Source organism: Cupriavidus sp. 01T418 (assembly GCF_056398885.1).
Genome location: NZ_JBFTQG010000049.1, coordinates 1 through 49,647, shown reverse-complemented (window position 1 = coordinate 49,647; position 49,647 = coordinate 1). Strand labels below are relative to the sequence as shown.

Annotated in this window: 38 protein-coding genes; 11 read left to right on the top strand and 27 right to left on the bottom strand. The window is 67.1% G+C overall.

Features of this window, described 5'->3' with window-relative positions:
- The 6 genes from AC1DQ3_RS30600 to AC1DQ3_RS30575 form a co-directional block, all read right to left on the bottom strand.
- Positions 1–373, bottom strand: a 373-nt coding sequence (locus AC1DQ3_RS30600) for a porin (RefSeq protein WP_477123870.1), incomplete at its 3' end; no start/stop codon positions are given.
- Between the two features lie 170 nt (positions 374–543).
- On the bottom strand, positions 544–1,884 hold the full coding sequence (locus AC1DQ3_RS30595; RefSeq protein WP_477123869.1) for an MFS transporter: 1,341 nt from the start codon (positions 1,882–1,884) through the stop codon (positions 544–546).
- A 110-nt stretch (positions 1,885–1,994) separates the two neighbouring features.
- A complete protein-coding gene (locus AC1DQ3_RS30590; RefSeq protein ID WP_477123868.1) occupies positions 1,995–3,050 on the bottom strand; it encodes a beta-keto acid cleavage family enzyme in 1,056 nt (351 codons plus the stop codon).
- Positions 3,051–3,118: 68 nt separating this feature from the next.
- Positions 3,119–3,967 (bottom strand): TauD/TfdA dioxygenase family protein, encoded by an 849-nt coding sequence (locus tag AC1DQ3_RS30585; RefSeq protein ID WP_477123867.1) that lies wholly within the window; start codon positions 3,965–3,967, stop codon positions 3,119–3,121.
- A gap of 10 nt (positions 3,968–3,977) precedes the next feature.
- On the bottom strand, positions 3,978–4,958 hold the full coding sequence (locus AC1DQ3_RS30580; RefSeq protein WP_477123866.1) for a quinone oxidoreductase family protein: 981 nt from the start codon (positions 4,956–4,958) through the stop codon (positions 3,978–3,980).
- Positions 4,959–5,020: 62 nt separating this feature from the next.
- Positions 5,021–5,956, bottom strand: coding sequence for a universal stress protein (locus AC1DQ3_RS30575; protein WP_477123865.1), 936 nt, complete (start codon positions 5,954–5,956; stop codon positions 5,021–5,023).
- A 311-nt stretch (positions 5,957–6,267) separates the two neighbouring features.
- Between AC1DQ3_RS30575 and AC1DQ3_RS30570 the strand changes: the two genes are divergently transcribed.
- Positions 6,268–8,967: a winged helix-turn-helix domain-containing protein gene (locus AC1DQ3_RS30570; protein WP_477123864.1), complete on the top strand. Its 2,700-nt coding sequence runs from the start codon at positions 6,268–6,270 to the stop codon at positions 8,965–8,967.
- Positions 8,968–9,056: 89 nt separating this feature from the next.
- Here AC1DQ3_RS30570 and AC1DQ3_RS30565 read toward each other — a convergent pair whose 3' ends face one another.
- Both AC1DQ3_RS30565 and AC1DQ3_RS30560 read right to left on the bottom strand, forming a co-directional pair.
- Positions 9,057–12,557 carry a pyruvate carboxylase gene (locus tag AC1DQ3_RS30565; RefSeq protein ID WP_477123863.1) on the bottom strand — a complete coding sequence of 1,167 codons (3,501 nt, stop codon included), beginning with the start codon at positions 12,555–12,557 and terminating at the stop codon, positions 9,057–9,059.
- 57 nt (positions 12,558–12,614) lie between these two features.
- Positions 12,615–13,568, bottom strand: a complete 954-nt coding sequence (locus tag AC1DQ3_RS30560) for a tripartite tricarboxylate transporter substrate binding protein (RefSeq protein ID WP_477123872.1) — start codon at positions 13,566–13,568, stop codon at positions 12,615–12,617.
- Positions 13,569–13,823: 255 nt separating this feature from the next.
- Between AC1DQ3_RS30560 and AC1DQ3_RS30555 the strand changes: the two genes are divergently transcribed.
- Positions 13,824–14,189 carry a Rieske (2Fe-2S) protein gene (locus AC1DQ3_RS30555; protein ID WP_477123862.1) on the top strand — a complete coding sequence of 122 codons (366 nt, stop codon included), beginning with the start codon at positions 13,824–13,826 and terminating at the stop codon, positions 14,187–14,189.
- Positions 14,190–14,244: 55 nt separating this feature from the next.
- On the opposite strand, the gene AC1DQ3_RS30550 is transcribed toward AC1DQ3_RS30555, so the two are convergent.
- Positions 14,245–17,658, bottom strand: a complete 3,414-nt coding sequence (locus tag AC1DQ3_RS30550; RefSeq protein ID WP_477123861.1) for an AAA family ATPase — start codon at positions 17,656–17,658, stop codon at positions 14,245–14,247.
- A gap of 278 nt (positions 17,659–17,936) precedes the next feature.
- Here AC1DQ3_RS30550 and AC1DQ3_RS30545 point away from each other — a divergent pair, with 278 nt between their 5' ends.
- On the top strand, positions 17,937–18,623 hold the full coding sequence (locus tag AC1DQ3_RS30545; RefSeq protein WP_477123860.1) for a hydrolase: 687 nt from the start codon (positions 17,937–17,939) through the stop codon (positions 18,621–18,623).
- A gap of 18 nt (positions 18,624–18,641) precedes the next feature.
- Here AC1DQ3_RS30545 and AC1DQ3_RS30540 read toward each other — a convergent pair whose 3' ends face one another.
- From AC1DQ3_RS30540 to AC1DQ3_RS30525, 4 genes are all read right to left on the bottom strand, one after another.
- Positions 18,642–19,787 carry an FAD binding domain-containing protein gene (locus tag AC1DQ3_RS30540; RefSeq protein WP_477123859.1) on the bottom strand — a complete coding sequence of 382 codons (1,146 nt, stop codon included), beginning with the start codon at positions 19,785–19,787 and terminating at the stop codon, positions 18,642–18,644.
- A 66-nt stretch (positions 19,788–19,853) separates the two neighbouring features.
- Entirely contained in the window at positions 19,854–22,127 is a 2,274-nt protein-coding gene (locus AC1DQ3_RS30535; protein WP_477123858.1) for a xanthine dehydrogenase family protein molybdopterin-binding subunit, read from the bottom strand.
- Positions 22,124–22,633 carry a (2Fe-2S)-binding protein gene (locus tag AC1DQ3_RS30530; protein WP_477123857.1) on the bottom strand — a complete coding sequence of 170 codons (510 nt, stop codon included), beginning with the start codon at positions 22,631–22,633 and terminating at the stop codon, positions 22,124–22,126. The genes AC1DQ3_RS30535 and AC1DQ3_RS30530 overlap by 4 nt, the downstream gene beginning before the upstream one ends.
- Positions 22,630–23,910, bottom strand: a complete 1,281-nt coding sequence (locus AC1DQ3_RS30525) for a c-type cytochrome (RefSeq protein ID WP_477123856.1) — start codon at positions 23,908–23,910, stop codon at positions 22,630–22,632. Before AC1DQ3_RS30525 ends, AC1DQ3_RS30530 begins: the two co-directional genes overlap by 4 nt.
- Positions 23,911–24,321: 411 nt before the next feature.
- Here AC1DQ3_RS30525 and AC1DQ3_RS30520 point away from each other — a divergent pair, with 411 nt between their 5' ends.
- The 5 genes from AC1DQ3_RS30520 to AC1DQ3_RS30500 all read left to right on the top strand — a co-directional run bounded on the left by AC1DQ3_RS30520 (position 24,322) and on the right by AC1DQ3_RS30500 (position 29,330).
- Entirely contained in the window at positions 24,322–25,173 is an 852-nt protein-coding gene (locus AC1DQ3_RS30520) for a helix-turn-helix domain-containing protein (RefSeq protein WP_477123855.1), read from the top strand.
- Between the two features lie 270 nt (positions 25,174–25,443).
- Entirely contained in the window at positions 25,444–27,030 is a 1,587-nt protein-coding gene (locus AC1DQ3_RS30515; RefSeq protein ID WP_477123854.1) for an MFS transporter, read from the top strand.
- Between the two features lie 262 nt (positions 27,031–27,292).
- A complete protein-coding gene (locus AC1DQ3_RS30510) occupies positions 27,293–28,393 on the top strand; it encodes a type IV toxin-antitoxin system AbiEi family antitoxin (RefSeq protein WP_477123853.1) in 1,101 nt (366 codons plus the stop codon).
- A 2-nt stretch (positions 28,394–28,395) separates the two neighbouring features.
- Positions 28,396–28,770 carry a hypothetical protein gene (locus AC1DQ3_RS30505; protein ID WP_477123852.1) on the top strand — a complete coding sequence of 125 codons (375 nt, stop codon included), beginning with the start codon at positions 28,396–28,398 and terminating at the stop codon, positions 28,768–28,770.
- A gap of 44 nt (positions 28,771–28,814) precedes the next feature.
- The gene (locus tag AC1DQ3_RS30500; RefSeq protein WP_477123851.1) at positions 28,815–29,330 is read left to right on the top strand and encodes a hypothetical protein; all 516 of its coding nucleotides are present in this window, start codon (positions 28,815–28,817) and stop codon (positions 29,328–29,330) included.
- Between the two features lie 82 nt (positions 29,331–29,412).
- Here the strand turns inward: AC1DQ3_RS30500 and AC1DQ3_RS30495 are convergent, their stop codons facing one another.
- Positions 29,413–29,811: a response regulator transcription factor gene (locus tag AC1DQ3_RS30495; protein WP_477123850.1), complete on the bottom strand. Its 399-nt coding sequence runs from the start codon at positions 29,809–29,811 to the stop codon at positions 29,413–29,415.
- A gap of 157 nt (positions 29,812–29,968) precedes the next feature.
- On the opposite strand from AC1DQ3_RS30495, the gene AC1DQ3_RS30490 reads away from it, so the two are divergent.
- On the top strand, positions 29,969–34,096 hold the full coding sequence (locus AC1DQ3_RS30490; protein ID WP_477123849.1) for an ATP-binding protein: 4,128 nt from the start codon (positions 29,969–29,971) through the stop codon (positions 34,094–34,096).
- 72 nt (positions 34,097–34,168) lie between these two features.
- Here the strand turns inward: AC1DQ3_RS30490 and AC1DQ3_RS30485 are convergent, their stop codons facing one another.
- The 5 genes from AC1DQ3_RS30485 to AC1DQ3_RS30465 all read right to left on the bottom strand — a co-directional run bounded on the left by AC1DQ3_RS30485 (position 34,169) and on the right by AC1DQ3_RS30465 (position 38,703).
- On the bottom strand, positions 34,169–34,465 hold the full coding sequence (locus AC1DQ3_RS30485; protein WP_477123848.1) for a XapX domain-containing protein: 297 nt from the start codon (positions 34,463–34,465) through the stop codon (positions 34,169–34,171).
- Between the two features lie 49 nt (positions 34,466–34,514).
- Entirely contained in the window at positions 34,515–34,955 is a 441-nt protein-coding gene (locus tag AC1DQ3_RS30480; RefSeq protein WP_477123847.1) for a DoxX family protein, read from the bottom strand.
- Positions 34,956–34,971: 16 nt separating this feature from the next.
- The gene (locus AC1DQ3_RS30475; RefSeq protein WP_477123846.1) at positions 34,972–36,837 is read right to left on the bottom strand and encodes an amidohydrolase; all 1,866 of its coding nucleotides are present in this window, start codon (positions 36,835–36,837) and stop codon (positions 34,972–34,974) included.
- A 129-nt stretch (positions 36,838–36,966) separates the two neighbouring features.
- A complete protein-coding gene (locus AC1DQ3_RS30470; protein WP_477123871.1) occupies positions 36,967–37,785 on the bottom strand; it encodes an alpha/beta fold hydrolase in 819 nt (272 codons plus the stop codon).
- Between the two features lie 231 nt (positions 37,786–38,016).
- The gene (locus AC1DQ3_RS30465; RefSeq protein ID WP_477123845.1) at positions 38,017–38,703 is read right to left on the bottom strand and encodes a hydrolase; all 687 of its coding nucleotides are present in this window, start codon (positions 38,701–38,703) and stop codon (positions 38,017–38,019) included.
- An 832-nt stretch (positions 38,704–39,535) separates the two neighbouring features.
- Between AC1DQ3_RS30465 and AC1DQ3_RS30460 the strand changes: the two genes are divergently transcribed.
- Positions 39,536–40,189 (top strand): response regulator transcription factor, encoded by a 654-nt coding sequence (locus AC1DQ3_RS30460; protein ID WP_477123844.1) that lies wholly within the window; start codon positions 39,536–39,538, stop codon positions 40,187–40,189.
- 86 nt (positions 40,190–40,275) lie between these two features.
- On the opposite strand, the gene AC1DQ3_RS30455 is transcribed toward AC1DQ3_RS30460, so the two are convergent.
- The 8 genes from AC1DQ3_RS30455 to AC1DQ3_RS30420 form a co-directional block, all read right to left on the bottom strand.
- Positions 40,276–41,388 (bottom strand): alkene reductase, encoded by a 1,113-nt coding sequence (locus AC1DQ3_RS30455; RefSeq protein WP_477123843.1) that lies wholly within the window; start codon positions 41,386–41,388, stop codon positions 40,276–40,278.
- Positions 41,389–41,579: 191 nt separating this feature from the next.
- Positions 41,580–42,503: a LysR family transcriptional regulator gene (locus AC1DQ3_RS30450; protein WP_477123842.1), complete on the bottom strand. Its 924-nt coding sequence runs from the start codon at positions 42,501–42,503 to the stop codon at positions 41,580–41,582.
- A gap of 48 nt (positions 42,504–42,551) precedes the next feature.
- Positions 42,552–43,226: a TetR/AcrR family transcriptional regulator gene (locus AC1DQ3_RS30445; protein WP_477123841.1), complete on the bottom strand. Its 675-nt coding sequence runs from the start codon at positions 43,224–43,226 to the stop codon at positions 42,552–42,554.
- Positions 43,227–43,356: 130 nt separating this feature from the next.
- The gene (locus tag AC1DQ3_RS30440) at positions 43,357–44,988 is read right to left on the bottom strand and encodes a cation acetate symporter (protein ID WP_477123840.1); all 1,632 of its coding nucleotides are present in this window, start codon (positions 44,986–44,988) and stop codon (positions 43,357–43,359) included.
- Positions 44,985–45,347: a DUF485 domain-containing protein gene (locus AC1DQ3_RS30435; protein ID WP_477123839.1), complete on the bottom strand. Its 363-nt coding sequence runs from the start codon at positions 45,345–45,347 to the stop codon at positions 44,985–44,987. The genes AC1DQ3_RS30440 and AC1DQ3_RS30435 overlap by 4 nt, the downstream gene beginning before the upstream one ends.
- Before the next feature lie 47 nt (positions 45,348–45,394).
- Positions 45,395–46,618, bottom strand: coding sequence for an FAD binding domain-containing protein (locus AC1DQ3_RS30430; RefSeq protein ID WP_477123838.1), 1,224 nt, complete (start codon positions 46,616–46,618; stop codon positions 45,395–45,397).
- A gap of 2 nt (positions 46,619–46,620) precedes the next feature.
- Positions 46,621–47,109, bottom strand: a complete 489-nt coding sequence (locus AC1DQ3_RS30425; RefSeq protein WP_477123837.1) for a VOC family protein — start codon at positions 47,107–47,109, stop codon at positions 46,621–46,623.
- 153 nt (positions 47,110–47,262) lie between these two features.
- Positions 47,263–48,423 (bottom strand): FAD binding domain-containing protein, encoded by a 1,161-nt coding sequence (locus AC1DQ3_RS30420; protein WP_477123836.1) that lies wholly within the window; start codon positions 48,421–48,423, stop codon positions 47,263–47,265.
- 228 nt (positions 48,424–48,651) lie between these two features.
- Here AC1DQ3_RS30420 and AC1DQ3_RS30415 point away from each other — a divergent pair, with 228 nt between their 5' ends.
- On the top strand, positions 48,652–49,308 hold the full coding sequence (locus AC1DQ3_RS30415) for a DsbA family oxidoreductase (RefSeq protein WP_477123835.1): 657 nt from the start codon (positions 48,652–48,654) through the stop codon (positions 49,306–49,308).
- Positions 49,309–49,647: the final 339 nt, after the last annotated feature.

Here is a 49,647-nt window from a genome sequence, read left to right as displayed (position 1 = left end):
CGCTCTGGATGCCCACATAGGCCTGGCGACCGAACAGGCGGCCGCCTTGCTGCGATGTGCCGGTGTCCAGGTTAAAGCCGCTTTCCAGAACGAAAACGGATTTCAGGCCGCTGCCGAGATCTTCCACGCCGCGCAAGCCCCAACGCGAGCCGGACAGGCCGCCGGAGTCCATGCGGTAGGCCTTGTTGGACGGGCCGGCATTGAATCCGTTGGCTGCCGTGGGGACGACTCCAACATGATTGGCGTACTCGATGTTTATGTCCGCCACGCCATACAGCGTCACACTGCTTTGTGCGTGAGCGCTGCCGGCGCAGATTGCGCCTGCAGCGATGAGTGCAAGATTAAGCTTGCTCAGCTTGCTGGATGATTTCACTCCCGTATCTCCTCGTGTCTATTTTTTTTTACGCCATTCACATTGACGCAAGTCACATCGAAGCCATCATACTCAAAACCGGGCACCGTGTACCCCAAGTGGCAGGGGGCGGGATTATCCGGATTGCGGGGAGTTTCGGCGCATGGCAGCAAAGTGACGTGGCTAAAATATCAGGCCCCGGCGCGGTCCGCTTCATTGCGCGGCTCGGCAAGGCGCAGGTCCCGCAAGTAGTACCGCTTGGCGATGAAGAACGCCGTTGCGGCGCCCAGGGAGATCAGCGGGACCATCTGCAGTGCGCCCAGCAGGCCGATCCTGTCGGCCAGCACCCCCGTCAGATAGGGCGCCGGCGCGGCGCCAAGGATGTTGTTGACCAGTGTGAGCATCGCCAGGGCGGTCGCATGGGTCGAGGGGCGGGTGAGATTGGCCACCATGGCGCCAGCGGGACCCCAGGTGCCGGCCGCCAGCAGCAAGCCGCAACCGAGCAGCAGCAACTGCGCCGTACCCGGCGGCAGGCGGAATCCCGCCAGCAGCAGCACGCACGACATGAGGCTAATGGCGATCGCGAGCGTCGGCTTGCGGCCCGGTGCCTTGCGGCTTGCCCAGTCCGTCACCATCCCGCACACGGTCATGCCGACGGCGCTGACGATCAGCAGCGCAGCGGCGAGCAGTGCCGCCTTGCCGGCTGGCATTTCGTAGTACCGGTTCAGATAACTCGGCATCCAGGCCATGATCGCAAAGGAGGTGAACAGCTGCAGGCCGCTGCCGATATAGGCGCATCTCAGGGACGGCGCCCAGAAGAGCCCGCGCAGTAGTGCCGGCAAGGGTATACGGGCACGGCTGGGCGCCGCGCCGCGAGGCGCAGCCCCAGGTTGGGCCGCGCGCCGGGCCAGCCTGGCTTCGGTAACCGTCACGGCGTAGATGATTACGATCACCAGCCCGAATACCGCCATGGCCATGAAGGCCGCACGCCAGCCGAAGCGCGCCGCCACGACGCCGCCCAGCCCCATGCCCAGCACCGCGCCGAACATGCCGCCGGAAGTGAAGGCGCCGGTCAGGGTGGCGCGCATGGAAGGCGGAAAAATGCTCAGGATCACGGCCAGCCCGACACTGCCATAGGCAGCTTCGCCGATCCCGACGAAGAAGCGGGCGGCCAGCATGTGCCCGTAGCTGGCGGAGAGCGCGCACGCCAGCGTGCCGCAGCTCCAGAGCAGCGCCATCAGGGCCAGGCTCTTTACGCGGCCCCAGCGATCGGCCACCAGCGAGAACGGTACGGTGAACAGTCCGACCATCAGCGCGACGATGCCGCTAAGGGAGCCGAGCTTGGTGTCGGACAGGCCCCACTCCAGCTTCAGGAGGGGAAAGACGGCATTGAGCACCTGCCGCGACATATAGTCGGACAGCAGGAGCGCAAAGATGAGGGCGAATACCAGCCACGCGTAGGCATGCGAGCGTGCCGGCTTGGCGGTGAGATCCGTGTCCGCGGGAGCGGTCTCGGAAAGGTACTGTCCCATGAAAGTCTCCTGCGGTCTGGTGCCGCTATAGCGCCGCGAAAGCGACGCGGATTTCGCGATCCGCGGCAAGCGGAAGGGCATCTTCGCCCACCCGCTTGCGCAAGGCGGCGTCAGGCTGCGCGCAAGGGCAGGTTCACCTGGCCCGGCTTGCGGTTGGGCGCCATGCCATGCACTGCCAGGGTTTCGTCGGCATCCTTGTACTGCACGCCGATCTTGTAGATCTCGCGCGCTTCCTTGCCGTTGGCCACTTCACGACCGAGTTCGCGGGCGACGCGCACGCACTGCTCGATCTGCTGCACCGAGGTCATGCGATTGCCGTGCTGGTCGATGATGGTGTCCTCGATGCCGCAGCGCGGATGCAGGCCCATCGACATGGCCATCATGTTGAACGGCAGGACGTTCTTCAACAGCGATTCCGCGGTCAGCGTGCAGCCATCCGGCGCGCGGTGGACGAAATTGAAGAAATTGAATGGATTCGGACCATCGAAGCCGCCACCGATACCGATCCAGGTCAGGTTCAGCGGTCCAGTGTATACCCCCTTGCGCACCAGGCGTTCGAGGGTTTCCAGCGCATGGATGCCGGTCAGCTGGAAATGCGGCTGGATGCCGGAGGCCTGCAGGCGGCGCAGATGCTCCTCGACCCATCCCGGGCCCGCGGGCACGGTCATTTCGCTGTAGGCGGCCTGGAAAGCCGGGTTGGCCAGCGAGGTGCCCTCCAGGTATTCCGGATAGAGCAGCTCCATGATGTTCATCTGCGTCGTATTGATGGCCACCGTCACTTGATCCGGCTTGGGATCGAGGTCAGCCAGCATGTGGCGGGTATCGTCCGACAGCCACTTGGCGGCCTGGCCGTCGTCTTCCGGCGCAAACGAGATCGAGCCGCCGACCTGGATGATCATGTCGGGCACCGCGGCACGCACGCCGGCAATCAGCTCGTTGAACTTGGACAGGCGCTTGGAGCCCTTGCCATCGAGTTCGCGCACATGGAGGTGCAGCACCGTGGCACCGGCGTTGTAGCAGTCAACGGCCTTTTGCACCTGTTCTTCCATTGTCACCGGAATGTCTTCGGGGAAATCCGCCGGCATCCACTCGGGGCCGTACGGCGCCACGGTGATGACCACTTTGTCCTGGTTCTCGGGGTGCAGGGAATCATCGAGGAATTGCATTTGTTGCTCCTTGTCTGGTTTGGACTAGCTCGTTTTCGATCGCGTCAGTTCAGTTCTGGTCTGGGGGCTTAGTACGGTACGTCGCCAACAATGCCGGCGCGCTCCATCTTGCGGTGGCACGGCGGGTAATCCATGACGGCGTAGTGCTGGGTCGCGCGGTTGTCCCAGATCGCCACGCTATTGGGCTGCCAGCGCCAGCGCACCTGGTACTCGGGGATATTGGCCTGGCTGATCAGGTAGTTGAGCAGCAGGCTGGCGCCCGGATTGCAGTCCTGGCCGAAGCGAACCCGCTGCGGCGTGTGGTAGTTGGTGAAATGCGTGGTGAAGCCATTGACGAACAGCACCTTCTCGCCGGTCTCCGGGTGGATGCGCACCACCGGGTGCTCGGCATCCGGGAACTGGGCCTTGAGCGCAAGGCGCTTCTCGATCGGCATGGCGGCGCCGAAGCTGGCTTCGATGCTGTGGCGCGCCCGCAGGTCGGCGATCTGGCTCTTGATTTGCTCGGGCAGGTTCTCATAAGCCAGGACCATATTGGCCCACATGGTGTCGCCGCCGACGGGCGGGCATTCCACGCAGCGCAGCACGCAGCCGAAGGGCGGGGCTACGCGCCAGGTTGCATCTGTGTGCCAGGCGTTCTCATAGCGGTCGTTCGGCTGGTCCGGAGTCTTGTAGATCCGCACCAGGCCCGGATGTTCGGGGTCGCTGCCGGCTACCGGGTGGTCTTCCAGTTCGCCGAAAAGGCGGGCAAAGGCCACGTGTTCGGCGCGCGTGATGTCCTGGCCGCGCAGGAACAGCACGCGATGCCTGAGCAGCGCGGCGCGGATTTCCGCAAACAGGCCGGCGTCGTGGATGGCGTCCGCCAGTTTGATGCCAACCAGCTCGGCGCCGATGGCGCAGGTAAGTTGTTCGATGCGCATGGTGCTCTCCTTAGACCGTGAAGATCGAGGAGCCGGTGGTCTTGCGCGACTCCAGGTCCCGATGCGCTTGCGCCGCATCCTGCAGGGCGTAGCGCTGGTTGATTTCGATGCGGATGCGGCCGGCCGCGACATGGCCGAACAGCTCGCCGGCCAGCTCGTTCTTTTCGGCGGGATCGGCGATGTAGTCGGCCAGCGCTGGGCGGGTGAGGTACAGGGAGCCTTTCATTGCCAGCAGTTGCGGGTTGAACGGCGGGATCGGGCCGGAGGCCGTGCCCACGCAAACCATCAGGCCACGGCGCTTGAGCGAATCCAGCGAAGCATTGAAGGTGTCCTTGCCAACGCTGTCGAAGACCACGTTGACGCCGACGCCGTCGGTCAGGTCACGCACGCGGCTGGCCACGTCCTCGTGGCTGTAGTCGATGATGTGGTCGCAGCCGTGGGCGCGGGCGACTGCGGCCTTGGCCTCGCTCGACACCGTGCCGATCACGGTCAGGCCGAGCAGCTTCGCCCACTGCGAGACGATCAGGCCGACGCCGCCGGCGGCGGCATGCAGCAGGATGGTGTCATCAGGCTTGAAGGCGTAGATGCGGCGCATCAGGTACGCGGAGGTCAGGCCGCGCATGGTCATGGCGGCGGCGGTCCCGCAATCGATGCCAGCGGGCAGCTTGATCAGCGCCGCGGCCGCGATCAGGCGTTCGGTACTGTACGCGCCGAGCGTGTTCAGAAAGCCCGTATAGGTGACGCGATCGCCCACTGCGAGCTTGGTGACGCCGGTCCCGACGGCTTCGACCACGCCGGCCGCTTCGACGCCCATGCCGGCAGGCAGCGGCATCGGATACAAGCCCGAGCGGAAGTAAGTGTCCGCGAAATTCAGGCCGACTGCTTCATGACGCAAGCGCACCTCCCCGGGCCCCGGATCGCCCACCGCGACCTCTTCCCATTGCAGTACTTCGGGACCGCCGGTCTCATGGATTCGAATGGCGTGTGGCATGTTGACTCCTCGTTATATTCAGTATGTCGTTGATTCGGTTTTGCGTTGCCCGGGGGGCAGGCTCATGCGTGGGACGGGGCAAGCCTGGCCAGCAGTTGTGCAAAGCTGGCGTCGGAACGCATCCCGGCGCGGGGCTCGAGGACCTGGTTCAGCGCGCATTGCATCCCATCCCATTCGGCCTTGGTCAGGTAGTGGCGCGCCGCCGGCAGCACCACGCCTTCTTCGCGGCCCCTGTATTCCCATACCAGGCGGGCATACTGTTCGACGGCCCGGGCCAGCGCGGGCAGCGCGGACTCGCCGGCGGCGGTTTGCGCCACTTGCGTGGCGAGGTCGTCCAGCAGGCTCTGTTGGCGCAGGTGCTGGCGGGACAGCTCATCCAGCTCCGCGCGCATGGCCTCGCTGCGCCGGCTCAGGCGGCGGAACAGCGTGGCCTCCTTGACCCGGTGCAGCGGATGGACTGCCAGACGCACATACTCGATCGCCGCCATCATCGGCGCCGGTGCCATCAACGCACCCGGCGCAGGCGTTTCGAGCAGGCTCAGGCAGGCATGCAGCAGTGCTGCCAGGCGACTGTATTCGTTGCGCAGCAGCTCGATTGCGGCAATGGATGCGGGTGCGCAATCGGCCGCGATCGACAACACCGGAATGCGGGCATGCATCAACATGTCCCGGGCCGGGGAGCCCGGCTCGGCGAGTTCCCCGGTGCCATGGGCGAGGACAATCGCGTCGCAGCCGGCCTGGTCCGCCGCGGCCAGCAATGCCCGCGCCGGCTGTTCGGCAACGAGGGTGGCGAACGTGCTCGCTACGCCTTGCGCCCGCGCCGCCGCGTCGGCCCGGACCAGCGCCTCCAGGACCTGCGGCTGGCCGCGCGTGCCGGCAGCTTGCGCATGCCGGAAACTGATGCGCGCGCCGTGGCTGCGGGCCAGTGCAATGGCTTGCGCCGTGGCATTGGCGACGTGATCACGGGGATCGACGGGAACGAACAGGTGGCGGAACATGGTTTGGGGCCGGTATGGGGTCAGGACAGTGCTGGCGTATTGGCTTCGAGCGCCGTCGGGGTCTGGTATTCGGTTGCTGGCATTGCGTCTCCTGCGTAATCGTCCTGATGTGATGGAATAGTAGGAGCGCGCCGGAGGGGGACTCCCCCCAGCGGTGGGGGGGATGGGGCACAGGGATATCCCTGAGAGCGGCCAGCCAGGCACCCCGCGGTTCTATAATCAGCGGCGTTGACGGTGCGCTCCGGCCCATCGGCTCCGTCTGCTCCATCTGCCCCACCCACTCGAACGGCATAGCCTGCCGGGCTTACCTGATGACAAAACCCACCAGTGGCACTGGCGTCACAGCATCGGAACTCCTGCTCAAGACCAGTCCACCGCGCGCACCGCGCCATCTCCATGCGCGCGCACGCCTGCGCTCGGACGGCGAGCGCTTTGCCGACAGGCCTGTGACGATCGTGCAAGCGCCTGCCGGCTTCGGCAAGACATCGCTGCTGATCCAGTGGCACCGCGAGTACATCATGCGCGGCAGCGCCGTTGCCTGGGTATCGCTCGATGAAAACGACGATCCCCGGCGGTTGCTCATGAGCCTCGCGAGCGCGATCCGCTCAGGCTGCGGGCGGGCGGCATTCGGCGGCCGGCTGCTGGAAGGAGGGGGGGCGGCCGATGGCTCGCTGGAGGGCTATACGGCATGGCTGGCCGAGGTTGCCCACCTTGCGCTGGATATCGTGCTCATACTGGATGAGGCCGAGCGGCTGCCGGACGCCAGCCGCGATGCGCTGATCTACCTGCTTAACAACTTGCCATCCAACCTGCGCATCGTGGTGGCGGCCCGCGACGRGTTCGACACGCTCGTCGAGCGGCTGGGGCCGTATGGCCAGTGCGTGAAAGTCGATACCGGTTTGCTGCGTTTCCGGCTGGACGAGACGATCGCGCTGATCGGCAGGCACTTTGAGACCAGCGTGGAGGCCGACGCCTGCGCCAGGCTGTATGACGTGACCGAGGGCTGGCCGCTCGGCCTGCAACTCGCGCTGGCGGCAATCACGCATGCTCCCGATCCCGTTGCCGCCATCGATGCCTTCGCCAGCAGTACCGGCGGCATGCGCGAACACTTCGTTACCGCGCTGCTGGCCCGGCTTTCCGATGCGGATAGCGGGTTCCTGATGCGCATCGCGATCGCGGAGCAGCTGCATGCCGGACTTTGCCGTGCCATAACGGGGTTGCCGGATGCGCAGGAGCGCTTGCATCGTCTGATGCGTGAAACGCCGCTGTTTGTCGTGGCCGACCAGCATGACGAGTGGTTCCGTCTGCATGCGATGGCACGCGATGCGCTGAGAGCCCGGCTGACGGCACTCCCGGCACAGGAACTTGCCGGGCTGCACGACCGCGCCATGCACTGGCTTGCCGATCATGGCATGACCGAGGCCGCCGCGCGCCATGCGCTGGCCAGCGGCCAGCGCGAAACCGCCTACGGGCTGGCGCAGCGCTGCCTGCACGAGGCCGCCACGCGCGGCCAGCTGTCCACTGTGCTGGAATGGCTGGAATGGCTGCCCGAGTCCGAGCTGGACCGGCATCCACGCCTGCGTCTCGCCGCGGCATGGGCTCTGGCGCTGAGCGAGCGCCACCAGCAGGCCGAGGCGCAAGTGCGGCAGATCCTCCGCCACGCGACGCCGGACGATGCCATGCGCTATGAGATCGATCTGATCCTGAGCGCCGCCGCCTATTACGCGGACGAGCCGGATTGCGTGGCGGCCCTGTTCGATCGTTGGGGGGAGGTGCCGCCCGTGAGCAATGCGTGGCTGTTGCAGGCGCATGCCAACCGGCTGGCGGCGCGCGCGGTGATGGCGGGGGAATATGCCAAGGCGCGCCGCTACGAGCAGAACGCGCCGCGCGGCGACGCCAGCCTTGCCTACCGCTATGTGATCCGCTGGCGCGATTACATCATCGGGCTGGGGTATCTGTTCGAGGGGCAGGTGCTGTTGGCGGAGGGTACGTTGCGTCCGGCACTGGCCCGCGCCGACGAAGACCTGGGCCGGCGCCACCCGTTTTCCTGCATGATCGCGGCACTGCTGGCCGCCTCGACCTATGCGCGGGACCAGGTTGACGAAGCGGCGGCGCTGCTGGCCAATCGCCTGGATATCCTGGAACGAGGCGGCACGCCGGATACGGTGCTGCTGGCTTACCGCACGGCGGCCCGCATCGCCGCGGCCACGGGCGTGGAGCATCGCGCCCTCGACCTGCTCGAGACCATGTACGCGGTTGGCGTTGCCCGCAAACTGCCGCGGCTGTGCGTGGCCAGCCTGACCGAGCAAATGCGCCTGCACAGCGGGCGTTTTCGCTCCGAGACGTGCCGGACCCTGCGGCGGCGCATCGATGAGATCGTTGCGGACAACGCCGCGCCCGAGTCTCCGATCCGGCAGCGCAACCTGGTCCTGCTCCAGGATCTGGCGCATGCCTATGCCTGCGTTGCCGAGCAGGACTGGCGCGCGGCGCAGCAACCGCTGGCGCGGGCCGAGGCGGGGGCCGGCGCGATGAAACGCGAGGTCGTGCGCATCGAGATCATGGCGCTGCGGGCGCTGGCGCTGGATCGCTGCGGCGAGAAGGGGCTTGCTCTGCTGCACGAAGCCATGAATCTGATGCAGGCTTACGGGGTGACGCGCGGCGTGCGCGACGTCCATCCCGCGCTGGCGGACTGGGCGCGCGATATCGGGACGGAATCCACCGGCGCGCGGCGCCTCGATCCTGTCAGGCTGGCGCAGGCGGTACGTCCCGCCGCCGAGGCTGGCGGCACCGGCCCGCGCGCAGCGCCCAGCATGGTGCTGACGCCGAAAGAGCGCAGCGTCCTGGAGCTGCTGGCCCGGCATCTTGCCAACAAGGAAATCGCGCTTGCCATGGGGATCGGACAAGAGACCGTCAAGTGGCACCTGAAGAACCTGTCCGCCAAGCTGGATGCCGGCACGCGCAAGCAGATCGTGCACAGGGCGCAGTTGCTGGGCCTGCTGCGCGACGCGTAGCGAGGGGCCCGGCCGGCGCCGGGCGCCTTCTGGCTGACGACGATGCCGGGCGGCCCGGCATCCTGTCCCGCGCCGGCTACGCCGTGGCGTTACTTGGGGTTGCGCAATACGATCAGCAGATCCTTGGCCGCCACGCGGTCGCCAGGCGCCACATGGACGGCCTCGATCTCGCAATCGAACTCCGCGGCGAGATGCGTTTCCATCTTCATGGCCTCCAGCGATACCAGCGTGCTGCCAGCCGATACACGTTGGCCCGCTTTGACTGCAACCGTGACCACGGCACCCGGCATGGGCGCGGCCACATGCAAAGGGTTCGCTGCGTCCGCCAGCGGGCGGGCCTGGGCAGCTCTCTGCGCGCCTCGCTTCTCGATACGTGCCATGCGCGACTGGCCATTGAGCTCGAACTGGACCTTGAAGACGCCTTCCTCCTTGTCCGGCTGTACGCTCTGCAGCGCGATCAGCAGCGTCTTCCCCGGCGCGATGTCGACACCAATCTCCTGCTGAGGCTGCAGGCCGTAGAAGAAGGCCGGGGTCGGCAGGGCGGAGGTGTCGCCGTAGTCGCGCCGGTGCTCGAAATATTCCTTGGTCACCTTGGGGTACATCAGGTAGGAGGCGAGCTGCTGGTCGTCGAGCTGACGCCCGCAGGCCGACTCCCCTTGTTTCCGGGCTTCGTCCAGGTCGACCGGGGCGAGGTGGTCGCCCGGCCGGTAGGGCGCCGGCGGGTCAGATTTCAATACCCGGCGCGACAGCCCGGCAGGGAAGCCGTCCGGCGGAAAGCCTAACTCGCCCTTGAACAGCGACACCACGGATTCCGGGAAAGCGACCTCCTTGGCGGGGTCGCAGACATCGGCCGCGCTCAGGTCGTTGGTCACCATCATCAGCGCCATGTCACCGACCACCTTTGAGGTTGGCGTGACCTTGACGATGTCCCCGAAGATGCGGTTCACGTCCGCATAGGCGCGCGACACCTCGGTCCAGCGGTGTTCAATGCCGAGCGAGCGCGCTTGCTCGCGCAGGTTGGTGTACTGGCCGCCCGGCATCTCGTGGCGGTAGACATCCGCGGTACCGGAGCGGATATCCGACTCAAACGGCGAGTAATAGCGCCGCACACCCTCCCAGTACATCGAGGCTTCGTGCAGGCGGTCAGGGTCGAGGCCGGGGTCGCGCTCGGTGTTGGCCAGGGCCGCTGCAATGCTCGACAGGTTGGGCTGCGAGGTCAGGCCACTCATGGCATCGAGCGCGCCGTCCACGGCGTCGCATCCGGCCTCGATGGCCGCCAATGCCGAGGCTGCCGAGATGCCGCTGGTGTCGTGCGTATGGAAGTGCACGGGCAGGCCGGTCTCTTCCTTGATCGCCTTGACCAGCGCGGCCGCGGCGCGCGGCCGGCAGATGCCCGCCATATCCTTGATGCCGAGCACGTGTACGCCGGCGCGCTGCAACTCCCGCGCGATGCCGACGTAGTATTTGAGATCGTATTTCGAGCGGGCGCTGTCGAACAGATCGCCCGTGTAGCAAACCGCGCCCTCGCACAGCGCACCGTTCTCCCGCACGGCGTCGATGGCCACTCGCATGTTCTCCACCCAGTTGAGCGAATCGAACACGCGGAACAGGTCCACGCCGCCGCTGGCCGCCTGCTTGACGAAGAAGCGCACCACGTTGTCGGCATAGTTGGTGTAGCCGACCGCATTGGAGCCGCGCAGCAGCATCTGCAACATGACGTTGGGAATGGCGGCGCGCAACTGCGCCAGCCGCTGCCAGGGGTCTTCCTTGAGGAAGCGCAGCGCCACGTCGAAGGTGGCGCCGCCCCAGCATTCCAGCGAGAACAGCTGCGACAGCTCGCGCGCATAGAACGGCGCGATGGGCAGCATGTCGGCGGTGCGCATGCGGGTGGCGAACAGCGACTGGTGCGCATCGCGCATCGTGGTATCGGTCAGCAGTACCTGCTTTTGCGCCAGCATCCACTGCGCGAACTTGTCGGCACCCAGTTCGAGCAAGCGGTCGCGGGTGCCCGGCGGCACAGGCGAAGTCACGTCCGTACGGGGCAGCACCGGCCTGGGCAACGGCAGTGGCGGCAGCGCCCGGCCTGCGACTTCCGGGTTCGCGTTGACAGCCACATCGCCGAGATAGCGCAGCAGCCTGGTGGCCCGGTCGTGCCGCTTGGCAAACGCGAACAGCTCGGGCGTATTGTCGATGAAGCGGGTCGTGACTTCGCCGTTGGCGAAGGCCGGGTGATTGATCACGTTCTCCAGGAACTGCAGGTTCGATGCGACCCCGCGAATGCGGAATTCGCGCAGGGCACGGTCCATGCGGCGAATCGACTCGGCGGCAGTGGGAGCCCAGGCGGTGACCTTGACCAGCAACGAGTCGTAATAGGGCGTGATGATCGCGCCGCCATAGGCGGTGCCGGCATCTAGCCGAACGCCGAAGCCGGACGCGCTGCGGTACGCGGTCAGCTGCCCATAGTCCGGGAGAAAGCCATTTTCCGGATCTTCGCTGGTAATGCGGCATTGCACAGCATGACCGTTGAGGGCGATGTGCTCCTGATCCGGCACGCCGGCAGCGCGAATGGCCACATTCCCCGTGCTGTCGAATTCGTCTTCGATGCGGCCGATCCGCCCGCCCTCGGTGATGCGGATCTGGGCCTTGACGATGTCCACGCCAGTGACCACCTCGGTGACGGTGTGCTCGACCTGGATGCGGGGATTGACCTCGATGAAGTAGAACTGGCCGCTATCGGCATCCATCAGGAACTCGACGGTGCCGGCATGGGTATAGCCGACTGCTCGCATCAGCTTGAGCGCAGCGTCGCACAGCGCCTGACGCCCAGCCGGGTCAAGGTAGGGTGCAGGTGCACGTTCCACGACTTTCTGGTTGCGCCGCTGGACCGTACAGTCGCGCTCGAAGAGGTGCACGACCGCGCCGTGGATATCGCCGAGGATTTGCACCTCGATATGGCGGGCGTTGCGCACCAGCTTTTCCACATAGACTTCGTCGTTGCCAAAGGCAGCCAGCGCCTCACGGCGTGCCACCGGCAGCGAGGCCTCGAGGTCCTGTTCGTTTTCCAGCACGCGCATGCCGCGACCGCCGCCGCCCCAGCTCGCCTTGAGCATCAGCGGATAGCCGACTTGCGCGGCCATGCGCTTGCAGGCATCTAGGTCGAGCGGCAGCGGCGCGGTGGCAGGCATGACCGGCACGCCCGCCGCGACGGCGGCGTTGCGCGCGGCGACCTTGTTGCCGAGCGTGCGCATCACTTCGGGCGAAGGCCCGATCCAGCGGATGCCGGCGTCGAGCACCGCCTGCGCGAAATCGGGGTTCTCCGAAAGAAAGCCGTAGCCGGGATGGATGGCATCCACCCCCGTGCGCCTGGCGATGCGCAGCACATCCTCGATGTCGAGGTACGCCTCCAGCGGCTTCTTGCCCTCGCCAACCAGATAGCTTTCATCCGCCTTGAAGCGGTGCAGGGCCAGGCGGTCTTCCTTGGAGTAGATCGCTACCGTATGGATGCCCATCTCCGCCGCGGCCCGCATGACGCGAATTGCGATCTCCGATCGATTGGCAATAAGGATTGACTTGATTGAGGTGGGCTTCATCGCGGTAGGGGTCGGTTAGGATTGATGTCCTGCTGGCAGCAACAAGAGCGGCCGTGGCTAGTCTGGCTTGAAGTCAATCGCCTTTAGCAGTGCGCCCTGGCGATCGTGCGCGGTGCGCAGCGAGGCGTCCAGTTCAGCCTGGCTCCTGGGAAGCCCAACGTCCAGGCCGAGTTCGGCAATGCGATCCCGCACCGATGCCGATTCAAGCACCTTGCGGGTTGCGGCCCGCAAGCGGTCCTGGATCGCTTCGGGCACGTCGGGTGCCACCCAGACGCCGATCCATGCGAGCTGGTTAAGCGCAGGGTAGCCTAGTTCGGTGAACGTGGGTACCTGCGGGAGCGCCGCAAGGCGCTTCGGCGAACTGACGGCAAAGGCGCGGAGTTTGTCGGCCTTGATGAGCGGCAGCGAAGTCGCTGTCCCGTCGAACATCAGGGGGACATGCCCGCCCATCACATCCTGCAGCGCTGGCGGAGATCCCTTGTAGCCCACATGGCTCATGTCGATGCCGGCAAGCTGATTCAACTGCAGGCCCATGGTATGCCCGAGCATGCCTGTGCTGTAAGAAGCATAATTAATCGAGGCGGGATGCGCCTTGACATAGGAAATCAGTTCGCCAAGGGTCCTGGCGGGCAAGCCGGGGTTGCCGACGAGCACCAGGCCCCCGCGCGCCAGCTCCGCCACCGGCTTGATGTCCTTGAAGGGATCGAATCGCTGCCTGGCCAGGAAAGGGGCTTCGGAGGCGATACCGTCCTGGATGACCAGTAGCGAATAGCCGTCATGTGGTGCCGCAAGCGTGTCTTGTACTGCAATGGCCCCAAAGCCGCCCGGCTTGGAATCCACAATGAAGGGTTGGCCCAGCTGTTTGCTCAGTCCGTCCGCAAGGCTGCGGGCAAGCATGTCGGCAGTACCGCCCGCGGGCGCGGCCGTGACGATGCGAACCGGCTTTGCGGGCCATGCTTCGGCGCTTGCCTGATGCGACGCGAGGCAGAGGGCCAGTGCGCCGGCGGCCATGAGCGCGCGTCCGCCATGGGCAAACCATTTTGTGCATTTTCTGTATGCCACGAGTGTCTCCTTGTCATTGATTGCAGCTTCGGCTTCGTGGCCGGGGCAATGCGCAAGCAGGTAGCTGGCTTGCCCGGCGTCGAAGGTCTCCCCTTGGATCGATGAGGCATCTCGCGGGGCCGCTTCCAGCATTCTTATCCTGGGACAGGTGGTACGCCCCCCCTTCATTGGGGGGGCGCGGCAGTGCGACTATGGCAGAGTTCGGTGCTGCAGGCATGGCTAAATCATGCCATCGAACCCCGGGAGCAGAGCGTGACCAAGCATGTTGTCCACATCGGTGCCTTGCCCGATAACGCGCGCAGGTTCCTGAAGATAGGGACGCGCGAGATTGCCGTGTTCTGCGTTGCAGGAAGGGTATTCGCGCTGGACGACAGCTGTCCGCATGCCGGTGCATCGCTGTCGGCTGGCTTGATCGAAGGCGGCAGCGTTCGCTGCCGCGCTCACGGCCTGCGCTTCGATCTCGCCACCGGATGCATGTCGCAAGCCGCCGGCTTGCGTGTCAGGACTTATCCGGTAACTGCCAGTGTTGGCGAAGAGACCTTGACGATCGAGATTGACGATCAGGATTGATGCGGCCTGGAAGCGGCCCGGGATGCAACGTGCCTGTATTGAACGCGACTTCGTATCAAGCCAGCTCGTCGAGCAGCGCCTTGGCCTCCTGCAGGTCCGCGGTGTCAAAGCCTTCGGTGAACCAGCCGTAGCTCGCGGCCAGCATCTCGCGGGCGGCTTCCGGCTTGCCCTGCTCTCGCCACAGCCGGGCCAGGTCCATCACCGCGCGCAGCTCCAGCGATCGAGCGCTCTGTCGGCGGGCGATCAATATCGCCTGCTGGAAGGCGGCTTCGGCTTCGTCCTGGCGGCTGGCTTGCTGCGCACCGCCGATCGGCCGCAGCAGCGTCAGTTCGCCCTTGAGCCTGTACAGCTCCGCTTCGTACACGCGCTCCTGCGTGCGCTCAACCAGCCCCAGCGCCTCTGCCAGCGTCCTCAGGCCGGCCTCGGCCTGCCCCGATCTGGCGTAGGCGTCGGCCAGCAACCCCAGGAAATGCGTCCGGGACAGTTCCGCGCCGGTGGCCTGGTAGGCGCTCATGCCCTGCTGCATCATCGCGATGCCTTCCGCGGCGCCACCCTGCGCGGCCAGGACCCAGCCCCAGAGGATGGTGCCCCAGGTCAGCGCGAACGGAAGGCCGTGCTCGGTCGCGAGGGCGAGGGTGGCCTGCGTCAACTCGCGCGTCGGCTGCACTTCGCGGCGCCGCAGATGAAGTTCGGCGGCGATGATCAGGGCCGTGGCCGAGGCGGGCGGGTGGGACAGGGTCTGCGCCAGGGCGAGCATCGCCTGGCTGCGCGCCAGGGCCTGCTGCGGGTGGCCGAGCAGCCACAGGTCCAGGGCGAGGAATGCCAGCCCCAGCACGCCGGGTTCCGAGCCATAGAAGAACACGGGAGACTGGTGTTGCAGGGGATCATAGAGGGCCAAGGCCTGCTCCAGGTGCGTGCGGGCGGCATCCAGCTCGCCCAGGCTGAACAGGTTGGTGCCCAGGACCCGATGGGCCGTGACCAGCCACGCCGGGTCCTGCGACTCCTCGGCCAGCGTGAGCAGTTGCGCGGTGAGCCCGCGCGCCGTCAGCAAGTCCCCGCGGACCTGGTAAAAGGTGCGCAGCCCCTGCAGGGCGGGGAACAGCAGGGTCGTTTCACCGAGTTGCTTGCACAGCGTCAGCGCCCGCGTGTAGGTCGTCTCCACTTCCGGGGCAGCAGGTCCACGGGCGGCCATCCAGGCCGGACCGAGCGTGATCTGGAGCTCTAGTTCCTGTCGTGCGCGCTCGGGTGTATCGGGCTGGTTTTCGAGCAGAGCCAGGGCCATGGTGAGATGGGTGACCGCTTCGGCATCGGCGGAGCGCTGCACCGCCTGGCGCCCGGCGCACAGGAGGTTGGCCACCGCCTTGGGCGTGTTGCCGCTGCAGCTGAAATGATGGGCCAGCTCGTTGCAGTGCGCCTCGAGCTGGGTGGGGAACAGGGACTCGATGGCCTGGGCCGTGCGCTCGTGCAGCGCGCGGCGCCGCTCGATCAGCAGCGAGCCGTAAGTGACCTCCTGGGTCAGCGCGTGCTTGAAGCTGTACTCCACCTCCGGAAATGCCGGCTGTTCGTAGATGAACTCCCCGGCCTGCAGCCGCGTCAGCAGGCTCTTGAGCGTGTCTTCGGGCTGCTCGACGATGCGCGCGAGCAGGCTCCAGGTAAAGGCCTTGCCGATCACCGCCAGGGTCTGCAGCAGCGCTTTCTCCGCCACCCCCAGCCGGTCGATGCGGGCGGCGAGCACGCCCTGCACGGTGGGCGGGATGTGCAGGCTGGTCGGAAGCTGCTCGAGACGGTAATGTCCGCGTTCGCCGCGCAGCGCCCGCTCCTCGATCAGCGTCTGCACCACTTCCTCGATGAAGAAGGGGTTGCCCTCGGTCTGCGCCAGGATCAGGTGCTCGAGTGGGGCGAGCCCGGCGCCGCCGCCCAGCAGGTCCCGCAGCAGTTCCCGGGCCTCGCCCTCGCCCAGGGGATCCAGCCGCAACTGGGCGTAGCAGCTCTTGTGGCTCCAGTCGGGACGGTACTCGGGCCGGAAATTGACCAGCAGCAGGATGCGGGCGTTGGTCACGCTCTCACCGAGAAAGCTGAGGAAGGCCTCGGTCTCGCTGTCCAGCCACTGCAGGTCCTCGACGATGAGCTCAAGCGGCTGGGCCAGGCTTTCGCGTACCAGCAGCCGCTTGATCGCCTCGAAAGTGCGCTGCCGGCGGATTTGGGAAGGCAGATTCGCCAATGCCGAGTTCGGCTCGGCGACTCCCAGCAGGTGGAGCAGGTAGGGCAGGCCGTCCTCCAGCGCGCGGTCCAGGGTCAGCACCTTGCCGGTGAGTTTCTCCTGCCGCCGACGCTCGTCGTCCTGCGCGGTGATCTGGCAGTAGTTCTTCAGCAGATCGATCAGTGGCAGATACGGATAGGCCTTGCCGTGCGAGACGGAGAACGTCTCCAGCACCAGGCAGTTGCGCGGCGCGAGCAGCTTGAACTCGTGGCACAGCCGCGACTTGCCGACCCCCGGTTCGCCCACCACGCCGACGATCTGTCCTTGCCCGGCATGCGCCCGCGCCCGCGCCTCGCGCAACTGCCCGAGCTCGCGGACGCGGCCGACAAAATGCGCCAGCCCGCGGCTGGCCGACACCTGCAAGCGGGTGCGCAGCGGGCCGAGGCCGAGCACTTCGAAGACGGGCAGCGGCTCGGACCGCCCCTTGATCGGCGTTGCGCCGAGCGCCTTCCACGAAAAATAGCCCTCGGTCAGATGGTGGGTGTGCTCGCTCGCGACGATCGAGCCGGGCACCGCGATGCCTTCCATGCGCGAAGCGACGTGGATCGAATTCCCCACCGGATCGTAGTCGGTGTGCAAGTCGTCGGTGCGGATGGCGCGCACCACCACTTCGCCGGAGTTGACGCCGACGCGTATCTGCAGCGCGATCCCCTGTGCGAGACGTACGCGGTCGGCGTAGCGGCGCATGTCCTCCTGCATGCGCAGCGCCGCATAGAGGGCCCGCTGCGGATGGTCCTCGTGCGCGATCGGCGCCCCGAATAGTGCCAGGATGCCGTCGCCCATCGACTTGGCCACATAGCCTTCGTAGTGATGCACGGCGTCCATCATCAGCGCCAGCACCGGGTCGATCAGGTGGCGTGCGTCTTCGGGATCGAGGTCCTGGATCAGCGCGGTCGAGCCGGCCATGTCGGCGAACAGCGCGGTGATCGTCTTGCGCTCGCCGTCCGTCGCACCGCGTGCCTCCATGGCCGCCTGTGCTGCCCGAATGCGCTCGGCCAGATGGGGGGGCGTGTAGTCGATCGGGGTGCTGCCCGCGAGCACCGCGCCGGGGGCCGTGCGGCTCAGCGGTGCACCGCATTCGCTACAGAACTTGGCGCTCGCACCGGTTTCGTGTCCGCAGGCCGGGCAGGCATGCACTAGCCTGGCGCCGCATTCCTCGCAGAACTTGGCACTTGCCGGATTCTCGAACCTGCAGTTGATGCAGCGCATAGGGCTCACCTTCGTCTTAGGCGGCTTGCGAGGTTCAACAGTACCCGAATTCTACAAAGGCGTGCAACTTGCAGCCCTGGCCCTCAGGGCCGCGGCGCACCGCGTGGCGCGTCCGGTTTTTCACCGCGAAACAAACTTCAAAATATTTGAATAACGTATCCATGAATTGGATAATGCACGCCTTGGTTGCTCTCGTATAGTTCGATCCATTGACGGCGCTGTAACAAATAAAGCCGGAACCAAAAAGGTCAACTAATTTCAATGAGAGAGCGAATACCATGTCCAATCAGAAACTCGAAGTGCTGACCCCGCAGAACAGTCAGGTGATCTTCATCGATCACCAGCCGCAGATGGCCTTCGGCGTGCAGTCGATGGACCGCCAGGCGATGAAGAGCAACGCCGTGGGCCTGGCCAAGGCCGCCAGGATCTTCAGCATCCCCACCACCATCACCACGGTGGAGAGCGAGTCGTTCTCGGGCTTCACCTATCCCGAGCTGCTCGATGTGTTCCCCGAGCAGCCCACGCTGGAGCGCACCTCGATGAACTCGTGGGACGACCAGAAGGTGCGCGACGCGCTGGCCGCCAACGGCCGCAAGAAGATCATCGTCGCCGGCCTGTGGACCGAGGTCTGCAACACCACCTTCGCGCTGAGCGCGATGAACGAGAGCGACTACGAGATCTACATGGTGGCCGACGCCTCCGGCGGCACCAGCAAGGAAGCGCACGATTACGCCATGCAGCGCATGGTGCAAGCCGGCGTGGTGCCGGTGACCTGGCAGCAGGTGCTGCTCGAATGGCAACGCGACTGGGCTCACCGCGACACCTACGACGCGGTGATGAAACTGGTCAAGGAACACTCCGGCGCCTACGGCATGGGTGTGGACTACGCCTACACCATGGTGCACAAGGCCGCGCAGCGCACCGCCACGCCGCACGCGTCGCGCGCGCCGGTGCCGGCACGTTGAGCCGCGTTGCCGTGCCGGCTAGGCGGGCTGCATCACGCCCATGATGCGCCTGCCTAGCGAGATGCCCCATTGGGCCAGGCGCTTGTTCGCGGCCCACTGGCTTCGATCCCACAGCGCGAGCGCATCGTCGATGCGGTCCGGGGCCGCCTGCAGCGCGCGCGCCAGGGCCACGGCATTGCCCGCCGCCTTGCCTGCTCCTGCGCCGGTATGCGGACGCGCCACGAAGGCGGCATCACCGAGCAGCACGGCGCGGCCGAAGCGCATGCGCGGTGCCGCGTAATCCTGGATCAGCTGCAGGAAGGGATCGGGGGTCGACGCGACCAGCGCCGCGAACACGGGCGCCAGGCTGTGCGCCGCGGCAAGCTGCAGCGCCCGGGCATCGGCGTCCTTGACCGCGCCCGGCGGAAGCGAATGCGTGTGCTGGCGCCCATGGCGGTCCAGCAGCACGGCCGCCAGCGGTTCTCCCGCGGGCAGCGCACGGTACCAGACCCAGTTCAGGCGCCGCTCGTCGCGCCTGACCGACCCGTCCTCGCCGGGAATCAGGTAGGTCAGCATCTGGTGGCGCGGGCCGTCCTGGAAGGCGAAGGCATCGACCAGCAGCGACCTGGCCTGCTCGCCCAGGCCGGCCTCGGGCAGCACGCCGCGCCAGGCGACGTAGCCGGCATAGGCAGGCGCATCGCCGGGCAGCAGCAGCTGCCGCACCGTGGACAGCGGTCCGTCGGCACCGACCAGCAGATCGGCGTGCTCGGTGCGGCCGGAGGCAAAGCGGGCCGTCACGTGATCGGCCTCCTGGGCGAGCCCGACCAGTTCCTCGCCCGCATGGATCGCGGCCGGATCGAGCGTGTCTTTCATCAGGGCGTAGAGCCCGTTCCAAGCGATCTGCGTCTGCGGCATGTAGATGCGGCGGACCACGCCATCGCGGTCCAGGAAGATGCGGTCCTTCGACGGCACACCGAAGCCGGGTGCGTGTGCCACCCCGGCGAAGTCCAGCGCATCGAGCACGTCGGGCTGCAGCACGAGTCCGCCGCCGCGGCTGTCGAGCTGCTGCGGCGACCGCTCGAAGACATCGACCTCCCAGCCGATGGCGCGCAGGCAGATGGCGGTAAAGAGCCCGCCGAGCGAGCCGCCGATCACGACGGCGCGGTGTGGTTTGGACGTAGGCATGGGGTCATGGCGTTGATGTCAAGGGGCCGGGCACCGGTTGGCGCCCGGGGCATGGCGCGTTGCGCGCTACGGCGCAATTTCCCTGCGCAGCCGCTCGCCGCCCAGCGGCATATCGCGCAGGCGCTTGCCGGTGGCATCGAACAGGGCATTGCCGAGGGCGCCCGCGGTGGGCCCCATCGCCGCTTCGGCCACGCCCAGGAACGGCGTACCGGGGCGGTCGATCAGGTGCACGTTGATGGTGGCGGGCACGGAAGAGAAGCGCATGATCGGATAGGCGCTCCAGTCGAAGCTGCCGATACCGCCGGTGTCGAAGCGCAGCGCTTCGTACAGCGTCCAGCTCGCGGACTGCAGGATGCCGCCCTCGATCTGGTTGCGCACGCCATCCGGATTGACGATCTGCCCGCAATCGACCGCCACTTCGGCATGCTCGAGGCGCACCAGCCCCGTGTCGCGCACCACCGAGATCTCCAGCGCGATCGCCACATAGCCCATCAGGTTCTTGTACCTGGCGAAAGCGAAGCCGACGCCGTGGCCGGGCTTGCTGCCGCGCCTGGGCCAGCCGAACTTGTCCGCGGCAAGCTGGATCACGTCGCGCGCGCGGGGGTCTTCCAGATGCCGCAGGCGGAAGGCCACGGGGTCGGCGTTTGCCGCGGCGGCCAGCTCGTCCATGAAGCTCTCGATCGAGAAGACGTTCATGTGCGCGCCCAGCGAGCGCATCGCCGAGGTGCGCAGCGGCATGGTCGGCGAGAAGTGGTTGACGATATGCGCGGCCGGGAGCTGGTAGAGCGGAATCGCATTGCGGTCGCCGCCGCCCTCGGGCTGCAGCATGGGGACCGACGGCGCTGAGACGAAAGGCCTGGCCAGCAGCGTGGCGGGCAGCAGCCGGCCGGCGTTGACGATGCGCTCGTTGTGCGAGCTGCTCCACAGCGCGTAGTCCCAGTCGACAATGCGGCCGCCGGCATCGAGCGATGCCTTGACCTCGGTGACCATCGCGGGCGTGTAGTGGTCCCACAGGTTTTCCTGGTCGCGCATCCATTGCACGCGCACCGGCTGCCCGGGCAGGGCGCGGGCCAGATAGGCGGCATGCGCCGCCGCGTCGTCGGCGCCGTTGTGCCCGTAGCAGCCCGAGCCTTCCACATGGATGCAACGCAGTTTTTCCTTGGGCATGGACAGCATCTCGGCCAGGCCGGCGCGCAGCGGGTAGACGCCCTGCGAGTGGGTCCATACCGTCAGCACGCCGTCCTGCATCAGCCCGACGGCGCACGAGGGGCCGATCGAGCCGTGCATCAGGTAATGCTTGGAAAAGGTGGCGGCCAGCGTCCTGGCGGCTGCCGGCACCACGCCCCTGGCATTGACGATCTTGGCGATCTCGATGTGCTGCGTGGCGATCTGCTTGAGCTGCACGATCACCTCGGCGGGCCGCGGCAGGGCGCGCCCCTTGCTCCAGCGGCAGGCGGCGCCGAGCGCGCGCTGCGCGAGCACCGCCTGCCATTCTCCCTTGGCCACCACGGCGAGCAGGTTGCCGTCGCGCACGACCGCGATCACGCCGGGCATGGACCTCACCACGGCCTCGTCGACCGACAGCAGCGCCGCGTCATAGGCCGGCGGCAGCACCACGCGCGCGTGCACCATGCCCGGCAACGTCATGTCCTGGACATAACTCGGCCTGCCGGTGACCTTGCCGGGGATATCCAGCCGGGGCATCGGCGTGCCGATCACGGAGAACGACTTCGGGTCGCGCAGCGGCGAGGCGGGCGTCGCCGCGCGGTGCAGGTTCACCGCTGGCAGCAGTTCGCCGAACGTCAGCGAGCGCCCGTCGCGCGCCGTGATGCGCGCGTTGGCGACCGTCAGCGACACCGCGTCGACGCGCAACTGCCGCGCGGCCGCGTCGGCCAGCAGCCCGCGCACCTGGGCCGCCGCGTTGAGCAGGGCGCTGCCGCTGTCGGCCATGGTGTGGCTGCCGGCGGTCAGCCCTTCATCCGGCGAACGGCCGGTGTCGGCGGTCAGGAAGGTGATCTGCGCGGGCGCCATCTGCAACTCTTCGGCCGCCACCTGCAGCAGCGCGGTGCGCACGCCGGTGCCCAGCTCGACCTTGCCGGTGCAGACCGTGACCTGGTTGTCGGGGGCGATCCTGATCCAGGCGTCGAGATAGGGATTGGTCTTCAGGCTGCCCGCCAGCGTCTCGTACTGCCGCGAGACCTGCACGGCCGCGCCCTCGTCGGCCAGCACCATCCGCGCCATGGCCGTGCTGCCGGGCAGCAGCGTGAAGCCCACCACCAGCGAGCCCGAAACCAGGAACGCGCGGCGGCCCGGGTCGATGTCGTCGTCATGGCCGCTCATCGCGCATCCGCCTTGCGGCCTTCCGGCGTGATCCCGGCCTTGCCCACTGCCCTGGTCGTGCCTGCCGCCGATCGGATGGCTGCCAGGATGCGCATATGCGTGCCGCACCGGCACAGGTTGGGTTCCATGTGCGCGCGCAGCTCGGCTTCGGTGGGGTGCGGGTTGACCTCCAGCAGCGCCTGCGCGCGCATGATCATGCCGGCAATGCAGTAGCCGCATTGCGCCGCCTGGTGGTCGATGAACGCCTTCTGCAAGGGGCCCGGCCTGTCGACGGTGCCCAGGCTCTCGATGGTGCGCACCGGCCGGCTGCCGACCGACGCCACCGGCATCACGCACGAGAACACCGGGCGGTCGCCCACGATGACGGTGCAGGCGCCGCACTGGCCCAGGCCGCAGCCGAACCTGGCGCCGTGCAGGTGCAGTTCTTCGCGCAGGGCGTAGAGGAGCGGCGTGGACGGATCGATTTCCAACTGGTGGCTGGCGCCGTTGACGGTGAGCTTGATCATCGCGATTCGTTTCCTTTCCTGATGTCCGCTATGGTGTCCAGCACATCGGTCCACGGCGGCTGCCGGGAGTAGGTGGCGCGCAGGTAGGCCGTCAGGTCGGCGAGTTGCTGGTCGTCGAAGGCCTGCGCGAACGCCGGCATGTAGTGCAGGGCGTCCTCGCCGTTCCAGGGCACGCCTTGCAGCATCATCTGGATGGCATTGCGCGGCGTGCCGGCGTTGACCGCGGAGCTGGTGGCAAGGCTGGGGCGCCCGCCCACGCTCTGCATCGGCGAAGCCGTGCCGTGGCAGGCGGCGCACGCGCCGGTGAACAGCGTCGCGCCGCGCGCGATGGCGGACTGGTCGGGCGCGGCCGCCGACACCGGCACCACGGCGGGCGTGGGCGCCGGCTGCTGCAGCGCCATCAGATAGGTCGCGATGGCATCGACGTCCGCCTCCGGCACGGTAGCCAGTTCGCGCGTGACCGGCAGCATCGGCCCGGCTGCCGCGCCATGCGCGCGGGAGATACCCGTGCGCAGCCAGGCGCTGAGCTGCGCCTTGGTCCAGGGCACGGGCCCGCCCGTCAGGCGGTTCAGCGGCGGTGCTTCCCAGTTGTCCACCACGCCGCCGTCGAAGGCGCGGCCCAACTTCTCCCCGCCGATGGCATTGAGCGGCGAGTGGCAGGCGGCGCAGTGGCCCAGCCCGTCCACCAGCAGGCGGCCGCGGTTCCAGGTTTCGTCTTGCGCGGGATCGCGCTGCACCTCGCCGGGCCGCAGGAACAGCAGGTTCCAGAAGGCGACCGGCGGGCGGAAGTTGAGGGGGAAGATCAGCGCGTTCGCGGGGGCCCTGGCAACCACGGGATTGCGCCGCATCAGGTAGGCATAGGCCGCTTCGATATCCCGGTCCGCCATCCTGGTGAAATGGATGTAAGGAAACGCCGGGTAGAGCTGATGCCCGTCGCGGGCGATGCCATGCCGCATGGCACGCGCGAAGGCTTCCAGCGACCAGCCGCCAATCCCGGTTTCCGGATCGGGCGTGATGTTGGTGGAGTAGATAGTGCCGAACGGCGTGACCAGCGCCAGGCCGCCCGCATAGGGCTGGCCACCCTTGGCGGTATGGCAAACCATGCAGTCGCCCAGCGCGACCACGCGGGCGCCCTCCAGCGTCAGCGCGTGATCGAAGGAAGAGGGCGCCGGCGCCGGGATCGGCGCGATGGCCGGTTCCCACATGATGCCGGCCGCGGCCACCAGGGCGGCGACCGCGGTCCCGAGCGCGGCCAGGATGACGGGCCGGCGCTTCATGCTTGCCTTGCCGGGATGAGATGCCGGTCCATTGCGGGTCCTTGCGTCGGAGGAAGTTTGCCAGCGCACGTTCCATGCATCGGGACGGTTGGCCGCCGGCGGGAAGTGACTGCGCTTGCTTCGCATGGTAGGAGCCGCCTTGGCCGCCAACAATCGGCAAGTGGTCTGTCGCGCCCAGACCAAAGTATGAGATGGCGCCGCGCAAGGGCGGCTCGCGGCTCGCGTTTTGCCGCATGTGACCGTGCATTTTTTCATGTGTGCGGAGCATTGCTCTGCTATTCTTCGCCGGTCAGCACCTGGCGCCAAAGCCATAGGCCGGATACCCGTTTATTCACATGTGAAGCCATGCACGCAAACGCTGCCGCCGCATTTCCGCCTGCTGCCTCCGGGGGGACCGATACCTTGGGATGCTTGTCGCAGAAGCTTCAGCATGACCAGGCGCTTGCCGGCAGCGACCTCCAGTTCTATCGCAAGAGTTCGGCTGGCGCCGATGACAGCCAGGTGCTCATGCCGGCATCGCATCGCGGCTATCTGGTGGGGATTTCGCTGTGCACAGGACATCGTCGCCGCATATTCAATGAATATCGCGCGACCACGCATGATTTCGAGATCGATTCCATCTATATCCGGAATTTCCTTGACGACTATAAGGCCGATTTTTATGGCCATTTCGACTTCATCCTGCTGGAGGTTTCCCGCGCCTTTATCGAACGTACCAGCAGTGAACTAGGCCGCTCGCGTGTCCGGGAACTGCGCGGCGCAGCCGGGGAGAGGGACCAGGTGCTGGCCCATCTTGCGCAGGCGGTGGTGCCAGCGCTCAGCCGGCCCGGGATGGCCAGCAGGCTGTTCGTCGATCAATTGGGCATCGCCATCGGGACCTACCTGGTCGAGCAGTATGGCAACGGGCAGCTCGCGGCGCCCAAGACCAACCGTTTGCTCTCGCAACGCTGCGTGGCAATGGCCAAGGAGATGCTGATTGCCAACATCGACGGCGATTTGTCGATCGCGGCCATCGCGGATGCCTGCAACCTCTCGCGCAGCCATTTCACCCGTGCCTTCCGCGATACCACCGGCCAGACGCCCCATCAATGGCTGGTGGCGCAGCGCCTGGAGCGTGCCCGCGCGCTGCTGCGCGATTCGGCGCTGCCCTTGGCCGAGGTGGCGACTACCTGCGGTTTTGCCGACCAGAGCCACTTCACGCGCGTGTTTTCGCAGGCGCTGGGCGTCTCGCCCGGAATCTGGCGCCGCGGGGTCGGTTGCTGACAGCGTCCGGCGCCTTGCGTACGTGCCGTCGAAGCTGTGGCGCAGGCCCTGCGCGCGGCTGGCCAGGCGAGGCGGGGCACGGTGTCCGCAGAGCGATCCTAGGCCGTGCCGGCGCGTGGCGCCATAGTCCGATGGTATGGGTAGTCGGGACGTACGGGTCTTCACACAATGCGGCTTTCGACCGGTGGCTTCGCCGCCGGCCGCCCCTGCGGGTGCTCCTGGCCGTCGGCTGCATGGCGGGCATGGCCCCGTGCAACCAGCGATCCATCCATGACTGAATCCCAAGCCGGCGCCGCCGGTTCGCCCTGGAGCCCGCTGCGGCACCGTACCTTCCGCATGCTGTGGATTGCCACCGTGGCATCCAACGTGGGCACCTGGATGAACGATGTCGGTGCCAGCTGGCTGATGACGTCGCTCGACCCCGACCCGCTGATGGTGGCCCTGGTGCAGGCCGCCGGCAGCCTGCCGATGTTCCTGTTCGCGCTGCCTTCCGGGGTACTGGCCGATATCGTCGACCGGCGCCGCTACCTGATCTTCGCGCAGCTCTGGACGCTGGCCGTGGCGGTGACGCTGGGCGTGCTGGTACTGGCAGGGCTGGTCAACGCCCATGTGCTTCTGCTTGCCGCGTTCCTGCTGAGCACCGGCGCGGCAATGAGTTCGCCGCCGTTCCAGGCTATCGTGCCGGAACTGGTCGAGAAGGCGGATCTGCCGCCGGCGATCGCGCTGAACTCGCTGGGCATCAATATCAGCCGTGCCATCGGGCCCGCGCTGGGTGGCTTGATCCTGTCGTTCTCCGGGCCCGCGGCGGTGTTCCTGCTCAATGCCTTGTCGGTGCTGGGTGTGGTGCTGGTGCTGTTCCGGTGGAAGCCGGAGCCTGCCCGGCGCAATCTGCCGCCGGAACATTTCTTCTCGGCCGTGCGCGCCGGGCTGCGCTATGTGGAGGCCGCGCCGCTGCTGCGCATCGTGCTGGTGCGGGCGGTGGCGTTCTTCCTGTTCGGCAGCGCCGGCTGGGCGCTGCTGCCGCTGGTGGCGCGGCAGGAGCTGGGCCTTGGCCCGGGTGGCTACGGCGTGCTGCTGACCAGCATCGGCCTGGGCGCGGTCGGCGGCGCGCTCGTGCTGCCCAGGCTGCGGGGCCGCGTAGCCGCCGACCGGTTGATGGTGCTGGCGAGCCTGCTGTTCGCGCTGAGCCTGCTCGCGCTCGCCTATGTCCGGCACTTCTGGCTGCTGGCGGCGGCCCTGCTGTTTGCCGGACTGGCGTGGATCGCTGTATTGTCCACACTCAACGTGGCTGCCCAGCGCAGCGCGGCCGGCTGGGTCAAGGCGCGCGCACTCGCGGCCTACCTGACCGTCTTCTTCGGCGCCATGACCGCCGGCAGCGCGCTTTGGGGCAAGACGGCCGGGCTGCTCGGCATTTCCACGGCCCTGGTGCTGGCGGCCGCCGGGATGGTGCTGGCCAGTACCACGGCGCTGCGCTGGCGCCTGGGCGTATCGCCGGAGCTTGACCTGACGCCGTCAGGCTTCCTGCACCCCGGCACGCTGGACGTTTCGCACGACCGGGGGCCGGTGATGATCTGCGTGGAATACGACGTGGCGCCGCAGCAGGCGGCGGCATTCGCCAAAACGGTGCAGGAAATGCGCCGGATCCGCCGCCGCGGCGGTGCGCTCACCTGGGGTGTCTACGAGGACCTGGCCGCGCCCGGCCGCTTCATCGAGACCTTCCTGGTGGAGTCGTGGCTGGAGCATCTGCGCCAGCACGAGCGCCACACCATGAACGACAAGGCGATCCAGACCCGCGTGCAGGGCTTTCACCGCGGCGCCACGCCGCCCGTTGCACGGCACCTGGCCGCACCTGAGTGAGCCGGGTCGGGGCAGGGCTGCCTCCGGGCGCCGCAGCCACTGCCTGGATATCTCGAGGACCAGCAAGCTCACCAGCAAGGCGCCGATGGCGAACAGGGCCGCAATATGGAACTGTGAAACTGAACCAAACCAATCTCGATTGACACCGGGAGTCATATCAGCTGTCCGGCTAAACCATCCACTGCCACAAGTTTTCCTTTTTGTCTTTGCGATTCTTTATCTGCGCAGCTAAACTAGCGGAAAGACAAAAAGGAAACGACAAGTGCTTCAAGAGGAACGGCGGTTAACGAGGCGCGACGACGGTAAGCATGCCCGGCTTGTCACGCAGTTCGTCCACGCGCTCAAGGAGGCGACCGGGGCAGACGTGACATCGCAGACTGATACCGCGTCGTCGGTGTCAGACCGATTGCTTTCGATGGCCACGCCCGATGGGGAGACGTGGCAGTTGGTGCTGGAACTGCTTCGGGACGGGTATCCGCGCGACGTCAGGCGGGTGGTCTGGAAGCTCAACGACTATCGCAACGAATCCTCAACGCCGCGCGACCTGATTCCGGTGGTGGTGGCAGATCACCTGAGCACCGGTGCGCGTGAGGATCTTCGCCAGCGGGGAATCGGCTATTTCGACTCCAGCGGCACGCTTTTCCTACGGCACCGAAAGTGGCTGATCAATATCGATAGACCATCAAAGCCCAGCACGACACAACATACTCCTGACTTGTTCCGAGGTGCACGAGAGAAGGTCGTCCATGCGCTGCTACATGCTGAGCAACGCTGGCTCACCGGCCTCCAGCTTGCAGACGAATCAGAGACGTCCGGTTACACAGTATCGACCGTCCTGCAGGAATTGGACCGGCTTGAGTGGATCGAGGCCCAAGGTAGCGGACGCATGTTGCGTCGCCGGCTCACCAAACCGGGGCTTTTGCTCGATGCCTGGGCCAACGCCTGGCGGGACCGGAAGGAGAGCAAGACGCGCTGGCACTTCTATAGCGCGAACCCGAATGCCATCCTGGCCGCGCTGGCTGAAAAGATCGAGGCCGCTGGGTTCCGCGACTGGGCCTTCACGGGCACCGCCGCCGCCAATGCCGTCTCGCCTCTCCTGACGCGCACGGAGACGGCCGACGTGATCGTACGTCCAGACTCCGCGGAACAGTACGCCGAGGCCATCGGCCTGAAGCGGGCCGAAAAAGGAGCGAACGTCACCATGGTCGAGCGCTCGGGTGCGAGCATGTTGTTTCGTCGCCTCCATTCCGACCACCCGCCCTGGTTCGCCAGCCCGTTTGTCCTATACCTCGACCTCCTGGACGGACGGGGGCGGAACGCCGAACTGGCGGAGCAACTGCGCCGCGACATCCTCAAGATCTGAGTATGGCGATTGGACCCAAACCTGAAACCGTGGACGGCTACGATGCTGACCACACCCTGGCTTGCGAGCGCGTGCTGGTCACGATGCTGGGTGCCTTTGGCACGCTGAAGAACACCATCCGCCTCGTTGGCGGTTTGGTGCCACGTTATCTCACACCTGAGGCGCGACCAGACGTTCCCGCGCATTTCGGTACCTCTGATGTGGATGTCGTGCTAAATCTGCAGGTGATAGCAGAGGGCGACGGCTACGATTCGCTGGCGGTCCAGCTCAAGGCACGGAAGTTTGAGCACGGAAGTTTGAGCGATACACGAACGCTGAAGGCAAGGTCAGTAAATGGCGCTGGCTGCGTCAAGTATCGGAACACGAGTACGTTTTAGTCGAGTTTTTACAGGGCGCCACCGAAGCCACGCCGGCGGGAAAGGTGGCCAGCGTTGATGGAGAAGCTGTATCGGCGCTGGCGATTAACCATGCCGACATCGTGCATGACTGGTACCTGGAGAAGGAGTTGACAGTCCAACTGCTCGATGGCGCAGGTTATTCAACCGAGACGGTCCGGTATGCCGACGTGACTGCATTCATTATCCTCAAGGCGCTCGCCCTTGATGATCGTGGAGCATCCAAGGATGCTGGTGACCTTATCCATGTACTCCGGTATGCGGGAACGCCAGAGGCGATCGCTCGGCAGATCCTCGCAAAGATTGCATCGGGCCAACATGCGCAGGCAATTGAAGAGGGCCTGCGCGCCCTAGAGCGCCGGTTTTGCGATGGCGATGGCGTCGAAGGGTATCTCCGCAACGGATCGGTGGCGTTTGCAACGTTCCACCTCGGCAAGGATGGGGACGAGGACGAGCGCATCCGCGAACAACGCTACGCCGCAGGCCTGGTGACCGAGATCATGGGACTAGTCAGGCGGCAGCCCGCGCTTGGGGCGGCCTAAGCGCGTTGTCGGGCCGTATGCACAGAGCCCGAGCGCCAGACTCGCTCGCCCGCGCGTCCGGTGCTCGGGGCCGTCTCGGGCTTCAGCGCCCTTGGCGCGGCGTCTTGGCCACACTGCGCGCGACGGCGTTCTCTATGCACTGGATGATCTCGGGGTCCACGAACGGTTTGCTGAGAAAACAGACGGCGCCCATTGCCTCGGCGCGTTGCCGGTAGCTTTCCTCGGGGAACGCCGTGATGAAAATGACGGGGATGGACAGTCCGCGCGCGTGCAGGGCCTCGCACAGCGCGAAGCCGTTCATCGCGGGCATCTGCACGTCGGTGACCAGGCACGAGACGGTATCGAGGGTGCGGGACTGCAGCAGGTCGGTTCCGCTGGCATAGAGTTCGACAACCATGTCGAAGGAGCGGAACAGGCTCCCCAGTGCTTGTCTCACAGGAGCATCGTCGTCGACGATGGCGATCACCGGGTTGGCTGTCACGCGGTGTACCTCCGTTGTCATAAGCGATGACGAAGCCGGCAAAGACTCCCATTGCATGCCTTGAGGATAGCGCGCCGGCCCGTTTCGTGAAATCATACGGTGGTATTGTCATGAGCCGGCGGTTCGCGCACGGCTTCGACGATGCCATCCAAGATTCATGAATCCGTTGCACCAATACAAGCTCGAATGTCTGCTGGACGGTGAGATCGCCTTGCTGCGAGGGATCGCCGACGGATGCCCGCCCGTGCTGGTTTCGCTGGCGGGTTCGGCTGCCAGCGCAGGCCTGGTGCAACGGCGCCTCGAGCACGAATACGCCTTGCTGCACCTGCTGCGGCCCGAGTGGGCAGCGGCGCCGCTTGCCCTGACCCGCCATGATGGCCGGCCGGCCCTGGTGGCCGCCGACCAGGGCGGTTTGCCGCTGGCACTTTTGCTGGGCGAGCCGATGCAAACGGAAGCCTTCCTCGACGTCGCCATCGCGGTGACCGACGCGATGGCGGCCATGCACGATGTCGGCGTGATCCACCTGGACATCAAGCCGGCGCACCTGCTGGTGGCGCCGGACCGGCAGCGCGCCTGGATTACCGGTTTCGGCATTGCCGCCGTGGCCGCGCCCGGTACTTCGTACGCGGCGGCATCCCCGATGCTGGCAGGCACCCTTGCTTACATGGCGCCGGAACAGGCCGGTCGGGGAGTGACCGCGGTCGACGCGCGCGCGGATCTCTACGCGCTGGGCGTGACCTTCTACCAGATGCTGACCGGGACGCTGCCGCTGGAGGCCAGCGAACCGGTCGCCTGGGTGCACAGCCATCTTGCGCGCCAGCCGGTGGCGCCCGCGGAACGCAATGCCGGCATACCGCCGGTGTTGTCGGCCATGGTGATGCGCCTGCAGGCCAAGGCCCCGGCCGAGCGCTACCCGAGCGCCGCCGCGCTGGCCGCCGAACTGCGGTTTTGCCGCGATGCATGGCGGACCCGGGGCAACCTGGATGCGCTGCCTGACAGCGGCCCCGCCGCGGCCCAGGCCCGGGGCGCCAGCGAGGTGCGCATCGGCGACCTGCTGGCGCACGCCGTGGCCGCGGGTCATGTGGTGCCCGGCGATGCCGGCAATCCTTTCGCGCACGACCGGGTCCAGGAGGCAGCCTGCAGCGCGCTCCCGGCAGCTGGTTGCGCCGCCTTGCACCTGCGGCTGGCGCGCCAGCTGGCGCAGCGGCTGGACCGCGACACCGGCAGCAGTCTTTTCGAGATGGCCGACCAGTTCAACCGGGGCGCCGATGCCATTGCCGATGACGACGAGCGCATCGAGGTTGCCGCGCTGAACCGGGACGCCGGCCAGCGGGCCATGCGGACCACCGCGTACGGCGCCGCCAGCGCCTACTTCGCGGCCGGCGAACGGCTGCTCCCCGATGGTGCGTGGGAGACCCACCACGCGCTGGCGCTGTCCCTGGCGATGGGCCGCGCCGAGTGCGAGTTCGTCAGCGGCCGGCCTGGTGCCGCCGCGGCCACCTTGCAGGACCTGGGCACCCGGGCGCGCACGTCGTCGGACCTGGCGGCCATCACGCGGCTGCGGGTGGCCGTGCACACCGCGCTCGACCAGCCCGACCAGGCGGTCCAGCTGGGCCTGGCGTTCCTCCGGACGATGGGCCTGGACTTCCTGCCCCAGGCGCAGGGGCAGGTGGAGCGGGAATACCGGCGCTTCCTCGTGCTGCTGGGCGCCCGCCCGGTCGAGGCGCTGGCCAGCCTGCCGCGCATGTGCGATCCGGCGTGGCGCGCGACGCTGGGCGTGCTGAGCGAGGTGATGTCGCCCGCGTCCTTCATGGACAGGAACCTGCGTGACCTGATCCCGATCTGGATGGCCATCATCAGCCTGGAACACGGCAATGACGAAGCCTCCTGTATCGCGTACGTTCAGCTGGGCATGACGGTCGGGCCGCGCCTGGGCGACTATGGGCTTGGCTACCGCCTGGGCAAGGTCGGGATGGCGCTGGTGGCACAGGAGGGCATGGGCCGCTTCCGCGCCAGGGTCCACCTGTGCTTCGGTGCGCTGCTGCTGCCGTGGACCCAGCCCGTGCGCGGCGGCCGGGAGCTGATCGAGCGCAGTTTCGAGGAGGGCCGTCAGACCGGCGACTTCAACTTCGCCGCCTACAGCCGCAACCGGCTGGTGACCCATCTGCTGGCCTGCGGGGAACCGCTGGCCCACGTGGAGGCGCAGATCGACATGGGCCTGGCCTTCGCCTGCCCGCTGGACCTGGGGCGGGTGGTGGATATCCTGGGCGCGCAGGCCAGGTATGTGGCGGTGCTGCGGGGCAGGGCGCCGGGCTGGGCGGCGTGGGGACCCGGCGCGCCGGAACCGCAGGACATCGAGGCGAGGCTGCAGGCCGATCCGCGCCTGGCGGTGGCCGCGTGCTGCTACTGGATCCGCAAGCTGCAGGCCTGCTTTGCCGTGGACGACTGCCGTGGCGCGCTGGAGGCGGCCGGCAAGGCCGAATCGATGCTGTGGGCGGCGCCATACTTCCAGGAGATCGCGGATTACCACTTTTTCACGGCGCTGTCGCTGGCGTGGCTGGCGCGTGCCGAGGGCCGGCCCCCGGGCAGCGAGGGCGCCGCGGCCATGGCCGCGTTCGATCGCCACCAGCGCCAGATGAACGCCTGGGCGCGGGAGAATCCCGCCAACTTCGGCGCGCGCGCGGGCATCCTGGCGGCCGAGGCGTCGCGCATGGCGCGCGATGCGCTGCAAGCCATGCGCCACTACGAGCAGGCCGCCCGGCTGGCGCGGGAGCAGGACCTGCTGCATGACGAAGCCCTGGCCTACGAACTGTGCGCGCGCTGCTGTTTCGAGCAGGACCTGGGGGCCCTGGCCCTGGCCTACCTGCGCAGGGCCGGCGAAGCCTATGGCCGCTGGGGCGCCGAGGGGCAGGTGGCCAGGCTCGATGCGTGCGCGCGCACGCTCGACGCCATGGGCCTGGGCACGGACCGCGCCCACGCTGCACCTGGCCAGCACACCACCTACATCGGGCCCGCCGCCCAGCTGGATCTGGACACCGCCATCAAGGCGACACAGGTGCTGGCAGGCGAGATGCAGCTCGACCGCCTGATCCAGGCGTTGCTGACCACCACGCTGCAGCAGGCAGCCGCCCAGCGCGCGCTGTTGTTCCTGTGGCAGGACGGTGCGCTGCGGCTGGCCGCGCAAGCCCGCACCGAACGGGCCGGCATCGCGGTCGATCTGAATCCGGCCGGGGCTGCCTATCCCCGCACCATCGTCGATGCGGCGCTGGCCATCCGATCGGATTTCGTGCTCGACAACGCCAAGGCGCATGCCAGGTTCGGCCAGGACCCGGACGTTCAGCTGCGCAGCGTGCGCTCCGTAGCGTGCCTGGTGCTGGTCAAGCAGGGTGAACTGGTGGGGTTGCTCTATCTGGAGAACAACCTGGCCGACGCGCTGTTCACCGGACGCAGGATCAACCTGCTGTCCCTGCTGGCTTCGCAGGCCGCCATCTCGCTGGAGAATGCGCGGCTGTATGCCGAGCTGCTGCGGCAGAACCAGGAACGCCAGCGGGTGCAGGCCGAGCTGGCGCACGTGTCGCGCGTGACCACGCTGGGCGAGCTGGCGGCTTCGATCGCCCACGAGGTCAACCAGCCGCTGACCGGCATCGTCACCTACGGCGGCGCAGGCCTGCGCTGGATCAATCGGCCCGAGCCCGATCTCGACGAAGCGCGCCATGCGGTGGAGAACATGATCGCCGAGGCGCTGCGGGCCAGCGAGGTGATCCGCCGTATCCGCGCGCTGGCGCGCAAGGACGACTCCCGGCGGCAGCCTTTCGACTTGGGAGAACTGGCGGCGGAGACCCTGTCCATGGTCCGGCACCAGGCCGAGTTCCACGGCATCGCCATCGCCCAGGAATGCGCGCCCGGGCTGCCCCAGGTGCTGGGAGACCGGATCCAGCTGCAGCAGGTGATCATCAATCTGCTGGTCAATGCCATCCAGGCCGTATCGTCCTGCGGCCTGGATCAGCGCCAGCTGCGGATCAGCACGGCGCGGCAAGCCGACGGCCAGGTGCTGATGCGGGTGGAGGACAGCGGCCCGGGCATCGGGGCAGGGCAGATCGACAAGCTGTTCGAGGCCTTCTACACCACGCGCAGCGAGGGGCTGGGCATGGGGCTGTCGATCTGCCGCTCGATCGTGGAGGCCCATGGCGGCCGCATCTGGGCCGAGTCTCCGGCGCGGGCCGTGGCGCCGGGTGGCCAGGGTCCCGGCGCGGCCTTCTGCTTCACGCTGCCGGCGCGGCCATAGCGGCCATAGCGGCCATCGCTACGTGGCGGCAGTCCCGATCCGCGCGGGCCGGCTCCGGTTGCCTGGCTGGGCTCATTGCGAATCGGCGGCATTGCCCCGCGCGGGTGGCACTTCGTTGCTGGCGGTCGTCAAGATGCCCGGCGCAGGCACCCCGGTGATCTTGGGGACGCATTCCGTGTGGAACCAGGTGACGGTGACTGGCTCGCCCGCCAACAGACGCTTGATCGGCGGCACCACCTGCTCGCCGATCAGCATGCCGAGCAGCCCGATCAGCGCGATCGCGGGCGGCGCGGGCGAGCGGACCTGCAGCAGGGCGTAGATGATGCCGATCAGGATGCCGGCCCCAAGCGAAACGATATAGAGTTTCATTGCGTTGCAGAGTTGAGAGTGGTTTTTCGGACTGGCGGGCCGCCGCGCTTCATGCAGGGCGCGCGGACGCGCGCCGGTTGAGGTCTTCCCACGCCACCAGCACGAAGCCGCCGACCAGGCCGATATGCTCGAAGAAGGCGTTGGCCAGCATGAACTGCTCGGCCGGCGGCGCCGCCCAGAAGCGGTTGGCCAGGAAGGTGGCCATCAGCGTGAAGGCGGCCAGCGCCAGCGCGCCGAGCCAGCGGTAGAAGCCGCTCACGATCATCAGCGACGCGCCCAGCTCCAGCACGATCACCGCGGCGGCCAGCGGCGCCGCCGGCGCGAGGCCGAAGTGCTGCATCTCGCCGACGGCGCTGGCGAAGTCCATGGCTTTGACCAGGCCGCCTTGCAGGTAGGCCGCGCACAGCGCCAGCAGGGCCAGCGAGCGCAGCCAGGACGGCAGCCGGCCGGGGCCGGCCGCCGGGGAACGCGTGGAAGCGGGGAGATTCATGTCGCGTCTCACTGGCTCAGAAGGCCCAGCACGAGCAGCCGAGCGCACCCCAGAAGGTGCTCTCGTCCGAGGCCGGCACGCCGGCGGTCCAGGCGTTGGCATGGCCGTGGCCGTGCACGCCGCAGGCGCTGGCGCAGCCGCACGCGGTGTTCAGCGCGAGCGTCTTCGCCTGTGGGCGCGGCTGGTAGCCACCGCCGTGGCGCGCCGGCGACCAGTCGGGCATCGCGGGCGGCAGCGCCGGTGCGAGCTTGTCGAAGTCGCCGTCGCCGTACACCACCTCGCCGCCAAGCACCGTCATCACCGAGGTGATGTCCTGGATCTCGTCCCCGGGCACGCTGAAATAGTCGGCGGACAGCACGGCGAGGTCGGCGAGTTGCCCTGCCTTGATCTGGCCCTTCTTGCCTTCCTCGGATGAGAACCAGGTATTGGCCTCGGTCCACAGCCGCAGCGCGGTGTCGCGGTCCAGCAGGTTGGCCTGCGGGTACATCGACAGCCCGCCCACCGTCTTGCCGGTGGTCAGCCAGTACAGCGACACCCACGGGTTGTACGAGGCCACGCGCGTGGCATCGGTGCCGGCGCCCACCTTGACACCGCGCTCCAGCATGCGCTTGATCGGTGGCGTGGCCTCGGCCGCGCGCGCGCCGTAGCGCTCGACGAAATACTCGCCCTGGTAGGCCATGCGGTGCTGCACGGCGATGCCGCCGCCCAGCGCCGCGATGCGGTCGATGTTGCGGTCGGTGATGGTTTCGGCATGGTCGAAGAACCAGTGCAGGCCGTCGAAGGGCACCTCCTTGGCCACCTTCTCGTAGACGTCCAGCGCGCGCGAGATGGTCTCGTTGTAAGTGGCGTGCAGGCGCCACGGCCAGCGGTTCTCGGCCAGCAGGCGGATCACCGGTTCGAGGTCGCCTTCCATCGACGGCGGCATATCGGGCCGCTCGACGCGGAAGTCCTCGAAGTCGGCCGCGCTGTAGACCAGCATCTCGCCGGCGCCGTTGTGGCGGTACAGGTCGTCGCCCTGGCCCGGCGTGACCTGCCTGGACCAGCTGCTGAAGTCGCTCAGCTCATCCTTGGGCTTCTGCGTGAACAGGTTGTAGGCCAGCCGCACGGTGAGCTGTCCTTCCTTGTGCAGTTCCTCGATGATGCTGTAGTCCTCGGGGTAGTTCTGGTAGCCGCCGCCGGCGTCGATCACGCCGGTCACGCCCAGGCGGTTCACTTCGCGCATGAAATGACGCGTGGAGTTCTTCTGGTATTCGGGCGGCAGCTTGGGGCCCTTGGCCAGCGTGGCGTACAGGATGGTGGCGTTGGGTTTGGCCAGCAGCAGGCCGGTGGGATTGCCGGCCTTGTCGTGCACGATCTCCCCGCCCGGTGGATTCGGCGTGTCCTTGGTATAGCCCACGGCGCGCAGCGCGGCGCCGTTGAGGATGGCGCGGTCGTACAGGTGCAGGATGAACACGGGCGTATCGGGCGCGGCCGCGTTCAGCTCCTCGATGGTCGGCAGGCGCTTCTCGGCGAACTGGTGCTCGGTGAAGCCCCCCACCACGCGCACCCACTGCGGCGCCGGCGTGCGCGCCACCTGGTCCTTGAGCATGCGCATGGCGTCGGCCAGCGAGCGCACGCCGTCCCAGCGCAGTTCCATGTTGTAGTTCAGGCCGCCGCGGATGATGTGCATGTGGCTGTCGATCAGCCCGGGAATGGCGCGCCGGCCTTGCAGGTCGACCACCTTGGTGGCAGCGCCGGCCAACTGCATGATCTCGTGCCGGGTGCCGACGGCGACAAACCTGCCGCCGCCGATGGCGACGGCTTCGGCTTGCGGATTGGCGCGGTCGAGCGTGGCGAACTTGCCGTTGACGAGGATCAGGTCTGGGGTGCTGGATGCGGTCATGGCGAAACTCCTGCTGGTGCCGCCGCGCCCGGCGCGGCGGCGATGAACTGGCGGCGGTTCGGTGACGGGGAAGACCGGGAGCCGGGCAGGCCGTCCCAGCCTGCGCCAGGGTCGTGGGACGGCATGCGGTCAGGCCAGGAAGGCCAGCAGGTCGGCGTTGACCTGGTCCGCGTTGACCACGCACATGGCATGCGAGGCGCCCGGGTAGATTTTCAGCGTGGCGTTCTTGACGATCTTGGCGCTCAGCTTGCCTGACGCGTCGATCGGCACGATCTGGTCGTCATCGCCGTGCAGGATCAGGGTCGGCACGTCGATCTTCTTCAGGTCCTCGGTGTAGTCCACTTCCGAGAACTCCTTGATGCACAGGTACTGGCCGAGGATGCCGCCGGTCATGCCCTGCGCCCAGAACGCATCGATGTCGCCTTGCGAGACCTTGGCGCCGGGACGATTGAAGCCGAAGAACGGCACCGCCAGGTCCTTGTAGAACTGCGAGCGGTTCTCCGCCACACCCTTGCGGATGCCGTCGAATACATCCATCGGCAGGCCGCCGGGGTTGGACGCGGTCTTCACCATGATGGGCGGCACCGCGCCGATCAGCACCGCCTTGGAGACACGCCTGGTGCCGTGGCGTCCGATGTAGTGGGCCACCTCGCCGCCGCCGGTGGAGTGGCCGACCAGCGTAGCGCCCTTGAGGTCCAGGGCCTCGATCAGCGCGGCCAGGTCGTCCGCGTAGGTGTCCATGTCGTTGCCCTTGGCGGGCTGGTCGGAGCGGCCATGGCCACGGCGGTCGTGGGCGATCACGCGGAAGCCGTGCTGCACCAGGAACAGCATCTGCGCATCCCAGGCGTCGGCATTGAGCGGCCAGCCGTGCGAGAACACGACCGGGCGGCCGGTGCCCCAGTCCTTGTAATAGATCCGGGTGCCGTCCTTGGTGGTGATGGTGTTCATGCTGTGTGCTCCTGGCGTGCGATGGGATGCGGCGTGGCCCTGCGGCTTGCCGGCGGCGACGGCGGCGGTGCTGCCCAGCGCCGCGACGGCGGCGGCGCCGAGCGTGCCGGCGCCGGATACCAGCAGCTTGCGCCGCGCCGGGTTCCGGGCCGTGTCCTGCGTATCGAATTGCGCGCTCATGCGATGTCTATCCAAGGTATTTTGGTGGTTGGTCTTCCGCCTTGGCCGCGTTCAGCGTGCCGGCACCGGCGCGAGGGATTCGTGCGGCGTGGCGGTGCGCTGCGCGGCCTTGTGCACCATGGTGTAGGCGTAGTCCACACCCATGCCGTAGGCGCCGGAGTGTTCCTTGACCAGTTGCATCACCGCGTCGTAGGTGTCGCGGTGGGCCCAGTCGCGCTGCCATTCGAGCAGCACCTGCTGCCAGGTCACCGGCACCACGCCGGCCTGCACCATGCGCTGCATGGCGTAGTCGTGCGCTTCCTTGCTGGTGCCGCCGCTGGCATCGCCAACCATGTAGATCTCGTAGTCGCCTTCGAGCATGGCGCACAGCGCGAAGGTCGTATTGCAGACCTCGGTCCACAGGCCGGCAACGACGACCTTCTTGCGGCCGTTGGCGGCCAGCGCGTCGCGCACCTTCTGGTCATCCCACGAGTTCATCGAGGTGCGTTCCAGGGTCTTCTGGTTGGGGAACACGTCGAGCAGCTCGGGATAGGTGAAGCCCGAGAACGACTCGCTCTCCACCGTGGTGATCGTGGTGGGGATGTTGAAGATCTTGGCGGCCTTGGCCAGCCCAACCGCATTGTTCTTCATCGCCTGGCGGTCCATCGACTGCACGCCAAAAGCCATCTGCGGCTGGTGATCGATAAAGATCAGCTGGCTGTTCTGCGGGGTCAGTACTTCAAGCTTGGGGTTGGACATGAATCTCTCCTGAGGTTGGGTTGGCGGGATCGGACCGATCCCGGGTGCTGCGGCAATCGATCCCGGCCGCGGTGCGGCCGGGATAGGCGGGAATAAGCGGGAGCGAGGGGTGGCCTCCCTCCTGTGCAAGCAACCCGACGGAAGGCTAAACCTGCCCGCTGGTTGCAGCCATTGTCCCTTCGTATTAGTCCTTTGCCGGGAAGGCATTGATCGCACAGGCGAGGGCGGGTGCCAGCGCGATGGCTGCGGCAAGCAGTGCGGCCGCGCGCCGTGCCGGCGAGGATGGGGAGACCATGGGGGGTTCCTCGTTGGTTGGGGGCGGCGTCAGGCTAGGTCCCGTGGCAAGGGGTGTCCATCGTCCATTGGTATTGGATTGGCGCAGCGCCAAGGGCGGGCAGGGACAACAGCGGGGTGGAAGTGATCTTGACGGCGGTGGTCCTGGTCATGATTCTCTCCGGAGTCTACGATGTGTTGAGTTTTTTAGAACGATGTTTTTTGTTGCATGCTATTCAACTACAGAACTATGGGGCGCCGGCCCTGCATGGAGCAGGGGATGTTCCGGATACCTTGTTCAGTATCTTTGAATATGGAGCGGGGTCTTTGAACAGGGAGCGAGCGCCTATAATCGTTGCCGGGCACCAGCCTTCCTTTTGATAGTGGCTTGCGTCGATCGCGACTGACAGAGCAACAATAGACAAAGGCGGCACAAATTGACAATACGATCGCGCGGCAGCGGAGTACGTTCCAGTCGGGGATGCCACGCACCCCGTATGGCAATCGGCGCACCCAACGGCCCGCCGGTGCTTTTCGATGCTGAATGGAGACGTAGATCGTGACATCCCAAAGCCTGGAACCCGTCGAGTCGAATACCCGGGACGAAGCGTTGGTGCTGGTCGTCGACGATGATGCACCGCTGCGCGGTGCGCTTGGCAACCTGTTCCGCTCGGTCGGCATGAGCGTCGCGCTGTTTGGCTCGGCGTCGGAACTGCTCGAATACCGCCTGCCCGACGTGCCTTGCTGCCTGGTGCTCGATGTCAGGCTGCACGGTCCGAGCGGGCTGGACCTGCAGGCGCGACTGGCGCAATTGGATATCCATGTGCCGATCATCTTCATGACCGGCCATGGGGATATCGCAATGACCGTGGCGGCGATGAAGGCCGGTGCGCAAGATTTCATGGCCAAGCCGTTCCGCGACCAGGACCTGCTCGACGCGGTATCGGTGGCGCTGGAGAAGGACCGCCTGCGGCGCGAGGCCTCGCGCCGTGTCCAGATGCTGCGTGCCAGCTTCGGGACGCTGACGCCGCGCGAGTCGGAGGTGATGGCGCTGGCGGTGTCCGGGCTGATGAACAAGCAGATTGCCGGCCGCATAGGCATCAGCGAGGTGACGGTGAAGATCCACCGGGGGCAGGCCATGCGCAAGATGAAGGCGCGCACCTTTGCCGACCTGGTGCTGATGGCGCAGCAACTCGGCATCTGCCACGTCTAGCGCGGCCCGGCGCCCGACCTTCAGCTTCGGTTGGGGGGCGGCAGAGCACGCGCGCCCGTGGTCCGCGCAGGCCGCCGGCGCTTCGCTTACGCCGCAACCGGATAGTCGATGTAGCCGCCAGCGCCGCCGCCGAAGAAGGAAGCGGCATCCGCCGCGTTCAACGGCAGGCCGTCCCGCAGCCGGGCGGGCAGGTCCGGATTGGCGATGAACGGGCGGCCGAAGGCGATGATATCGGCGCGGCCGCTGGCAAGCGCCTGCTCGGCGCTGTCGCGTCCGTAGCCTCCCGCCAGCATCAGCACGCCGCGGAAGTCCGCGCGCAACTGCTGGATGATCGTGTCCCAGCGCGGATCGGCGTGCTCCTCCTTGACGGTGCCGACCATGGCCGGCTCGACCAGGTGCAGGTAGGCCAGGCCGCGGGTGTCGAGCTGGCGCACGATGTAGCCGAAGGTCTCCTCGGGCGACGCGTCTCCCATGCCCATGAAGCGGCCCATGGGCGTCAGCCGCACGGCCACGCGCGCGGGCCCGACCTCCGCCGCGATCGCGTCCACCACCTCCAGCAGCAGCCGCGCCCGGTTCTCGATGCTGCCACCGTATGCGTCATCCCGCTGGTTGCTGTTGGAATTGATGAACTGGTCGAGCAGGTAGCCGTTGCCGGCATGGATCTCCACGCCGTCCATGCCCGCCGCCATGGCGTTGCGGGCGGCGTGCCGGTAGTCCGCCACGATGTCGCGAATGCCGTCGAGGGTGAGGGCGCGCGGTACGGGAACCTCGCCCCAGGTGCCGTTGCCTTGCGCGTCGACGATAAAGGTCTTGCCGGGGACGGGCAGGGCGCTGGGCGCCACGGGCAGCGCGCCGCCAGGCTGGAATACCGGGTGCGAAACGCGGCCGACGTGCCACAACTGCATGAAGATGGTGCCGCCCTGCTCGTGCACGGCCTCGCTCACCGCCCGCCATCCCTTGACCTGCGCCTCGCTATGGATGCCCGGCGTCCAGGCGTAGCCCTGGCCCTGCTGCGAGATCTGGGTGGCTTCGGTGACGATCAGCGCCGCGCCGGCACGCTGCCGGTAGTACTCCACGTTCATGGTCGTGGGCACGTTGCCGGGCTGGCCGGCGCGCGAGCGCGTCAGCGGCGCCATGGCAACACGATGCGGCAGGGTGTGGCCGCCGACGCGGATGGGGGTGAAGAGATGGTGGGTCACGGTGCTTCTCCGTCTTGTGCGATGGATCGATTGGCGGCGGCGGGTTTGCCTTCGTGCCGCGCTTGCTGTCTCGGAAGAGATGTGCTGAAGGTTAGGCGGCAACGCACCGGAGGAGAATGGGGCTGCCGCGCAACGTTGCGTTGCGCTGGCGGCAAGGGGGCGGGGAGCGGGAGGAGGGGCGCGCGGAGGGGTCAGCTGCCCGCTGCGTTCCGGCTGGTCGGGCCGGGAATCCGCGCGAGGAAGTCCAGGAACGCGCCAATGCGCCGCGAGCCGCGCTGGTTGGGCAAGTAAAGCGCCGAGATGGCCGAACTGGCGCGGTTGGGGTTGACGATCCAGTCGTCCAGGATGGAGGTCAGGCGCCCGCTCTGGATATCGTCGTCGACCAGCCAGTCCGGCAGCAGGGCGATCCCGCCATCGGCCAGGGCGAGTTCGCGCAGTACTTCTGCGTTGTTGCTCCTGAAGCCGCCCGGGATGGGCACCTGCATTTCCTCCGCACCGCGCTGGAAGGTCCACATCTGCTGGCCCGCGCCGTAGGTGAATCGCAGGCATGCGTGTCCGGCCAGCTCCGCCGGCGTGGCCGGCATGCCGCGCTGCTGCAGGTATCCGGGGCTTGCCACCACCCTGCGCCGGAACGTGCCGATCTGCCGCGCCACCACTTCGTCGTGCGATGCGGCGCTGCCCAGGCGGATGGACAGGTCGATGCGCTCGCCGAGCAGGTCGACGATTTCGTCAGTCAGCGTTACCTCGAGCTCCAGCTTCGGATACTGCGCTAGCAGGCTGCCAAGGAACGGCGCGATGCAGCGCCGGCCGAACGCAACCGGCAAGGAGACGCGAAGCTGGCCTACCGGGGTATCGCCACGATCGGCAATCAGTGCGTCGGCCTCCGCCACCGCGTCGAGGATCTTGCGCGCCCGCTGGTAATAGGCCGCGCCGGCTTCGGACACCGTGACTTGCCGCGTGGAGCGGTTCAGCAGCACGGTGCCAAGTTCCTCCTCCAGGCTGTCCATCATACGGGTCACGGACGACGTGGCCAGGTTGACGCGGCGCGCCGCCGAGGAGAACCCCTTGGCGTCGACCGTTTCGACGAACAGCTTCAATGCCAGCAGCTTGTCCATAGGTAAGACTCCAGCGTCGGGTGGGGCGTCTATCCAGGCGGCCGGGGCTCAATGTTCGGGGTCGCGCAAGGAACGCATGACGGCAGGCGCGCCGTGGAGAAACATGTCCACCTTGCGGCGGATCACGGCTCTGACGTCCGAGGGTACCTTGAGGCCGTAGACCCATTTGCGCACGCCGAGATAGAAGATGGCCGCGTGCAGGCCCCAGATCAGCTCGACCTCGGCATCCAGCTCGGCCGCATTGCGCGGCTCGGGAATGCCGTACTCGGCACGCACCTCGGCCAGCACAGGCAGGAAAACCTTGCTGCGCAGCTTGTTGAGGTACTTGTTGTTGATGCCTTCGCGGGTGAGGCCGGCAAAGATGAAGACCCGGATCCATTCCTCGCGCAGGATCACGGAGGCGTAGTCCAGGTAGAACGCATACAGCCGTTCGGTCAGCGGCGTGGCGCGGTCGGCGATCTGGCGCTCCCAGTCGGGCCGCCATTGGAACACTTCACTGTAGACGCGGTCGATCAGCGCCTCCTTGCTGGCGAAGTAGCGGTACAGCAAGGGCTGCGTGACGCCGATCTGCTTGGCGAGATCGCGGGTGCTGCCGGCAAAGCCGTTGCGCGTGAAGTGCTCGATAGCCTTCTGCACGATCTGCTGCTCCCGCTCTTCGGGGAGCAGCCGCTTTCCGCTCTTGGCCGGTGCGTTGTTCTCGGGTGAAGCTGCGTCTCGTTTCATTCGTTCACCTGTGCCAGGTACGTCCCGTGCGGAGCGCTTGCGGCATTGTACCAATCGGGTGATAAATTGCGAGGCGCGCCCGGGCCGGGAGGGCTGCCGGCCGCACCGCCGGCAGCCCCGGGCACCAGCGCTATTGCGACTTGACCAGCCCAAGCTCGCAGTCGACCAGCTGGTTGTCGAAGGCGCCGCGTTCGCGCGCCCCGCGCGCGGACCGGTCGGTCACCGAGAACACATAGATGCCGGCAAAGGCCACCAGCATGGAGAACAGCGCCGGATACTCATACGGGTAGATGGCGCTCGCGTGGCCCAGCACCTGTACCCACACGGTCGGACTCAGCACCGTCAGCACCACGGCGGTCAGCAGCCCCAGCGAGCCGCCCACCACGGCGCCCCGCGTGGTCAGCCCGCGCCAGTAGATCGACAGCAGCAGCACCGGGAAATTCGAACTGGCGGCAATGGAGAAAGTCAGGCTGACGATGAAGGCGATGCTCTGCTTCTCGAACAGGATGCCCAGCAGGATGGCCAGCACGCCCAGCACGAGCGTGGTCATCCGGGAAACGCGCATCTCCTCCTTGTCGGTGGCGTGGCCCTGGCGCAGCACCTTGGCATAGAGATCGTGCGAGATGGCCGAGGAGCCGGCCAGCGTCAGGCCTGCCACCACGGCCAGGATGGTCGAGAACGCCACTGCGCAGATGAAGCCGAGAAAGAGGTTGCCGCCGACCGCATGCGCCAGGTGCACGGCCACCATGTTGATGCCGCCGATCACCGCGCCCGAAGACGTGTGGTAAGCCGGATCGCTGGCCACCAGCGCGATGGTGCCGAAGCCGATGATGATGATCAGCGCATAGCCGCTGCCCACGATGCCGGTGGCATAGAGGATGCTCTTGCGGGCCGCCTTGACGTTGCCGACGGTGAAGAAGCGCATCAGGATATGCGGCAGGCCGGCGGTGCCGAAAATCAGCGCCAGGCCCAGCGATACCGCCGAGACGGGATCGGAGACCAGGCCGCCCGGGCTCATGATGGCCGCGTGCTTGCCATGGACGGCGACGGCCTGCGCGAAGAGCGCGTTCAGGCTGAAGCCAAAGCGGCTCAGCACCATGAACGCCATGAAAGCGGCACCCGCGAGCAGCAGCACAGCCTTGATGATCTGGATCCAGGTGGTGGCCAGCATGCCGCCGAAGAACACGTAGACCACCATCAGCACGCCGACCAGCACGACCGCCGCGCTGTAGTTGAAGCCGAACAGCAGCTCCACCAGCTTGCCGGCCCCAACCATTTGCGACACCAGGTACAGCAACACGATGACGATGGAGCTGGACGCGGAGAAAGCGCGGATGGGGCGCTGCTGCAGGCGGTAGGAAACCACGTCCGCCAGCGTGAAGCGGCCGAGGTTGCGCAGCGGCTCGGCGATCAGGAACAGGATGATCGGCCAGCTGGCGAGAAAGCCGATGGAATAGATCAGGCCATCGTAGCCGCTGGTGAAGACCAGCGCGGAAATGCCCAGCAGGGATGCCGCCGACATGTAGTCGCCGGCGATGGCCCAGCCGTTTTGCAGGGCGGTGATCTTGCCGCCCGCGGCGTAGTGGTCGGACACGCTGTGGTTGCTCTTGGCGGCCCAGCGCGTGACCACCAGCGTGGCGGCGACGAACACCAGGAACATGGCGATGGCGATGACGTTCATGCCCTGGCCCACCGTGCCCGGCATCGCGAAGGCGGGGCAGGTGGCTAGCAGCAGGGCTGCGAAGATGGCGGTGCGCTTCATTTTGCTGCCCCTTGCTTGATGTCGCTGATGCGCTGGTCGTACACGGTGTTGGTGCGATATACGTACACGGCCACCAGCAGGAAGGTCACCGCGAACATGCCGAAGCCCACGGGAATGCCGACGCTCATGGGTTGCCCTGGCGTCAGCTGCCGGCCAAGCAGCGTGGGCTGGAAAGCGAGCGTGAGGATGTAGCCGAAATACACGGCCAGCATGATGGCGGTCAGCGTCCATGCGAACCCGCGCCGCGCGCGCACCAGGGCTTGGAACGCCGGATTGGCGAGCAGGGGGTTCTGTGCGGGTGGGGGCGGCGCGGCGCTTTCAAGCGCGTCGCCGGTAAAAGTGGGGACGGTGTGTTCCAAGGGTCTCTCCGTTGGGGGCGGTTGGTTTGCCGGGAGCGGCGGCGCGCTCAGAAGCGCGTCGACACCGCTGTTTCTCGMATCACGGCTTCCGGCGTGCGATAGCGCTCGGCCATCAGGCGGTCGGTCTCGTTCTTGAGTTGCGCCTGCATATAGGCGCCGAGGTGGCGCGCGTGCCGGACGATGGCCGAGCCTGCCTGCACGCGCTCGGCGCTGTAGTTCTCCAATGCGGCACGAACGCTGTCGCTGGCCTGCAGGGCCTTGACCAGCGAGATGGCGTCGCCCGCGGCCTTGGTCACGCCCATGCCGCAATGCGGGCGCGCCACGAAGGCGGCGTCGCCGAGCAGCGCCACGCGGCCGAAGGCCATGCGCGGCACCTCCAGGTCGAAGATGGGCTGGAATAGCGGCTGCGCGGCCTTGGTCACGACTTCGCAGAACTGGGGCGCCAGGTTGGCCAGCGCAGCTTGCTCCATGCTCGCCAGCACGTCCGGGCGGATCAGCGCCGGCGGGATGCCGCCCGACCAGCGCTTGCCGCTGGCGTCGGTCAGCAGGTTCGGCAGGTCCGCATCCTCGCTGGTGGCGCGGTACCACACGAAGTTGTAGCGGCGCTCGCCAACCCGGGTGCTGTTGCCCTGGCCCGCCACCGGGTAGCCGAGGATCTGCTCGCGCGGCGGCAGGCAGAACGCGAACCGCTCGAACAGCGTGTCGCGCGTGGCTTTGCTCAGGCTCGTTTCGTCCACCAGGCCGCGCCAGGCGATGTAGCCCGCGTACTGGAGCTTGACCTCGGGCAACAGGCACTCGCGCAGCGCGGAGCGGAAGCCGTCCGCGGCGATCACGAGGTCGGCATGATGGATCGAGCCGTCATCGAGCGCCACCACGGCGCGGCCGGGCTCGTTCCGGACCGACACCACGGTCGCTCCCGTGTGGTAGATGCCGCCCGTGAAGGCAGCCCGCAACACGTGATACATCTTGCCCCATGCCGTCAGCGTTTGCGGCATCTCGCGCTGCGACAGCACGCTGCCGTCCTGGCCCAGGGTCAGCCTGGACTTGACCTGCACACCAATGGAGTCGTCCACCTCAACCCCGGCGGCAGCCAGCGCCTCGAACAATTCCGGGTGCGTGACGATGCCCGCGCCGCGTCCGGCGAGCGCTTCGGGAACGCGCTCGCATACCTCCACTTCCCACCCGCCGCGGGCGAGCAGGTTGGCGGCGAACAGCCCGCCCAGCGAGCCGCCGACGATGATGGCCTTCGGCCGTGTCGATAGGGTTGCCATGGTTAGTCTCCTGCCACTGCGGGGCGGGGCGCACGCGCGCCGTTGCCCGGGATTTCAAGGCCCGCCACCTCGGCGGCGGGGTAGTTCAGCTCGATGGTGACGCCGGAGGGGTCCTCGATAAACACCTGGTGCAGGCCCAGGTCCGGAACGGTGCGATCGCGCCATGGGATGCCTTCGGCTTCCAGCGTTGCCCACATCCGCGCCACGCCGGTGGCCAGGAACGCGATGTGATCGACGGTGCCGGTGCCCGGCGCGGAAGGCGCGCGATCGCCCAGGTAGGCGGACAGGCCGTCAGGGTTGGCGGGGTCCATGCCGATGATGTGGACGGTGCCGAAGTCTTCCTCGTCACCGCCCATGTACAGCCATGCACCCGGGAAATCGAAAGGCGGACGGTAGCCTTGCTTAAGGCCGAGGATACGTTCGTAGAAGGCGCAGGACTTCACGAGATCCGTGGTGCGGATCGAGAAGTGCGCGAGCTTGCGGATGGTCATGGGTTGCCTCTGCTATTGATCGATCGATTAGTGATCGTGTGATAAATTGTAGGGCGAATAAGCAGGACGGCCAAGGTCGGGCAGGGGGGTACTTACCCTGATCGGCGGGCTGCGTGCCGGCTGGACCTCTTCACGGCGGCGCGGGCCTGGGGCTCAGTGCCGCGCCATCCCCATGATGCGGTCGCCCAGCTGGATGCCCCACCGGGCCATCTGCTCGCCTTGCGCCAACTGGTCCTGCTGCCACTGCCGCAGTGCGCGGCCTGTGTCTGCCGTGCCGTCGAGCGCCCTGGCCAGCGCGACGGCATTGGCTGCCGCCTTGGCGGTGCTGCCTGCGGTGTGGGGGCGCGGGACGAAGGCGGCATCGCCGATCAGGAGCGCGCGGCCAAACACCATGCGGGGCACTTGCAGGTCCTGGATGGCGTGGACGAAGATGTCGCCGGTGCTGTCGATCAGCGCGCGGAAAGCGGGGTTGGCGCGTGCCGCGGCGGTCTGGCGGAACCAGGCCTCCTGTCCGTGCGCGAGCAAGCCCGGCGGTATCGAATGGCTGCGGCGTTTCCCTTGGCGATCGGTGAGCACCGCGTCAAGCTCCATGCCTGGCTTGGCCTTCAGGTACCAGAGCCAGTTGAAGCGGCGCTGTCCGGGTGCCGTGGCGCCATCGGCGCCCGGCACCATGTACTGCAGCATCATGGAGTCAGGTTCGTGCTGGAATACGAAGTTCTCGTGGAGCAGCGGCCTGGCCGCTTCGGGCAGGCGGTTTTCGTCAACCAGGCCACGCCATACGACATAGCCCGCATAGCTGGGGACAATATCGGGCAGCAAGAGCTTGCGCACGGTGGAATCGGCGCCGTCGGCACCGACCAGCAACTGGCCATGTGCCTGCCGTCCATCGGCGAACGTGGCGTGGACAGCGTGCTCGTCCTGTTCGATGCCGGCGAGCGCCGCGCCGCGGTGATAGCGCGCCGCCGGGAAGTGATCGCGCAGCGTGGCAAAGAGCGTGTTCCACGAGGTCTGCGTCTGCGGCATGCGTTGCCGGCTGAGCACGTTGCCGGCCCGGTCGAGGAACAGCCGGTCATGCGAGCGCACGCCCAGCGCGCCGTGCGCCGCGATGCCGGCGAAGGAGAACGCCCGCAGCACCTCCGGCTGCAGCACAATGCCGCCGCCGCGGCTGTCGAGATCCGATGCGGAGCGCTCGAATACGTCGACTTCCCACCCTGCGGCGCGCAGCGCAGTGGCCGTGAACAGGCCGCCCAGGGAGCCGCCGATGACGAGGGCCTTGCGCGGCGGGGTGGCGGGCGATGTGCCGTTGGTGTCCATGTGCAGCTCCGGAGTGCGAGTGGATGGACGGGATCGTATAAGCGCTTGAGGCGCGGGAGAATGAGGGCCGTGTGCAAGGCTGCGTTGCGCGGCGAGCAACGGGGTGGGCAACGCCGCCCCCGTGGACTTGGCGTTGCGCTGCAGGCAACGCAGGTTTGCGCGGCCGTGCCATTCCGCCGGCGTGGCCCGCTGCCTATGCTGGCTCCATCGTCAATACAAGGAGCTGTCATGCATCCCGTCGAGATCCAGGTCACCTATGACTTCATTTGCCCGTGGTGCTGGATCGGCCATCGCAACCTGAAGGCCGCCATCGCCAGCGTTGCTTCCGAGGCTGCGCCGGAGATTTCCTATCGGCCCTACGAACTCAACCCCGGCATGCCGGTGGAAGGCGCCGACCGCAAGGCCTACCGCACCGCGAAGTTCGGCAGCTGGGCACGCTCGCAGGCCATGGACGCCGAGGTGACGATGATGGGCCGGCGAGCCGGGCTGGATTTCCACTACGACCTGATCGCCGTCACGCCCAACACACGGCGGGCGCACCGGCTGATGGCGTTCGCCCGGCAAAGCGGGGACGCGGCCATGGCGGAGGTGCTGTTCGACGCCATCTTCGCCGCGTACTTTTCCCGTGGGGAGGACATCGGGCAGGCCGATGTCCTGGTGCCGCTGGCCGTATCGGCCGGCTTCGATGCGCAAGCCGTGCGGGGCTATCTGTTGGGCACCGGCGGCGAGGCGGAGGTCGTGGCGGCGCAGGCGCAGGCGCAGCGCGAAGGGGTTCGCTCCGTGCCCACCATGCGGATCGGCCATGCCGCGATCGGCGGGGCGCAGCCGCCTTCCATCATGGAACAGGCGTTGCTGTCCGCCGCGAACCAGCGCCCCGTTCTATAAGTGGCAAAAGAGGCTCAAATGGGAATTTCCAGAAAGAACTTGCCAGCCGGGTAGGGAAACCATAGAATCCGCTCCCCCCGCGTCAGGAAGCATCGCTGCAAGGCAGGCGGGGGGAGTTGCAGGGATCGGCTGGTGAGCGAAACCTGCCAAAGAAAAGAAATTTCGCGAAATAGTTGATTAATCGCAGAAGGTTCTTTATAGTCTCGTTTCTCTGCTGCGGACAACGCAGCGACGCGGTAAGCAAAGCGAACCGGGTGCCGTTCTTTAACAAACAAACAACCGATAAGTGTGGGCGCTTGATAGCGGATGCGGAAGGCTTCGGTCTTTTAGCTTACAAGT

Coding starts and splice junctions, on each gene's coding strand:
- AC1DQ3_RS30595 (WP_477123869.1), bottom strand. CDS start 1,884: ATGGGACAGTACCTTTCCGAGACCGCTCCCGCGGACACGGATCTCACC.
- AC1DQ3_RS30590 (WP_477123868.1), bottom strand. CDS start 3,050: ATGCAATTCCTCGATGATTCCCTGCACCCCGAGAACCAGGACAAAGTG.
- AC1DQ3_RS30585 (WP_477123867.1), bottom strand. CDS start 3,967: ATGCGCATCGAACAACTTACCTGCGCCATCGGCGCCGAGCTGGTTGGC.
- AC1DQ3_RS30580 (WP_477123866.1), bottom strand. CDS start 4,958: ATGCCACACGCCATTCGAATCCATGAGACCGGCGGTCCCGAAGTACTG.
- AC1DQ3_RS30575 (WP_477123865.1), bottom strand. CDS start 5,956: ATGTTCCGCCACCTGTTCGTTCCCGTCGATCCCCGTGATCACGTCGCC.
- AC1DQ3_RS30565 (WP_477123863.1), bottom strand. CDS start 12,557: ATGAAGCCCACCTCAATCAAGTCAATCCTTATTGCCAATCGATCGGAG.
- AC1DQ3_RS30560 (WP_477123872.1), bottom strand. CDS start 13,568: ATGGCCGCCGGCGCACTGGCCCTCTGCCTCGCGTCGCATCAGGCAAGC.
- AC1DQ3_RS30550 (WP_477123861.1), bottom strand. CDS start 17,658: ATGCGCTGCATCAACTGCAGGTTCGAGAATCCGGCAAGTGCCAAGTTC.
- AC1DQ3_RS30545 (WP_477123860.1), top strand. CDS start 17,937: ATGTCCAATCAGAAACTCGAAGTGCTGACCCCGCAGAACAGTCAGGTG.
- AC1DQ3_RS30540 (WP_477123859.1), bottom strand. CDS start 19,787: ATGCCTACGTCCAAACCACACCGCGCCGTCGTGATCGGCGGCTCGCTC.
- AC1DQ3_RS30535 (WP_477123858.1), bottom strand. CDS start 22,127: ATGAGCGGCCATGACGACGACATCGACCCGGGCCGCCGCGCGTTCCTG.
- AC1DQ3_RS30530 (WP_477123857.1), bottom strand. CDS start 22,633: ATGATCAAGCTCACCGTCAACGGCGCCAGCCACCAGTTGGAAATCGAT.
- AC1DQ3_RS30525 (WP_477123856.1), bottom strand. CDS start 23,910: ATGAAGCGCCGGCCCGTCATCCTGGCCGCGCTCGGGACCGCGGTCGCC.
- AC1DQ3_RS30515 (WP_477123854.1), top strand. CDS start 25,444: ATGACTGAATCCCAAGCCGGCGCCGCCGGTTCGCCCTGGAGCCCGCTG.
- AC1DQ3_RS30505 (WP_477123852.1), top strand. CDS start 28,396: ATGGCGATTGGACCCAAACCTGAAACCGTGGACGGCTACGATGCTGAC.
- AC1DQ3_RS30490 (WP_477123849.1), top strand. CDS start 29,969: ATGAATCCGTTGCACCAATACAAGCTCGAATGTCTGCTGGACGGTGAG.
- AC1DQ3_RS30485 (WP_477123848.1), bottom strand. CDS start 34,465: ATGAAACTCTATATCGTTTCGCTTGGGGCCGGCATCCTGATCGGCATC.
- AC1DQ3_RS30480 (WP_477123847.1), bottom strand. CDS start 34,955: ATGAATCTCCCCGCTTCCACGCGTTCCCCGGCGGCCGGCCCCGGCCGG.
- AC1DQ3_RS30475 (WP_477123846.1), bottom strand. CDS start 36,837: ATGACCGCATCCAGCACCCCAGACCTGATCCTCGTCAACGGCAAGTTC.
- AC1DQ3_RS30470 (WP_477123871.1), bottom strand. CDS start 37,785: ATGAACACCATCACCACCAAGGACGGCACCCGGATCTATTACAAGGAC.
- AC1DQ3_RS30465 (WP_477123845.1), bottom strand. CDS start 38,703: ATGTCCAACCCCAAGCTTGAAGTACTGACCCCGCAGAACAGCCAGCTG.
- AC1DQ3_RS30450 (WP_477123842.1), bottom strand. CDS start 42,503: ATGGACAAGCTGCTGGCATTGAAGCTGTTCGTCGAAACGGTCGACGCC.
- AC1DQ3_RS30445 (WP_477123841.1), bottom strand. CDS start 43,226: ATGAAACGAGACGCAGCTTCACCCGAGAACAACGCACCGGCCAAGAGC.
- AC1DQ3_RS30440 (WP_477123840.1), bottom strand. CDS start 44,988: ATGAAGCGCACCGCCATCTTCGCAGCCCTGCTGCTAGCCACCTGCCCC.
- AC1DQ3_RS30425 (WP_477123837.1), bottom strand. CDS start 47,109: ATGACCATCCGCAAGCTCGCGCACTTCTCGATCCGCACCACGGATCTC.
- AC1DQ3_RS30420 (WP_477123836.1), bottom strand. CDS start 48,423: ATGGACACCAACGGCACATCGCCCGCCACCCCGCCGCGCAAGGCCCTC.
- AC1DQ3_RS30415 (WP_477123835.1), top strand. CDS start 48,652: ATGCATCCCGTCGAGATCCAGGTCACCTATGACTTCATTTGCCCGTGG.